This window comes from Polyangium jinanense (assembly GCF_028435365.1).
In genome coordinates, this window is the sequence record NZ_JAGTJJ010000007.1 from 346,030 (window position 1) to 403,700 (window position 57,671).

At 69.2% G+C, this 57,671-nt stretch carries 48 protein-coding genes and 2 pseudogenes (2 of these 50 only partly in view); 18 read left to right on the top strand and 32 right to left on the bottom strand.

The window, feature by feature from the left end; genetic code table 11:
* The 4 genes in view from KEG57_RS17790 to KEG57_RS17805 are tightly spaced (at most 1 nt apart) and all read right to left on the bottom strand, a layout consistent with a single transcriptional unit that may run on beyond the window.
* Positions 1-687, bottom strand: the 5' portion of a protein-coding gene (locus tag KEG57_RS17790; RefSeq protein ID WP_272420891.1) for an SDR family oxidoreductase. It extends 30 nt beyond the left edge of the window; 687 of the gene's 717 nt are visible here — the first part of the coding sequence; its start codon is at positions 685-687; its stop codon lies off the left edge, out of view.
* Entirely contained in the window at positions 684-1,991 is a 1,308-nt protein-coding gene (locus tag KEG57_RS17795) for an aspartate aminotransferase family protein (protein ID WP_272420893.1), read from the bottom strand. Before KEG57_RS17795 ends, KEG57_RS17790 begins: the two co-directional genes overlap by 4 nt.
* Positions 1,991-2,734: an SDR family NAD(P)-dependent oxidoreductase gene (locus tag KEG57_RS17800; RefSeq protein WP_272420895.1), complete on the bottom strand. Its 744-nt coding sequence runs from the start codon at positions 2,732-2,734 to the stop codon at positions 1,991-1,993. The genes KEG57_RS17795 and KEG57_RS17800 overlap by 1 nt, the downstream gene beginning before the upstream one ends.
* A gap of 1 nt (position 2,735) precedes the next feature.
* Complete coding sequence (locus KEG57_RS17805) at positions 2,736-4,217, bottom strand: radical SAM protein (RefSeq protein WP_272420896.1); 1,482 nt, start codon at positions 4,215-4,217, stop codon at positions 2,736-2,738.
* 54 nt (positions 4,218-4,271) lie between these two features.
* On the opposite strand from KEG57_RS17805, the gene KEG57_RS17810 reads away from it, so the two are divergent.
* From KEG57_RS17810 to KEG57_RS17830, 5 genes are all read left to right on the top strand, one after another.
* Entirely contained in the window at positions 4,272-5,042 is a 771-nt protein-coding gene (locus KEG57_RS17810) for an ABC transporter ATP-binding protein (protein ID WP_272420898.1), read from the top strand.
* Positions 5,039-6,067, top strand: coding sequence for an ABC transporter permease (locus KEG57_RS17815; protein WP_272420899.1), 1,029 nt, complete (start codon positions 5,039-5,041; stop codon positions 6,065-6,067). Before KEG57_RS17810 ends, KEG57_RS17815 begins: the two co-directional genes overlap by 4 nt.
* Before the next feature lie 244 nt (positions 6,068-6,311).
* Complete coding sequence (locus KEG57_RS17820) at positions 6,312-7,535, top strand: hypothetical protein (protein ID WP_272420900.1); 1,224 nt, start codon at positions 6,312-6,314, stop codon at positions 7,533-7,535.
* Positions 7,532-8,806: a hypothetical protein gene (locus KEG57_RS17825; protein ID WP_272420901.1), complete on the top strand. Its 1,275-nt coding sequence runs from the start codon at positions 7,532-7,534 to the stop codon at positions 8,804-8,806. Before KEG57_RS17820 ends, KEG57_RS17825 begins: the two co-directional genes overlap by 4 nt.
* Positions 8,807-9,210: 404 nt before the next feature.
* Entirely contained in the window at positions 9,211-10,182 is a 972-nt protein-coding gene (locus tag KEG57_RS17830; RefSeq protein ID WP_272420902.1) for a glycoside hydrolase family protein, read from the top strand.
* 1 nt (position 10,183) lies between these two features.
* Here KEG57_RS17830 and KEG57_RS17835 read toward each other — a convergent pair whose 3' ends face one another.
* From KEG57_RS17835 to KEG57_RS17845, 3 genes are read right to left on the bottom strand one after another with little or no spacing between them, the layout of a single operon-like run.
* Positions 10,184-12,703: a Kelch repeat-containing protein gene (locus KEG57_RS17835; protein WP_272420903.1), complete on the bottom strand. Its 2,520-nt coding sequence runs from the start codon at positions 12,701-12,703 to the stop codon at positions 10,184-10,186.
* A 27-nt stretch (positions 12,704-12,730) separates the two neighbouring features.
* Entirely contained in the window at positions 12,731-14,617 is a 1,887-nt protein-coding gene (locus KEG57_RS17840) for a PEGA domain-containing protein (protein ID WP_272420904.1), read from the bottom strand.
* A complete protein-coding gene (locus KEG57_RS17845; RefSeq protein WP_272420905.1) occupies positions 14,614-16,245 on the bottom strand; it encodes a serine/threonine-protein kinase in 1,632 nt (543 codons plus the stop codon). Before KEG57_RS17845 ends, KEG57_RS17840 begins: the two co-directional genes overlap by 4 nt.
* Positions 16,246-16,537: 292 nt before the next feature.
* Between KEG57_RS17845 and KEG57_RS17850 the strand changes: the two genes are divergently transcribed.
* Positions 16,538-17,056 (top strand): hypothetical protein, encoded by a 519-nt coding sequence (locus tag KEG57_RS17850; RefSeq protein ID WP_272420906.1) that lies wholly within the window; start codon positions 16,538-16,540, stop codon positions 17,054-17,056.
* 7 nt (positions 17,057-17,063) lie between these two features.
* Here the strand turns inward: KEG57_RS17850 and KEG57_RS17855 are convergent, their stop codons facing one another.
* From KEG57_RS17855 to KEG57_RS17890, 8 genes are all read right to left on the bottom strand, one after another.
* Complete coding sequence (locus KEG57_RS17855) at positions 17,064-18,197, bottom strand: alpha-hydroxy acid oxidase (protein ID WP_272420907.1); 1,134 nt, start codon at positions 18,195-18,197, stop codon at positions 17,064-17,066.
* A gap of 347 nt (positions 18,198-18,544) precedes the next feature.
* Positions 18,545-20,227: a hypothetical protein gene (locus tag KEG57_RS17860; RefSeq protein ID WP_272427974.1), complete on the bottom strand. Its 1,683-nt coding sequence runs from the start codon at positions 20,225-20,227 to the stop codon at positions 18,545-18,547.
* A gap of 1,285 nt (positions 20,228-21,512) precedes the next feature.
* The gene (gene cysC / locus KEG57_RS17865; protein WP_272427975.1) at positions 21,513-23,204 is read right to left on the bottom strand and encodes an adenylyl-sulfate kinase; all 1,692 of its coding nucleotides are present in this window, start codon (positions 23,202-23,204) and stop codon (positions 21,513-21,515) included.
* Positions 23,205-23,352: 148 nt separating this feature from the next.
* Positions 23,353-23,901: a M67 family metallopeptidase gene (locus KEG57_RS17870; RefSeq protein ID WP_272427976.1), complete on the bottom strand. Its 549-nt coding sequence runs from the start codon at positions 23,899-23,901 to the stop codon at positions 23,353-23,355.
* Positions 23,895-24,845, bottom strand: coding sequence for a PLP-dependent cysteine synthase family protein (locus KEG57_RS17875; protein ID WP_272458650.1), 951 nt, complete (start codon positions 24,843-24,845; stop codon positions 23,895-23,897). Before KEG57_RS17875 ends, KEG57_RS17870 begins: the two co-directional genes overlap by 7 nt.
* A gap of 1 nt (position 24,846) precedes the next feature.
* Complete coding sequence (locus KEG57_RS17880; protein ID WP_272427978.1) at positions 24,847-25,125, bottom strand: MoaD/ThiS family protein; 279 nt, start codon at positions 25,123-25,125, stop codon at positions 24,847-24,849.
* A 22-nt stretch (positions 25,126-25,147) separates the two neighbouring features.
* Complete coding sequence (gene cysK, locus KEG57_RS17885; protein WP_272427979.1) at positions 25,148-26,113, bottom strand: cysteine synthase A; 966 nt, start codon at positions 26,111-26,113, stop codon at positions 25,148-25,150.
* Positions 26,114-26,120: 7 nt separating this feature from the next.
* Positions 26,121-26,579, bottom strand: a complete 459-nt coding sequence (locus tag KEG57_RS17890) for an RrF2 family transcriptional regulator (protein ID WP_272427980.1) — start codon at positions 26,577-26,579, stop codon at positions 26,121-26,123.
* Positions 26,580-27,069: 490 nt separating this feature from the next.
* Here KEG57_RS17890 and KEG57_RS17895 point away from each other — a divergent pair, with 490 nt between their 5' ends.
* Both KEG57_RS17895 and KEG57_RS17900 read left to right on the top strand, forming a co-directional pair.
* Positions 27,070-27,579, top strand: a complete 510-nt coding sequence (locus KEG57_RS17895; RefSeq protein WP_272427981.1) for a hypothetical protein — start codon at positions 27,070-27,072, stop codon at positions 27,577-27,579.
* 109 nt (positions 27,580-27,688) lie between these two features.
* Positions 27,689-28,162 carry an NUDIX hydrolase gene (locus KEG57_RS17900; RefSeq protein WP_272427982.1) on the top strand — a complete coding sequence of 158 codons (474 nt, stop codon included), beginning with the start codon at positions 27,689-27,691 and terminating at the stop codon, positions 28,160-28,162.
* A gap of 2 nt (positions 28,163-28,164) precedes the next feature.
* Here KEG57_RS17900 and KEG57_RS17905 read toward each other — a convergent pair whose 3' ends face one another.
* Complete coding sequence (locus tag KEG57_RS17905) at positions 28,165-29,304, bottom strand: hypothetical protein (RefSeq protein ID WP_272427983.1); 1,140 nt, start codon at positions 29,302-29,304, stop codon at positions 28,165-28,167.
* A 63-nt stretch (positions 29,305-29,367) separates the two neighbouring features.
* On the opposite strand from KEG57_RS17905, the gene KEG57_RS17910 reads away from it, so the two are divergent.
* The 3 genes from KEG57_RS17910 (at position 29,368) to KEG57_RS17920 (ending at position 33,330) form a co-directional block, all read left to right on the top strand.
* Positions 29,368-31,062, top strand: coding sequence for an acyl-CoA dehydrogenase family protein (locus KEG57_RS17910; protein WP_272427984.1), 1,695 nt, complete (start codon positions 29,368-29,370; stop codon positions 31,060-31,062).
* Between the two features lie 11 nt (positions 31,063-31,073).
* Positions 31,074-32,900 (top strand): feruloyl-CoA synthase, encoded by a 1,827-nt coding sequence (locus KEG57_RS17915; protein ID WP_272427985.1) that lies wholly within the window; start codon positions 31,074-31,076, stop codon positions 32,898-32,900.
* A gap of 103 nt (positions 32,901-33,003) precedes the next feature.
* Positions 33,004-33,330, top strand: a complete 327-nt coding sequence (locus KEG57_RS17920) for a hypothetical protein (protein ID WP_272427986.1) — start codon at positions 33,004-33,006, stop codon at positions 33,328-33,330.
* A 6-nt stretch (positions 33,331-33,336) separates the two neighbouring features.
* Here the strand turns inward: KEG57_RS17920 and KEG57_RS17925 are convergent, their stop codons facing one another.
* From KEG57_RS17925 to KEG57_RS17945, 5 genes are all read right to left on the bottom strand, one after another.
* Positions 33,337-33,615, bottom strand: coding sequence for an RpnC/YadD family protein (locus KEG57_RS17925; RefSeq protein WP_272427987.1), 279 nt, complete (start codon positions 33,613-33,615; stop codon positions 33,337-33,339).
* A 133-nt stretch (positions 33,616-33,748) separates the two neighbouring features.
* Complete coding sequence (locus KEG57_RS17930; RefSeq protein ID WP_272427988.1) at positions 33,749-35,305, bottom strand: ATP-binding protein; 1,557 nt, start codon at positions 35,303-35,305, stop codon at positions 33,749-33,751.
* Positions 35,306-35,368: 63 nt separating this feature from the next.
* Positions 35,369-36,781 carry an inorganic phosphate transporter gene (locus KEG57_RS17935; RefSeq protein WP_272427989.1) on the bottom strand — a complete coding sequence of 471 codons (1,413 nt, stop codon included), beginning with the start codon at positions 36,779-36,781 and terminating at the stop codon, positions 35,369-35,371.
* A 202-nt stretch (positions 36,782-36,983) separates the two neighbouring features.
* Entirely contained in the window at positions 36,984-37,967 is a 984-nt protein-coding gene (locus tag KEG57_RS17940) for a tetratricopeptide repeat protein (protein ID WP_272427990.1), read from the bottom strand.
* Between the two features lie 14 nt (positions 37,968-37,981).
* Positions 37,982-39,784, bottom strand: a complete 1,803-nt coding sequence (locus tag KEG57_RS17945; protein ID WP_272427991.1) for a DUF885 domain-containing protein — start codon at positions 39,782-39,784, stop codon at positions 37,982-37,984.
* Positions 39,785-40,237: 453 nt separating this feature from the next.
* Between KEG57_RS17945 and KEG57_RS17950 the strand changes: the two genes are divergently transcribed.
* A complete protein-coding gene (locus KEG57_RS17950) occupies positions 40,238-40,561 on the top strand; it encodes a four helix bundle protein (protein ID WP_272427992.1) in 324 nt (107 codons plus the stop codon).
* A 370-nt stretch (positions 40,562-40,931) separates the two neighbouring features.
* Positions 40,932-41,357, top strand: a pseudogene (locus tag KEG57_RS17955) (transposase); the annotation flags it as partial.
* A gap of 28 nt (positions 41,358-41,385) precedes the next feature.
* Here the strand turns inward: KEG57_RS17955 and KEG57_RS17960 are convergent.
* The 4 genes from KEG57_RS17960 to KEG57_RS17975 all read right to left on the bottom strand — a co-directional run bounded on the left by KEG57_RS17960 (position 41,386) and on the right by KEG57_RS17975 (position 43,636).
* A complete protein-coding gene (locus KEG57_RS17960; RefSeq protein WP_272427993.1) occupies positions 41,386-41,514 on the bottom strand; it encodes a hypothetical protein in 129 nt (42 codons plus the stop codon).
* Between the two features lie 20 nt (positions 41,515-41,534).
* Positions 41,535-41,867, bottom strand: coding sequence for a hypothetical protein (locus tag KEG57_RS17965; RefSeq protein ID WP_272427994.1), 333 nt, complete (start codon positions 41,865-41,867; stop codon positions 41,535-41,537).
* Between the two features lie 312 nt (positions 41,868-42,179).
* Positions 42,180-42,659, bottom strand: coding sequence for a hypothetical protein (locus tag KEG57_RS17970; protein ID WP_272427995.1), 480 nt, complete (start codon positions 42,657-42,659; stop codon positions 42,180-42,182).
* A 149-nt stretch (positions 42,660-42,808) separates the two neighbouring features.
* Positions 42,809-43,636 (bottom strand): immunity 49 family protein, encoded by an 828-nt coding sequence (locus KEG57_RS17975; RefSeq protein ID WP_272427996.1) that lies wholly within the window; start codon positions 43,634-43,636, stop codon positions 42,809-42,811.
* A 697-nt stretch (positions 43,637-44,333) separates the two neighbouring features.
* Here KEG57_RS17975 and KEG57_RS17980 point away from each other — a divergent pair.
* The 3 genes and pseudogenes from KEG57_RS17980 (at position 44,334) to KEG57_RS55615 (ending at position 46,487) form a co-directional block, all read left to right on the top strand.
* Positions 44,334-45,005 carry a tetratricopeptide repeat protein gene (locus KEG57_RS17980; RefSeq protein ID WP_272458651.1) on the top strand — a complete coding sequence of 224 codons (672 nt, stop codon included), beginning with the start codon at positions 44,334-44,336 and terminating at the stop codon, positions 45,003-45,005.
* A gap of 943 nt (positions 45,006-45,948) precedes the next feature.
* Positions 45,949-46,164 (top strand): annotated as a pseudogene (locus KEG57_RS56075) (RNA polymerase sigma factor); the annotation flags it as partial.
* Positions 46,165-46,208: 44 nt separating this feature from the next.
* Positions 46,209-46,487 (top strand): sigma factor-like helix-turn-helix DNA-binding protein, encoded by a 279-nt coding sequence (locus KEG57_RS55615; protein ID WP_272427998.1) that lies wholly within the window; start codon positions 46,209-46,211, stop codon positions 46,485-46,487.
* Positions 46,488-47,286: 799 nt separating this feature from the next.
* On the opposite strand, the gene KEG57_RS17990 is transcribed toward KEG57_RS55615, so the two are convergent.
* The gene (locus KEG57_RS17990; protein ID WP_272427999.1) at positions 47,287-48,498 is read right to left on the bottom strand and encodes a hypothetical protein; all 1,212 of its coding nucleotides are present in this window, start codon (positions 48,496-48,498) and stop codon (positions 47,287-47,289) included.
* Positions 48,499-48,664: 166 nt separating this feature from the next.
* Positions 48,665-50,116 carry a sigma-54-dependent transcriptional regulator gene (locus KEG57_RS17995; RefSeq protein WP_272428000.1) on the bottom strand — a complete coding sequence of 484 codons (1,452 nt, stop codon included), beginning with the start codon at positions 50,114-50,116 and terminating at the stop codon, positions 48,665-48,667.
* 222 nt (positions 50,117-50,338) lie between these two features.
* Between KEG57_RS17995 and frr the strand changes: the two genes are divergently transcribed.
* Positions 50,339-50,896: a ribosome recycling factor gene (frr, locus tag KEG57_RS18000; RefSeq protein ID WP_272428001.1), complete on the top strand. Its 558-nt coding sequence runs from the start codon at positions 50,339-50,341 to the stop codon at positions 50,894-50,896.
* A gap of 225 nt (positions 50,897-51,121) precedes the next feature.
* The gene (locus KEG57_RS18005) at positions 51,122-51,949 is read left to right on the top strand and encodes a Stp1/IreP family PP2C-type Ser/Thr phosphatase (protein WP_276074878.1); all 828 of its coding nucleotides are present in this window, start codon (positions 51,122-51,124) and stop codon (positions 51,947-51,949) included.
* 62 nt (positions 51,950-52,011) lie between these two features.
* Here KEG57_RS18005 and KEG57_RS18010 read toward each other — a convergent pair whose 3' ends face one another.
* The 5 genes from KEG57_RS18010 to KEG57_RS18030 form a co-directional block, all read right to left on the bottom strand.
* Positions 52,012-52,557 (bottom strand): hypothetical protein, encoded by a 546-nt coding sequence (locus tag KEG57_RS18010; RefSeq protein ID WP_272428003.1) that lies wholly within the window; start codon positions 52,555-52,557, stop codon positions 52,012-52,014.
* Positions 52,558-52,663: 106 nt separating this feature from the next.
* Entirely contained in the window at positions 52,664-53,830 is a 1,167-nt protein-coding gene (locus KEG57_RS18015) for a cystathionine gamma-synthase (protein ID WP_272428004.1), read from the bottom strand.
* 14 nt (positions 53,831-53,844) lie between these two features.
* Positions 53,845-54,702 (bottom strand): protein kinase domain-containing protein, encoded by an 858-nt coding sequence (locus tag KEG57_RS18020; RefSeq protein WP_272428005.1) that lies wholly within the window; start codon positions 54,700-54,702, stop codon positions 53,845-53,847.
* 11 nt (positions 54,703-54,713) lie between these two features.
* Entirely contained in the window at positions 54,714-55,895 is a 1,182-nt protein-coding gene (locus tag KEG57_RS18025) for a hypothetical protein (RefSeq protein WP_272428006.1), read from the bottom strand.
* 10 nt (positions 55,896-55,905) lie between these two features.
* Positions 55,906-57,671, bottom strand: the 3' portion of a protein-coding gene (locus KEG57_RS18030) for a DVUA0089 family protein (RefSeq protein ID WP_272428007.1). 478 nt of this gene lie beyond the right edge of the window; only the last 1,766 of its 2,244 coding nucleotides appear in the window; its start codon lies off the right edge, out of view; its stop codon occupies positions 55,906-55,908.

Sequence of the window (57,671 nt, forward strand, 5' to 3'; positions counted from 1 at the left end):
TCCGTTCGCATACGTGTTGTGGAGCGCGAACCACGTGATCGTTTTCGCCGCCTCCTCGGGCGTCCCGAGGCGCCGGAGCGCGCTGAAGGTCCGGTATTCGTCCGCGAGCTTCGGATCGAGCTGTTTTCCGATACCGGCGCCGAGCAGGCCCAGGGCCACGACGTTCGCGCGCACGCCGCGCGGGCCGAGATCCTTCGCGGCCGACATCACGAGCGCGGACGTCGTGCCTTGGGACGCGGCGAAGATCGCGGGCACGGGCAAGGATTGCGTGCGGTCGAGCGCGGAGAGGAAGACGAGGTCGCCGCCGCGGCCTTCGAGCCGCCGGCCGAATTCGCGACAAACCTGGAAGACCGAGCGGGCATTGATGGCGATCGTCGCCTCCCAGTCGTCGTCCGTCGCCTCGAAGACGCGCGCGGGGCGGACGACGGCGGCGCAATGAATGACGACGTCGGGCAGCGCGCCCTCCGCTTCGAGAGAAGCCGCGAGGCGGCCGAGCGCCGCGGGATCGGCGAGGTCGAGCCGAAGGGGGCGCGCGGAAAGCTCATTTTCGAGCGCGCGGGCGCGGGCCTCGGCGCGATGGTACGTGAAGGTCGACGGGACTCCGGCGCGCGTGAGCTCCGCGAGCACGGCGCTTCCGACCGCGCCCGTGCCGCCGAGCACGAGCGCTCTGCGTTTCGATTCGTTCATCCGAGCCCCTCGATGTAGTCGAGCTCCTCGGCCACGGCCACGACGAACGCGTCGAGTTTTTCCTCGGGGATGTCGAAGCGCGGTTGGAGCCGGAAGAGGCTCCAGTCGTGGCCGCAGGTGAAGCAGAAAAAGCCGCGGCGGTAGAGCCTGTGGCAGACGAGCGGGGAGATGATCGATTTCTGGCCGAGATCCTCGAAGCCGAAATGCTCGAACGAGAGCCAGGGGTGATCGGGGCTGTTCAAGGCGACGCCCTGCATGAAGCCCGCGCCCCGCGCCTCGCGAAAGAGCGGCGAACGCGCGAGCGTACCTTCCAAACCTTTCTTGAGCTTCGCGCCGAGCCGCCCGACACGCTCGATGCGCTCGTCGGTGAGCAGGTCGAGCGCGGCGAGGGCGGCGACGCAGGAGAGCGCATTGAAGCCCATCGTCGTGTTGTGGCTCTCGCCCGAGGCGAAATGGTCGCCGTAAGCGCGGAGGAAGGTTTCCCGTCTCGTGAGCATCGCCGAGATCGGCGTGATGCCGCCGCCGAGGTGTTTGGCGAGGAGAACCACGTCGGGGCGGCGCGGCCAGCTCGCGGTGGCGAGAAAGCCCCGGCCCGTGCGGCCGAGCGCGGTCTGGACCTCGTCGGCGACGAGCAGGGTGCCGTGTTTTTCCGTGAGCTCGCAGAGCGCCTCGACGAACGGGGCCGGTAATTCGCGCACGCCGCCTTCGCCCTGGATGGGCTCGACGACGATGGCTGCGACGTCGCCGGGCGAAAGGGCCTTGGCGAGCGCATCGACGTCGCCGAACGGCACGTGCTCGGCGCCCTCGACGAACGGGGCGAACGGGTCGCGGAGGTAGCCCTTCGTCATGAGCGAGACGCTGCCGAAGGTGCAGCCGTGATAAGCGCCTTCGAGGCCGAGGAGGCGCGGGCGCTTCGTGAGCGCGCGGGCGAGCTTCAGGGCGGCCTCGACGGCGTCGCTGCCGGTGCAGGCGAAGAAGGCGTTGTCGTAATGGCCGGCGCGCTCGCAGAGCCGTTTCGCGAGGCGGCCGGCGAAGGGATTGACGCGGGCCGGGTACCAGGAGGGCGCGTCGGAGTCGAGGTACCTTCGGATCGCGTCTGCGATATAGGGATTGCGATGGCCGAAGGCCTGCGTGCCGTGGAAATCCTCGACGGCGTGGCCCTCGTCGTCGTACAGGATGCCGCCCTCGGCGCGGACGAGCTTGATGGGCTCGCCGGCGAGCGCGGCGCGCTGCGCGATGAGGGGGTTCACGAATTCGCGGTACTCGTCGAACCCGCGCCGCAGGATGTCGTCGTACGAATCCACTAGAGCCCTCCGTCGAGCACCACCTTGGCGCCCGTCATGAAGGTGTTCGAATCGGAGACGAGGAACGCGGCCATCTCGGCGATCTCGCCCGGCCGCGCGAGGCGGCCGAGGGGGCATTTGTCGAGGTACTCCTTTTGCCGGTGCTGCGGCAATCCCTGCGCCATGCCTACCTCGGCGAGCCCCGGCGCGAGCAAGTTCACCCGGATCGCATACCGGCCGACCTCGCGCGCGAGCGCCTCCGTGAGGCCGCGGAGCGCCGATTTCGAGGCGGCGTAATGGATCGGCGACTCGATGATGCGCTCGGAGGCGAAATTGCCGATGTTGAGAATGCTGCCCTGTTTCGCCCGGATCATGTGGCGCAGGACCGCGCGGCTGTAGAGGTAGACGCCCTTCACGTTGACGTCCATCAGTTCGTCCCAGTCCGACTCTTCGAGGAGCGAAATGGGCAGGACCTGTGTGATTGCCGCGTTGTTGACGAGCACGTCGATGCCGCCGAACGCCGAGACGACGGCCGCGACCGTGGATTTTACGTGCGCGCTGTCCGCGACCGATCCCTTGAAAACGAGCGGCTCGTTTCCAGCGGCGGTGATGGCGCGTTTCGCGTCCTCCGCGCTCGCGTCGTCCTTGTGGTACGTGAGCGCCACGCGGGCCCCGTGGCGCGCGAACGCGACGCACATCGCGAGGCCGAGGCCACGCGTGCCGCCCGTGACGATGCAACGTTTTCCTTCGAGGAGGCGTGTCACGTCACGTTCCCCCTTGCACGAGCGGGAGCGAGCGCCTCCCCGCGCGCTCTCCCCATACGCGCGGCTTCTCCATGAAGCGCGCCTCCTTCTCCCGGTAGAGGATGTTGTAATTGCAGACGGGGATCGTCGAGCCGTCCGCATAACAGTTCGAATCGCAGCATTGATACGTGCGCTCCACGTCGAACGTCTCCTCGTCCATGTGCGAGTGCACGTAAACGGCCTTCGCGGCGCGCTCCGAGACGCGCAGCGCCTCGGCCGGCGAGAGGCGTTTGTCCTTCGGGAAGAGCTTGCGGACGAGTTTGTCGAGGAGATGGAGGCCCCGCTCGTCGCCCTCGTCCCCGCGCGCCCAGAGCATGTCGATCGCGTCCTGCAGCGCGCGTTCGAGGCGCGTGCCCGGCTCCAGGTAGAGGTGGTCGGCGAGGCAATCGTACATCGTGTCGGGATCGAGGAAACGCAGGAAGGGGAGCGCGGGGCCGCCCTCGTCGTCGAGCAGGAGATAGGCGATCTGGTAGCAGAGCGGGTGCGCGCTCGGCGAGGGCACGAAATCGGAGACGCGGAGCAAGCCGTCCGTCGTCTCTTCGATGGATTCGAGCACCTCCAGCATGGACATGCGGCCCGAGCGGTCGAAGGAGACGCCGCCTTGACCGGTGTACGTGATCGTGTGGATTTCGAGGTGGCGCACGCACGAGAGCTCGAGGCCCATGCGGATGATCCGGCCGACCTCCTTGTCGTTGTAGCCACGCGTCATCACGGGGATGAGCGTCGTGTCGACCTGGTGTTTGTCGAGGAGCGAAAGAACGCGGGTTTTGAGATCGACGAGCGTGGCGCCTTGCAGGGCGCGATCGACGTGTTTGTCGAAGGTGTCGAAGGAGAGCGCAATCCGCGCGCCGTGATCGGCGAGGCGCTTGACGAAATCCTCGTCGCGCGCGAGGCGCACGCCGTTCGAGCACACGCTGACGCGGTGGATGCCGCGCGCGCGGGCCATCGAGACGAATTCGAGCAGGTGCGGGTGCAGGAGCGGCTCGCCGCCGGTGAGGTTGACGATGTCGAGATCGCCGCCGTGATCCTCGACGAGGTGATCGAGGACCCGGGCGAACTCCTCCCGGCTCATGTGGAATGCGTCGTCGTTCTTGTTGTGGACGTAGCAGATCGGGCAATCGAGGTCGCACGCGCTCGTGATCGTGACGACGGGCAAGCGGACCTTCTGCGTGTGGCTCTCGCACGGGCCACAGTCGAAGGGACAACCATGCTCGATCGGGCGCCGGATCTTCGCGGGGCGCGCCTCCTTCGGCACGATGGCGCGCGTGCGCTCGTACCAGGCCGCGCTCGTCGAGAGGCGCACCTCCTGCTCGCCGTGCGTCGGGCAGCGCTTCTGCATCCACGCTTCGCCGTTTGGCGTCGCCACGACGCGGGCCGGCAGGGCGTCCTTGCACACCTTGCAGAGGCTCGTGGTTTTGTGGAGAAGTCGCTCTGCGGTCTGCATGATGGTTCGAGGATACTCGAAGAGCTGGGCGAATCGGATAGGCTTCGGGGCGCCATGAACGAGGCGCAGGCCCAGGAGATCGTCCGAGCCGTGGGGCTCACGAAGCGCTTCGGCGAGACCGTGGCGCTCGACGACGTGAGCTTCGTGGTGGAAGGGCCCGGGCTCTGCGCCGTGCTCGGGCCGAACGGCGCGGGCAAGACGACGCTGCTCGACATCCTGGAGGGGCTCGCGGAGCCGACGCGTGGCGCGTATCGGCTCTTCGGCAAGGAGCCGCGGCCGTATCCGCGGAAGCGTGTGGGCGTGGTGATGCAGAAGGAGGCGCAGATCGAGCGGGTGACGGCGCGCGAGTACGCGGAGCTGTTCTCGTCGATCTACGGCGTGCGTGGCGGTCCAGAGCGGATCCTCTCGCGCGCGCGGCTCGAACATCGCGCGGCGACGGCCGTGACGCGGCTCTCGGGCGGCGAGGCGGCGCGGCTCTTCATCGCGACGGCCGTGGTGCATGATCCGACGCTCGTGTTCCTGGACGAACCCACGGCGCACCTCGATCCGGAGAACAAACGGATCGTGGGGGAGATGTTGCGCGAGCTCGCCGAGGAGCGGACGCTCTTGATGACGACGCACGATCTGCGCGAGGCGGACGCGCTTGCGGATCGGCTCTTGTTCCTCGTGGGCGGGCGCGTGCGCGCGAGCGGGACGAAGGACGAGCTCGTGCGGGCGGTGCCCGAGGCCGAGCGGCGTGGGCTCGGAGTCGAGGACGCGTTCTTCCATTTCTGCGCGATCGAGATCCGCGAGGGCCAGGCGATCGGGCGCGAGGAGGCGACGTGAGCGCATTCTTGGTGCTCGTACGAATGCGGCTCCTCGACACGCTCCGGAACCGGAGCTCGGTCGGGTTCACGTTGGTCTTTCCGGTCGTGCTTCTTGCCGTGCTCGGGCTCGTGTTCATGAACGGGCACCCGTTCGAGCGGCGCTACGTGGCCGTGGTGTCGACGGGGACCGAGAGCGCGGCGATCGAGCGCTGCGTGGCCGAGCTCGGTGCGTTCGAGGAGGTGCGCGTGGGGCGCGAGCGGACCGAGGCCGAGGCGCTCGGCAAGCTTCGCGCGCGCATGGCGAGCGCCGTGCTCTCGGCCGCGCCGGACGGGGAGGGCGTGATCCTGCGCGTGGGGACGCGGGATCGGATCTTCGGCGGCGGGCTCGCGACGGCGCTCCCGGCGCCGGCGCGTCTCGACGTCGTGCAGGGGCCCGCGTGGGGGTACGTGCATTACCTCTTCCCGGGCATCCTCGCGTTTTCGGTGCTCGCGTCGGGCCTGTTCGGGATGGGGTATCCGATGGCCCTGTTCCGGCAGAATCTGTTCCTGAAGAAACTCGCGACGACGCCTTTGCCGAAGGGCACGTTCATCGCGGCGAACGTGGCGGCGCGGTCGTCGATCGTGCTCGTGCAGGTCGTGTTGCTGGTCGGGGCGGCGCGGCTCTTCTTCGATTTGCCGCTGACCCTCGTTTCGTTCGGCTGGCTCCTCGTGATCTCGATGCTTGGCGTGATCACGTTCCTCGGCGCGGGTTTCGCGCTCGCGACGGCGATCGACAACGCGGAGCTGCTCGTCGACGTGATCAGCGCGATCAACATGCCGATCGTCTTCCTGTCGGAGATGTTTTTCCCGCTGGAATCGCTGCCGCGGTTCCTGTCGACGGTGGGCGCGCTCCTGCCGTCGACGGAGATGGTGCGGCTTTCGCGCGCGGTGTTGCTCTACGGGGTGACGGACGTTTCGAGCCTCGCGGGAGGGCTCGGGATGATGGCGCTATGGGCGGCGGCGACGTTCGGGATCAGCCTCGCGTCGTTCAAGTGGCACGCGTGACGGACGCGGATCTCGCGTTTCGCGGCGCCCTCGTCGTCGAGCGCCGCGCCGCGCCCGCGACGTGTGGAGGGGACACGCTGCGGGCGCGGCGACAGGCGCGAGGGAGAGCATGGCAGACGGAAAGGATCCGGAAAAGGGGGCGATCGGACGGAGTACGTCCTAGGGACAGGATATGTCCTATTGTGGAACGCTGCGGCGGGAAAGTTCCTTCACGGGGGTTTTCTCGGTAAGGTGCGGCTCCTCGATGGCCGACGTTCCGCTGCGTTTCGTGCTCTCGATCGGCGTCGCGCTCGCGTGCGTGGGGGCGCCTTCGCGCGTGCAGGCAGGCGCGTTCGAGGTGCAGGGGCTCGGGCCGGAGGGCGTCGCGGAGGCGTCGGCGCGGAGCGCGCGCGCGGAGGACGGGACGGCCGCGTATTTCAATCCCGGCGGGCTCGCGCTCGGGCAGGGGACGTCGATCGGCGTCGCGCCGATCCTCTCGGTGTCGACGCTCGAAGCGCAGGGAGAACGGTTGCCCTTCGAGGAGCCGCTCGGGATCGCGGTGTCGGCGAGCGGGACGGTACCTCTGGAAGGCCCTCTCGCGGGGCGTTTTCGTCTGGGCTTCGCGGGGCATTTTTTACCGACGCGGGCGCTCCGGCTGCTCGCGCGGGAGGGTGATCGGGCTTTTCAACCGTATTACGACAATCGCACGCAGCGGCTCGTCGTGCTCCCGTCGCTCGGCGTGCGGATCACGCGGAATCTCGGGATCGGCGCGGCGGTCAATGTGCTCGCCGGGGTGCGTGGGCCGGCGCGGCTCGAAGCGGGCGCGACGGGGGCGCCGGAGCCGCGAATCGATATCGATGCGAATACAATCATGGCCGGGGTGTTCGGCGTTCGTTTCGATCCGGTCGAGGGCGCGCGGCTCGCGCTCGTCCTGCGGCAGGCGTTTGGCATTCCGCTGCGCATCGAGACGACGGCGGACGTGGGCGGCGTGCCGCTCGTGACGAACATCGAGACGAAACGCGCGATGTTCGATCCGCTGACGGTGGTGCTCGCGTCGAGCTTCGACGTGGGGCGCGCGAGCTTCGAGATCGACGCGGCGTGGCATCAATGGTCGGCGTGGGAAGGGCCGTTTCTGTCGGTGCGCTCGACGCTGCCGGGGGTGAATCTCGGGTCACGTCCGATCGGACGGCTGTTTCGGGACGTGGTTTCGCTGCGGATTGCGTCGAATGTGCGGTTCGACCTCGGGAAACAGAGGACGCTCGTGCTCCGCGCTGGTGCAGGCGGAGAGCCGACGATGATGACGAGCGCGCCTCAGGGGAGGACGAACCTGGTCGACGGGGACAAACTCACGGTCGGGCTGGGGGCGACGCTCGTGCTCGAGGACGTGCTCGCGAAGGCGCTCCGGATCGGTCTTGGCGGCAATGGGCAGTTCGTGTCGGCGTCGGGGTGCTTGTTTTCGACGTCGCTTGGCGTGGGGGTGGATCTATGAGCGCGGGGCGGCTTTGGGGCGGGCTCGTCCTCGCGATTCTGCTCGCGAGCGGGCGCGCGGAGGCGACGGCGCCTTCGACGTTCGGGCACGGGGCGCGGAGCGCGGCGCTCGTGCGGGCGGACGTGGCGGACGCGGATCCGGCGGGCGCGCCCGTGCAAAATGCGGCGCTCGCGGCGGCGCCCGGAGCGCGGGTTCGGCTCGGGTATGGGTATGGGCTGCTGGATCTGCGGATCGATGATCGACGGGCCGACGTGGCCGACGTGTCGGGGCTGGACCTCGGCGTACAAGTGGGATTTCGGCTGCCCGCGTCGTTTTTTCTGGGATTCGCGCTCGCGGCGCACGTGCCGGACGCGCAGATTGCGAAGATAGGATTTCGGCCCGGGACCGAGCCACAGTTCGTCCGGTACGAGGCGGCCTTGCAGCGGGCGACGTTCGATCTTGCGCTCGCCCTGCGGCGCGGGCCGTTTGCCCTCGGAATAGGCGCGGCGCTTGCGCTCGACATGGGCGGCGAGGGGACACGTTTCGAGCTCGGGCAGGACGCGGAGGGGACGTATGCGGACGCGGCTTCGGATATCTCGCTCGCGTATCGAGCGGCGCCGATCGTGGGGCTCGCGGTGGATCTCGGTCGCGTCGCGTTCGGGGCCTCGCTGCGCGGGGGGCTCGGGGTCTCCGTGGCGGTCGACAGCGACGTACGGATCGCGCTGGCGGAGAATCCGCTCAATGGGACGACGCAGGTGCGCGTGCGTGGGGTGAGCGGGTACGATCCGGCGCGGTTCGTGTTCGGGGCGCGGGCCAAGGTGGGCTCGGGTTTTTCGGTGCTGGGCTCGATCGAATGGCAGGGGTATTCGGACGCGCCACCGCCGGTCGCGGACGTGTCGCTCGACGTGGCGCTCGGGACGTCGCCCGGGCGGACGGAGGTGCGGTTCGTCGCGCCGAACTTCCGGGATGTGCTGGTGCCGCGGCTTGGGGTGGAATGGACGACCGGCCGGTGGGCGGTGCGCGCGGGGTATGCGCTGTCGCCGTCGCCGGTGCCGCCGCAACGTGGATTCACGAGTTATGCGGATGCGACGCGGCACGCGGTGGGCCTCGGCGGCGGCGTGGGGCTCGGGCGGGTCTGGGGCGTGGATTTGCGGGCGGATCTGGCGGCGCAGGTATCGTTTCTGGCGGAGCGGGCGGAGGAGAAGGCGAGCCCGGCCCTGCCAAACGCGCGGTACGTGGTCTCGGGTCGCGTGGTGCACGGGGCGCTCTCCGTGGAGGCGGCCTTTCGATGAAGAGAGGGGCTGCGTGGGTGTTGCTCCTCGCCTCGTGTGGGCTCGCGTCGGGGGAGGGGGAACGGGCGCCTTTTCCGGCGGATGGCGTGGGCGCGTTCGGGGAGGCGTCGCCGGTGGAGGTTTGTCGGGGGACGGCGCGGATCGTGGCACCCGCGCTGGCGACGGGGGCGACGGCGTTATGTGTGCCGGAAGGACAAACGGAGCGCGCTTGCGGGGCGGATGGGGAGTGCGAGGGGATCGAGCGGTGTATTTGCGGCCGCTGCATCGTCGCGCCTTGCCAGGGGGCGGGATCGTGCGAGGGGCAAGCGGTTTGTCGGGGGAGGCGGTGCACGCGGGCCTGCGGGGCAGACGGCGACTGCGCGTCGGGGGAGCGTTGCGTTTCGGGGGGATGCGCGAGGTCGTGCGTGTCGGACGGCGATTGCCACCACGGGGAGGCCTGCGACGCGCTCGACGATGTCTGCACGGCGTCGCTTTGCGGCGGCGGCGCCTCGTGCGGGAGCGGGAGCACGTGCGTCGCGGTGGCCGAGGTGGCCGCGCTCGGCGAGCCCGTGCTGCTCGGGGACGAGCCGATCGCATTCGTGGAGCTCACGCGCGGGGCCGAGACGGTTTTGCTGCGGGCGCGTATCGAGGAGCTCTCGCGGTGGCGCGTGGATCCGGAGGCGCCGGTGTTCGTCGTGCCCGGGGAGGCGCGGGTGGGGGCGCCGAGCGTGCTCCGGCGCGGGGCGCGCATGGAGCTTTATGCGGAGGTGGGAGATCCGGCGAGGATCGTGCGGGCCATTTCGATGGATGAAGGGCAGAGCTTCCTCGTGGACCAGGATCCCGCGCTTCTTGCAGCCGAGCCGTGGGAGGAGGGCGCCGTGGGATCCCCATCGGTGTTCGATTTCGACGGCGCGACATATTTGCTTTACGAAGGCGGAAGAGGCCGAGGGATCGGGCTTTGCCAGGTGACCGAGCAAGGCTGCACGCGTACCTCGCCAAACCCGGTCCTCGCGCCCGCGGACGTGGAGGATCCGGTCTTCTGGCGAGGTGTGACCGCGGTGGGGGCGCCGCACGTGTTCGTCAGGGGAGGAATCGTGCGGATCGTATTCACGGCGCGCGGGACGGAGGGGCGCGCGGCGGTGGGGCCGGAGGGCGCGCTGCCGCCGGATCCGAATGATTCGATCGGGCTCGCGGCGACGACCGATCTGAAGACGTTTTCCCTGTACCCGGTGGGGCCGATGTACGCGCGGCTCGTGAACCTGCGCGCGTACCTGGGCGAGCGGGAGGCCGCTGTGCGTGTATTGCCGGCGGGGGCCGAAATGGTGTTCGTCTCGGCGGATGCGTCCGGGGAAGGCGTGACGGGGATCTATCGGGCGGCGGGGCGCGGCGCGCCCTGAATCACGGCCGCGGGCGATGGCGGCGCGCAGCGAACAGGGAGGCGGCGGCGAGGGCGAAGAGCCAGGCCGCCGCGCGGGAAGGCGCGGGCGCGCCGGGGGCCGCCGTGGTGCAGCTCGCGGACGCCGCGCCGGATTGCGCGTCCTCGAATGCCTTCCAGTCCATGCAGTTCGAGGTCTTCTCGTCGCAGATGACCTCGGCGCCGGAGCAATCGTCCACGGACGCGCACGTCGCGAGGCAAGCGCCGTTGCGGCAAGCGTACGGGGCGCAGCTCTGCGGGGTGCCGTCCGGGAGCTCGAGCATCTCGTTGTCGAGGCACTTCGTCGGCAACGTGATGCAGATGTTCGTCTCGGTGTTGCAGGTCGAGCCGAGGGCACACGCGGTGTTGCTCGTGCACTTCGTCTCGCAGGAGAGCTCGACGGCATTGCAGGTGTAAGGCGCGCAGTTGTTGCTCGTCGACTCCGCGCAATTGCCGCTCCCGTCGCAGGCGAACAGCGTGAGCGTGGACTCGTTGCATTTCTTGTCGCAATTGTTGCCCGTAGGATAGGAGCATTCGAACGGGTTCACGCCGTCACACGTGGCGCAGGCCTCGCTCGTGCCGTCGCACACCGGGCGCGCTCCGTGGGGTTTGCCCGCGACAGGCTCGCAGATGCCGATGCGCGCGCCGTCGCAGGCCTCGCACTGGCCATCACAGGGCGCATTGCAGCAGACGCCGTCGACGCAGAAGGAGTCGTCACAAGGGGACTTGATGTCGCACGGCGCGCCGAGCGGCGTGTAGATCTCCGTGTCGGCGAGGACCCCCGCCGGTCCCGTCCCGCCCGCGACGAGGATGCGGCCATTGAGCAGCGTCGTGGAGGTGTGGAGCGTGCGGGGCTTTTCCATGGACGCGGCCGCGGTCCAGCTCTGCGTGGCCGGGTCGAAGATCTCCGTGGTGAACGGGGTTTCCTCGAATCCGCCGCCGGTGACGATGATCCGATGGCCGGCCATCACGCTCGCCGCGTGGTCCTTGCGCGGGCGTGTCATGTTGAGCCCCGGATGCCATTCCTCCGACGCGGGATCGAAGATCTCGATGGTCTGCGCCAGGATCGGGCTGCCGCCGGCGATGAGCACGCGCCCCGAGGGGAGCCGCGTGGCCGTATGACCGGAGTGCACGCGGCTCATGGGGGTCGTCTGCGCCCAGGTCTTGGTCGCCGGATCCCAGAGCTCCGCGGTCTGCGAGGGGCTGGCGCTCTCGCCGCCCGCGACGAGAATGCGATTCTCGTCGAGCAACGTCGCCGTGTGGTTGTAACGCGCTTGGTGCAGCTCCCCGACGGTTTCCCACGTATCGGTCTCGGGGTCGTAAATCTCGGTCGTGCCGACCAGCGCGGAGGTTTTTCCGCCGGTCACGAGGACACGCCCATCACTCAAGAGCGTCGCGGTATGCAGGGCGCGCGCGAAGTTCATGGGTTTCACGAGCGTCCACGACCCCGGCACGTTGGGCTGATCATTTGCGGGCGTGAAGATCTCGGCAGCGTTCGTCACGTTGAGGACCTGCTGCACGAGTGCTTTGCCGCCGAGGACGAGCACGCGGCCATCCTTCAGCGTCGTGGCCGTGTGCCCGAACCGGTTCTGTTTCAGGGGTTCCGTCTGGACCCACATCTTGAGGGCCGGGTCGTACACCTCGGCAAATTCCAGCGGGATTTCCCCGCCCTTGTCGCCGCCCGCGACGAGGACACGGCCATCGGGCAAGAGATTCGCCGTGTGGCGGAGGCGCTTGATGGACATGCCGTCCGTCAGGGTCCACGCCGGATCGACGAGCAGCGGCGCGCGTACGGTCGTACCCTCCCAGGAGAGTTTTACCTCGCATTGACGCGCGCCTGGATCGACGACCGGGCGTCCCATCGGCAATCGTGAATCCGTGCTGATCTTGCAACCCTCGACGAAGACGTTCATCCAGACGGTGTTGCCGTCTCCGTCCACGGCCCAGGGCGGCGCCATGCGCAGGCGCGGCGCGCCGTCCGCGTCGAGGAGCTCCAGCGTTTTGCCCACGAGGCGGAGCCCCGCGACGTTTTCGCCGAGCGTGATCGTGTACCGGAGCTCCGGGACATCCGGGAGGGCGTTCCGGAAAAACACGTAGTCCTCGGTGCCATTTTCGGTCGGACGATGCACGATATCGGCGACGCCGCGATATCCCGACGGATACGCGACGATCCCCGCCCCCGCCTCGCCCGCGACCTCACGCGCGCCCGCGAGCGCGACCTCGACCGAGAGACCACTTCCCGGGTCCGCGACACGAAATGCGTCGCTCGCGCGCGAGGGCAAACGCACCTCGGCGCGAGGCCCGGGCGAGGCCATTTCATCGAGCGTACGCTGGCCGCGGGCGAGGTGGAGGCGGATCGCCTCCGCGGTCTCCACCGCGACGCGCGCATCCGAGGGCGCGGCGAGTGATTCTCCCGCGCCCGGGGCATCACCACCCGCCGAGCAGCCTCCATACAAACCCGCTGCGAGACCGAATGTCCACGCCGTGCGCCATCTCGTCCCCATGGTGGCCTCCCTCGTAAGGTATGAAAGTCAGAATCGGTACTTCGCCACGAGACCGGGAGAGACCGCGAAAATCGAGGTGCCGGTCAGCGTGTCGGAATCATATTTGCCCTGACCGTCCGTGCTCGCCTGGACATACCCTTGCTCGGGCACCCAGGCAGGAGGCTCGGGGATGAAAAGCACGAGGGCCGAGACCGAGAGGGCGACGTCGAGCTTCTCCGAGATTCGCATTCCAGCGCGTACCTCGGGCGCGAGGTAGACCCCGAGCGCTGCCTGGGTCTCGGTGACCCGATCGACCGTATAGGAGACGCTCTCTTTGCGCCGCATGCCGGTGGTGCTGGTCGGGTCGGGGACGTCACGCGCGGTCGTCTTGTAATCGCCGGAGCGGTCGTCCTCAGCCGAGCCAAAGAAGCCGCCCACGCCGAGGCGGAAGGTGACCGGGAATCGTTCGCCCACGGTGCGCGCGACGGAGGCGCCGACGTGCGCGCCGCCGAGGGTGATGACGTCGTCGGTGAGGCCCTTGTTGGGCGCGATGTTGCCGAAGACGTGCACGTCTTCGTCGGGGCGATCCGTGAACGTGCGGCGCGCGAAGAGGCCGCCGAGCTCGACGCCGAGAGCCCATTTGCGCCGGATTTCAAGGCCGAAGCGGAGCGTGCCGCCGCCCCCGAGCCCGAGCGAGGCCACGCACGAGCCCGTGCAGCTCGCGTCGAGGCTGCCGCCGAACGTGGGCGCAATCGCGAACGTGGCACCGATCTCGCCAAAGAGGCGTTTGTCCGCCCAGAACCCCGACGGCGGAGGGACGGGCTCGAGGGCAACCGCGACGGCCTCGCGTTTGCCGGCTTCGAGCTCGACACGTCGCTCCTCCCGGACAAACCCATTCGCGGTGACCTCGATGCGGTGGGAGCCGGTCCGGACGGGGCCTTCCCACGCGCCGCGGCCGACGCGGACGCCGTCGACGGAGATGTCGGCGTCCTTCGTTTTGGCCTCGACGCGCAGGACCGAAGGCAGTTCCTCGGCGATGAGCAGGATCGGGGTGATGAGGCTCGGGCGGACCTCGACGCGCGCCGGCTGGGTGCCGAGGCGTTTTTCGCCGCGCAGGCTGACGAGGTGGTCACCGGACGCGACGAGCCCGCGCCAGGGCGTCTTGCCCACGGCCGCGCCGTCGATGAGGACGTCCATCGAATAACCGGAGGCCTCGTCGACCTGGAGCCAGCCGGCGAGCTCCAATCGCGAGAGGAGGGCCGGGAGCTTGGCCGTTTTGCCGCCGACGACCTGCAATCGCGCTTCGAGCGTCTCGTAGCCGGCCTTGAAGATGCGGACGGTGCGCTCGCCGACGGGGACGTGAATGGCGCCTTTGAGAGGCGTCGTTCCGCGGGGTTTTCCGTCGATCGAAATGGTGGCGCCGTCGGGGACGCCTTCGATGACGAGGTCGCCGACGACGGGCCTTAGCTCGGCGATCTCGCGGAGCGCGACCTGCTTCTCCTCCTCGGTGATGCCCGGGAACGCGAGGAGCTCTTCGTTCATGTCGAACGCTTCGTCGAAGCGGTTCAAGCGGCGAAGGCAAAGCGCGGCGTTTTTCTTGGCGGCGCGGGTCGGGTAAATGGAGAGCGAGGTGAGGAACTCGGGCAGCGCCGCTTCCATGGAGCCGGCGTCGAAGAGCGCGAGGCCCTGCTCGAAATGCTTGCGCGCGTCGTCCTTGGCCTTGGCCTCGGCCTCGGCCGCGGGATCGGGCGGCGGGGGCGGCGGCGGAGGCGGCGGCGGGAGCGGGCCGCCTTTTTTCATCCACGAGGGCTGCGGCTTGGAAGTGGTTGGGAAAACCGGCGCATTCTGCGCGATCGCGGTCGTGACGAGCGTCGAGGCGAGGAGGGCGGCGAGGGCCTTGCAGATCGGGGAGGGGAGGGCCGCAGAGCGTTTCATTCGAAGGTTCGCACGGGCTGGGGATCCTTGGAGGGCGTCGTGACCGTCGGCTTCGGGACCGGGTGGGCCACCGTCGTGACCGGCGCCGTCGTGGTCGCGGGGCCCGCTGCGGGTGCGGCAGACGCAGGCGGAGCCCCGGCCTTGGGTTTGGCGCTCGTCTGCGCGAGCTTTGTTTCGTCTTCTTCGAGCTTGAGTTTGTCGGGTAAAGCGCCGTTCGCGGTGATGGCGACCTCGACGCGGGTCTCGCGGCCGTCCTTGTGGATACGCAAGGCGTGGGTGCTGCCGAGCGCGCCATGAATGGTGACGTATCCGTCGTGATCCACGGGGGCGCTGCGGCCATTGACCTCGACCTGGGCATCGGGCGGAGTCACGAGGAGGCGCGCCGAGCGGAGCGCCTCGACCGGAGCGACGGCGGGGCCCCCTTGCGAGGAGATCCCCGCGGGAGGCGCAGAGGCGCCGCGCGCCTCGGGAGAAGCGTCGGCGCCGGTCTTCGAGGCCTGCGTGAGGATGAGGCCGGCGCCGATGGCGAGCGCGACGGCCGCGCCGAGCACGACGGGGACGAACCTGCGCGACGAGGACGCGCGTGCGCCGCTTTCGGCAGGCGAGAGCGTGCTCCGCGGGTCGGGCGCGGAGGCGCGAGGCGACGAGGCGCGATCGCCGTCGAGGGTCATCGGGGCGGCGACGGTGACGTCGGTGCCGAGCTTGTTCGTGCGCGCATCGACGGCCCTGCCGCTCGACGGAACGATCTCGATGCTCGGCCGCGATCGCAGGTTCGCGCGGATGCCGACGAGGAGGCCAAAGGCCTCGACGAGCTCGGCCATGCTCTGGAAACGGGCGGCCTTGTCGCGTGCGAGCGCCCGCTCGAAGAATCGATCGACGGCGGGGTCGAGCGAAGGGACGAGCGACGAGGGCGGCGGGGCATGGTCGGTGCAGATCGTGACGAGGAGCTTGCCGATGTTCTCGGCCTCGTCGAAGGGGAGGCGGCCCGTGATCGCCTCGTAGAGGATGACGCCGATCGACCAGAGATCGCTGCGATGATCGACCTGCTTGGTTTCGCGGATCTGCTCGGGGCTCATGTACGAGGGGGAGCCGAGCATCATGCCGGAGCTCGTGGAAGTCGCGGGTCCGGTGATCGTGACGTCCTTGGCGATGCCGAAATCGAGGACCTTGACGATCTCGTCGTCGCCGCTCCGCGCGAGGAAGACGTTGCCGGGTTTGAGGTCGCGGTGGACGATGCCGAGGTCGTGCGCGCGGCGGAGCGCTTTGCCGAGAGGTTCGAGGATGCGGTAAGCCTCGGTGAGATCGAGGCGGCCGCCGCGTTCGAGGCGCGTGCCGAGGTCCTCGCCTTCGAGCAGCTCCATCACGATGTACGGGGTGCCGTCTTCGACGCCGTAGTCGAGGACCTGCACGACGTGCGGGCTCTTGATGAGGGCCGCGGCCTTGGCCTCGCGCTCGAATCGCTGCCGGAGCGATTCGTTTGCCGCGATGCTGCCCTCCATGAACTTCACGGCGACGTTGGTGTCGAGAAGCTGATGGCGAGCGACCCACACCGCGCCCATGCCGCCCTTGGCGAGAGGTCGTTCGAGCCGAAGCTTGCCGCCGATGATGGCGCCTTCTGCGATGGACACGCCCCGACACTCCTCCCGCGAGCCCGCCCGTGAGCAGGCAAAATGAAGCCAGCTGCGAGCATACCATGATCCGAAGGCAGGGCTCCATGGCGAGCTTTCGCCCGCACACGCGCAAACCTCATCGACGTGGAGGGTCGATCGGCCGTAGGCTCGGCATCTCTTCGTCCTCGTGATGGCCGTTCTCCAGCCTCGCTCCGCCCGAACTTTCCGTCGCCTCCTCGCGCTCGGGGCGTGTCTCGTCGTGTCGGTCGTTTTGGCCGCAGCGTCAGGCGGTTGTCGGTCGAAGGAGTGCGTGCCGGGTCAGCAGGTCGCGTGCGCATGCCCGGCGGGCGCGCAGGGGACGCAGGTCTGCGACGACGAAGGGGCGCGGTATTTGCCGTGCGTCTGTGATGCGCCGGCCGAGCCGACGGCCGCGCGGGGCGTGGAGCCGCCGCGGCCGCGACCGGTGCTCGCGAAGAAACAGATTCGTTGCGGGACAAATCTTTGTGATACGGCGTGCTGCGCGACATTCGAGCCGCCGTCGTGCACGCAGGATGGGAGGTCGTGCCCGCGGACGGCGAACGGGGAGGGCGTGATCTTCGAGTGCGACGGGCCCGAGGACTGCGGCGCCGAGGCGTGTTGCCTGATCCCGGGCGACCGGACGATCGCGGCGGTATGCGTGCCCAAAGGCGAGTGCGCGGGGACGTTTACGCACCCGCGGCTCGGGACGACGGTGTCGCCGCGGGTGGTTTGTCACGTGAATCAGGATTGCGCGTTGTCTGCAATCTGCTCGCCGGCCGGCGCCGTGGCGGGCATTTCGGTGTGCAAGTAAAAGCGCGTCAGCGCGGGCGTGGTTCGAGGAGAGAGCGATCGATCGCCGCGAGCGAGGGGCAGCCGGAGAGCGCCATGGCCGTCGCGAGCTCGTCGCGCAGGATGTCGAGGACCCCGAGGACGCCCGCCTCGCCCGCCGTCGCGAGGCCCCAGAGGACAGGCCGGCCGAGCATGACCGCGTTCGCCCCGAGCGCGAGGGCCTTGAGCACATCCGTCCCCCAGCGCACGCCGCCGTCGACGAGCACGGGGACACGGCCAGAAGCCGCCTCGACGACGCGCGGCAGGACGTCGAGCGTGGCCGGCGCGCCGTCGAGCTGACGCGCGCCGTGGTTCGAAACGATGATGCCAGCAGCGCCGGCGTCGATCGCGAGCAATGTATCGTCCGGACGAACGATTCCTTTGAGGATCAACGGCAAGCGGGTGATGCCGCGCAGCCAGTCGAGGTCGCGCCAGGAGAGCGAGGCGTCGTGCCGCGACGCGATGTAGCGGTGGAGGGCCGATCCCGAGGCGCCAGCAGCGACGTTCGTGTCCACGAGGTTCGCCATGACGAGGCCGTCCGGCAGGCCGAACCCGTTGCGCACGTCGCGGAGGCGGCGGCCGAGGACGGGGGTGTCGACGGTGAGGACGATGGCGCGATACCCAGCGGCCTCGGCGCGCTCGACGAGCGAGCGGGTGAGCTCGCGGTCCTTGTGGACGTAAAGCTGGAACCAGAGCGGGCCCTCCGAGGCGCGCGCGATGTCTTCGAGGGAGGTCGTGGCGAGGGTGGAGACGGTATAAATGGTGCCAGCCCGCGCAGCGGCGCGGGCAGTCGCGAGCTCGCCGTCGGGGTGCGCGAGCTTGTGATAGGCCGTCGGCGCGATGAGGATCGGCATGGAGACGGGCGCGCCGAGGATCTCGGTTTCGAGGGTGAGGCGCGAGACGTCGACGAGGACGCGCGCATGAATCTGCCAGCGGCGATAAGCGCGCAGGTTCTCCCGGAGCGTGCGCTCGGCGTCAGCGCCAGAGCGATAATAATCGTACGCCATGGCCGAGAGCGCAGCGCGCGCGGCCTTCTCGAAATCACGGACAGTGAGGAGGCCGGACGAGGCGTCCCGCGGCGGTGCGTGTAACCGGGTTTTTCCGGAGTCGTCGCTCGAATGCATGCCACGCGATCTTTACCACTGATCTGGGAGGCGTTTCGCTGGGGCGTTGCCCCAGGCCCCACCAGGGGCTGTCCGCCCCTGGACCCGGACCAGCGCAAGCGCTGGACCCGGGGTCGATGAACTGCGCGATGCGCAGCTCATCGAACAGGTCGAGGCAAGACCAGGTACGACCCTGCCAATCAAGACCGCCGTGACTGGCAACGCCGTCCGTGGTCTTGCCACCGGCCTGTGGGAAGAACTGCGCATCGCGCAGTTCTTCCCCAAATGGTCCAGCGCTTGCGCTGGTTCGGGTCGAGGGGCGAACAGCCCCCGCGGGGCCCGGGGCAGCGCCCCGGCGCGGCGCCGCCCTACGGGGAAAGTGGGCGCACGAGCACGAGGGCCTCGGCCTTGCCCGCGAGGAGGCGGAGCTCGGCGTTGCCCTTGGCGCCTGCGGCGCCTGCGCAGAGACGGTCGGTCAGAACGAACCGGCCGCGGGTGACGGTGTTCTCGCCGGTGGAGGCGTCGGCGAGACGGAGATCGAGACCCGTGCCGCCGCGATCGAGTGCGGCTACGACCTCGACGCAGCCGCGTGCAGGGATGTCGAAGGGCAAGGCTGTGCGCGCGCTGGCGTCGAGGGAGACGACTTGGGCCCCGGAGGCGGATGCGGCCGAGATGCGCGCTCCGCCGGCGTCGAGCACGGCGAGTAGACGCGCGGCTGCGAGGGGATGCGCGACGAGTGCGGCGGGCGCGGCTTCGTCCTTGCGGAGCTCCACGGCGAAGGGGCCGGGGCGCGCGAGGGCCTCCACGTCGAGCCGCGCCGGACCGCTCGGGCCACAAGCGAAGAGCGTCACGCCTGCGCCGCCGCGGCCCTCGGCGAGGAGGGCGCCTCGATCGTTCCAGAGCGAGGCTGCGGCGTCGGCGAGGGGCTTGCCTGCGACGACGTCGATCCGCGCGCAGCCGGCGGGCAAATCGAGCGCGGCGGCGGCGCGGCTGCCGAGCTTGGCCGAGCTGACGAGCACGGTCTTTGGGGCGCCGAGGCCCTTGCCGGCGAGGTCCTTCGCGAGGGCCGCGCGGGCCGCGTCGAGCTCGCGGGTCTCGGTCACGTGCTCGGCGCGCGCGGAAGGGTCGAGGGCCGCGCCCGCGCCTGGCGCGGAGCGGCTCGCCACGACGGCCACGAGGCCGGTGGAGGCGCGCGGGCGGATCGCGACCGTGACCTCGTTCGTCGTGGCGGAGCAGAGCACGATCGAGCGGTCGCGGCCGCGATCCTTGCCGCGCGCGAGGATGCGGCCCGCGGGGTCCTCCGCGACCACTTCGAGCGAGCCGATCTCGTCGCTCGGGGAGACGAACACGTCGAGACAACGGCCTGCCTCGACGGCGACTGTGAGGCGTGTGGCGGCGCGGGGCGCGACGGGCACGGCTGCGCGGCGCACGTCCTCCCAGCGGCCGCCGAGCCAGGCGCGATGCGCGATGAGCTTTGCTTCGAGCCCGGGCCACGCTTCCAGCCGACCCGTCTCGCCGCCGGATCGACCGCGCGCGCCGGCGGCTTGCTCCACCGCGGCCACGGCGGACGTTGGCACGCTCTGCACGCCGAGGCCGACGAGGCCCGAGCCCGACACGACACGCGCTGCGAGCCAGAGCCGCTTTGGGTGCGGCGGGCAGACGAGGACCGCCGGGCGTGCGTCCGTCGACTCGTCGACGGCGAAGCTCGCGCCGTCGTCCTCGTACGTGAAGAGATCCACGTCGACGACCGAGGGCGATCCGCGCGCCATGACGAGCGCGCACGCGTCGAGCGGGATCTCGACGAAGGCGCCGACCTTGTCGCCCTCGGAGAGGTATTCCGAGGCGACGACCTCGAGCGTGCCCGCGCCCGCGGCCTGCACACGCGCGGCGTCCCCGGCGAGGAGCGCGTGTCCATCGGCCTTCCCCGGGAGCACGCGTGGAGGCGCAGGCCGCGCCGCCGCGGGCTTTTCCGGTTTCACGGGCGCGCCGCCACATCCTGCGACGAACGCGGCGAGCGCGAGCGAGGCGATCCCAACGGGCAGGCGCGTCAAGGTTCGCCCCCTCCGAGCGCGAAGAGCGCGAATGTCCACCAGACACCCGAGCCGCGCGCCTCGATGTCGATCCGGGCTGACTCCTCGCTCTCGGCGCAGAATGCGAGCACGGCGCCCTCGGGACGATCGACCACCTCGTCGCGCATGTACCTGTCGCCGACGGTCGCCGCGAGCCTTAGGCCCCGCGACTCGCCCCGCGCGACCGCGAGGGCTGCGAGGTAACAGCGCCCCGGCTCCAGCGTGATCGGCACCATCGTCGGGCCCGCCACGCCGAGCGATTCGAAGACGGGTGCCGCCGTGGGCTCGGGCGCGTTTCGCCTGCGGAGCGCGTACGCGAAGCCGGCGCGCGTGCGCGCGCCCCAGTGGTTCGGGATCACGCGCGGGATGGCCCAGACCGCGTCCGTCGCCATCATCGGCACCACGCCCGCCGCGCCCGCGAACGGCACGGTGACGCGTGTCGCTTCGCCGAGGCAGAAGTCGAGCCGGGCGTCCGCGGTCTCGCTGCGATCACGCGCAAGCACGCGGCCCGCGTCGTCACGTGCTTCCGCGTCGACGTCGGTCGCGCGGTGCGGGAAGGTCGGGGGCACGGCGGCCATGATCTGGACGCGGTGGCAGCCTTCGCCGAGGCGGAGCTGGTATTCGCCCGCGCCCTCGGACGAGGCGACCAGGGGCACGCGCGTGAACCGCTCCGCGCCCTCGGCGTGCGCCCGCTGCTCGGCGCGGAGCGTGCGCTCGGCGAGTGGCCCCGGCTCGATGGGCCTTCCCGGATTGCCGCGCGGCGCGACCAGGCCGAAGGCGCGCTCGGGCAGCGCCTCGCGGTGATCGCCGAGCGGCGCGGGCGAGCGCGCCACGAGCACCTCGATCGCGCCGCGGGGCGAGCGCATCGAGATGACGAGCCCATCGAGATCGGCGCGGCGCGGGCCACATCGAACGAGCGAGACGGCGCCGAGCGAGCTCTTCGTGCCGCGATCCTCGGCGTCGATCGTGGGATGGCCGTGCGGCAAGAGGCCCGGCGGGAACGTGGGGCCGTCGGCCTCGGAGGCCGTGAGCACGGCGAAGTCGGCGCTCGGCGCGCCGAGGAACACGACCGTCGTGCAGCCGGGGACCTCGTCCTCGGGGCGCTCTTGCGAGACCTCGACGCGCTTGTTCCGGCCGTGTTCGAGGAAGATCGTCGGCAGGCGCGAGGTCTCGGCGCCGCGGGCTTTCCAGGTGCTCGTGAGGCGCTCGGCGTCCTCGGCGAGCTCGGCCTTCGCGCCGGGCGCGGCGAAGAAGAGGACGCCCGTGATCAGGGCTGCGAGCGAGGCCCCGCGGCGAGCACCTCGAACACCTCGGGCCGCAGGACCTCGGGCGGCGGCGCTTCGCCGCGCGCGATCATCGCGAGGATCTCCGCTTCGGTGAGCGTGATCCACGTGGACGCGTCCCCCGGGGCGCTCCGCGAGGTCGCCATCGAGTTCGTCCGGGTGGAGTGAAACGCGTCCTCGAAGCAAAGTGGCACGACCCCGAGCTCTCCGGGAGCATAGACGCGGAACGCCCGCTCTGCACCGCTCACGCCGCCTGCGTACGTCGATCCGACCAGGATGGCGTGGGAACAGCCGTGGTTCTGGCACACGATCGCGTCGAGCACTGCCTGCCGCCCCCCGCCGCGCCGCGCTGGCAGGCCCGCCGACAGGACCACCCGCTCCGCCGGGAAATACCGCTCGACGAGGACCTCGTGCGAGCGCAGGCGCATGGAAAGGCTCGCCGCCTCCGGCTCGCCGTCGCCTTCGAGCGCCTCGATCGCCTGGACCCACAGCCCTCCCGTGATCTCCAGCGCGACTTTGGCGAGGTGCTCCTCGGCCCGACGCGGTAGCGATCGCGCGCGTATGCCTGCGACGGTCGTGAGGCCTCGTGCCATGAACATCCTCCGCGTCGTGCCCACACCGTGGACCGAGGGCCCTGTGTTCGGCTCGAACACGGACACCTCGCCGCCCACGAGCACGGGTCCGCGCGTAAGGGCCCGCGCGAGATCCGGATCCTCCTCGCCGAGCGGCGAGGCGAGCGACGTCGGCGGGCGGTACACGTCGTTCACCTCGATCATCGCCACGGTTCGACCGTCCCGCGCTCGCAGCGTGGCGATCGCGCCGATGCGCAGCCCCCCGGCCACCTCCTCGCTCACGGGCAGCGTGATCGGCATGGGCCAGGCCAGGCCGTTTTCGAGCCGCATCTCCCTCGCGACACGAAGGAAATCCTTCTCGCCGAAAAACCCCCTGAGTGGCGAGAGCGCGCCCGTCGCGAAGAGCGCGACGTCGATCTCGGCCTCCGCGTCGAGGTCGATCACCGGCTTCGATCGCAGGTATTCGGCGAGCTGCCCCCGCGGGGCCGAGGGCGTGGCGCGGATCCTGAGCTCTCCGCCATGCGGCCGCCCGAGCGGCGGGCGGAGATGCGCGCGCACGCGACCCACGCTCCGCTTCAGCGCAGGGACGTACCCGAGCTCCTCCAGCCGCGCGACGATCCGCGCGAGGCTCTCTTCCTTGCTCTCGCGGTCCGTATAGACGGTGACCTCGGGCGACGCGGGCGGCTCGTACGGGTCGTCGATCCCCGTAAACCCCTTGATCTCGCCCGCCAGCGCCTTGCGGTAGAGGCCCTTCGGATCCCGGTCGGCGAGCGCGTCGATCGACGCCGAGCAGTACACCTCGACGAACCTCTCGATCTGCGCACGTTGCTCGTCGCGGATCGCTCGGAACGGGCTGATCGCGCCGGTGATCGCGCACGCGCCGCTCCGTGCGACGAGCTTCGCCACGAAGCCGATGCGGCGCACGTTGGTGTCGCGATCCTCCCGGGAAAACCCGAGACCCTTCGAGAGGTGCGTGCGCACCTCGTCGCCGTCGAGCACCTCGACGTGCACGCCACGCGTGCGGAGCTCCGCCGCGAGCAGCGCGCCGAGCGTGCTCTTGCCTGCGCCGGACAGGCCCGTGAACCAGACGACGAAGCCGCTCATAGGGTGTTCCATAGGCATCCCTTCCGGACCTCACCCTCCCCAACCCTCCCTCTCCACACCGTGGAGAGGGAGGGAGTTTCCGGCTCGATCCAGCGCCGTTCACCCCCTCTCCGCCGCGCGGAGAGGGGGTTGGGGGGTGAGGTTCTGGTTACTCCTCGACGACCGTGATCGCTTGGGCCACGAAGACCCGCGCCTCCGCGTCCCACACGAAGAGCCGGTGCTCGTCGATCTTGCCGTCGCGCACGCTCGTCACGAGGAACGCGAGGGGCCAGGCCGGGCCCGGGCCCATCGTGATCTCGCCGCCCTCGTGCGCGGGCGGCTCGCCCATGCTCATCACGGCCGCGTCCGTGGGGCTGAAGTACGCGCCCGCGTCGAGGTGCGAGTGGTAGAGGATCTTCACGGGGCGACCTTCACGCGCCGCGGTGCGGACCGCGTCGTCGAACTTCTTCTCGTTGAACGAGAAGTACGTGCGCGCCGTGCGGAAGTACCGCTCCGGATCGATTGCATGCAGCTTGTTCGCGACGTTCTGCATGACCACGGCCTCGTCGCAGACGAGCGGGATCGAAGCGGGGCCACGCAGGTATCCGCACGCCTCCTCGTCCGCCGCGTACCCCCGGAGCGCGTCCTTCTCCACGATGGCGAGCGCGGCGCGCGTGATTTTGAGGTTGCCGCGCGTCCACGGATGATCCGTCACCATAGATAACGCTTCTCCCATTTCATCGGCGCGAAGTACCGATCGCCGCGATCACACACGATCGCGACCACGCACCCGCCGCCTACCGTCTGGTGCAGCTCCTTGGCGATCTCCACGGCCGCGAACACGTTCGCCCCGCTCGAATGCCCGACGAGCAGCGACTCCTCGCGCGCGAGCCTGTCGGCCATGTCCCAGCCGTCTTCCGTGGTGACCCTCCGCGTCTCGTCGTAGGCGCTCCCGTCGTGGATCGCCGGCACGAGCGAGCTCGGCAGGTGCTTCAGCCCTTCGAGCCCGTGCATGGCCTCCGTGGGCTCGACCGCGACGCAGCGGATCGGGCGCGTGTGCTCCTTCAACCGACGCGACGTGCCCACGATCGTCCCGCTCGTGCCGATCCCCGCGACGAAGTGCGTGATGCGATCGCCGAGGGCGTCGAGGATCTCCACGCCCGTGCCGTGGTAATGCGCGAGCGGGTTGTTCGGGTTCGAGTACTGGTCCGGGTAGAAGTAGACGTCCGGATCCTTCGCCACGATCTCGCGCACGTACCGGATCGCTCCGTCGGAGCCCTCCATCGGATCGCTGAAGATGATCTCCGTGCCGAAGGCGCGCGCGATGTCCTTGCGCGCCTTGGTCACGTTCGAGGGCATCACGAGGCGTACGGGCACGCCGAGCGCGGCGCCGAAGATCGAATACGCGACGCCCGTGTTGCCGCTCGTCGAGTCGATGAGGATCTTGCCCGTGCCGAGCTTCCCCTCCTCGATCGCCTTCGTCATCATCCGCAGCGCGGCCCGGTCTTTCACCGAGCCGCCGGGGTTACAGAACTCGAGCTTCGCGTACACCTCGACGCTCGGCGCCTCCCGGGCCACGCGATCGAGGCGGACGAGCGGCGTGTTCCCGACGGCCTCGATCACCGAGCCGAAGCGGCGCGACCGCACGAGCGACGAGCGCATCCTAGGCGTCGCTGCCGCCCGCGATCGCGGGCACGATCGAGACCTGATCCGTCGCCTTCACCTCGGACTTCAGGCCGTCGAGGAAGCGGATGTCCTCGTCGCCGACGAAGATGTTCACGTGGCGGCGGACGCCCTTCGCGTCGAGCAGCCGATCGCGGATGCCCGGGTGGCGTTTTTCGAGATCCTCGATGATCTCGCCGACGGTCGCGCCCGTCGCTTCGACCTCGTCTTTGTTGGCGGTCAGCGTGCGCATGGGGGTGGGGATACGAACGACAGGCATGTGGGTCTCTCCGTGGTGGCTGCTACTTGAAGTACTCGTCGAGGCTGAAATACCGCTCCCCCGTGTCACAGAGCACCGTGACCACGTTGGCGCCGGGGCCGAGCTCGCGCGCGACGTCGAGCGCGACCTTCACGGCCGCGCCCGCGCTGATCCCCACGAGCAGCCCCTCCTTGCGGGCGAGCGCGACCTTCGTCTCGTACGCCGCTCGCTCACCCACCGTGCGCACCTCGTCGACGTGCTCGGGGTGATAGTTCTTCGGGACGAATCCCGGGGCGAGGCCCTGGATCTTCGTCGGGCCGCGCTCGCCGCGCGAGATCGTGGCGCAAGCTTCGGGCTCGACGGCGATGATCCGCGGACGTGGGCTCCTCCGGCGGAGCAGCTCGCCGACGCCGCTCACGGTGCCGCCGGTGCCGACGCCGGCGACGAACGCGTGGATCGGCTCGTTCGCCATCGCCTGCAAGATCTCGCGGGCCGTCGTCTCGCCGTGGACACGCGGGTTCTCGGGGTTGTCGAATTGCGCCGGCATGAACGCGCCTTTCGTCGTCTCGACGATCTCGCGCGCCTTCGTGATGGCGCCTTCCATCTGCTCTTCGGCGTCGGTCAGGATCACCTCGGCGCCGTACGCTTCGAGGAGCTGCCGGCGTTCGAGGCTCATGCTCGCGGGCATCGTGAGCACGCAGCGATAGCCCTTCGCCGCGCAGACGAGCGCGAGCCCGATCCCCGTGTTTCCGCTCGTCGGCTCCACGACGACGCCACCCGGACCGAGCGCGCCGCTCGCCTCGGCGGCCTCGATCATCGCGAGACAGATGCGGTCCTTCACGGAGCCGCCCGGGTTCTGCTGCTCGGCTTTCGCGAAGACGCGGCCGCGCGGCGCATCCACGTCGAGCCGCTGGATCTCGAAAAGCGGCGTGTCGCCGACGAGGTCGAGCACCGAGCCGACCACGCGCGGATGCGAGGGCAATGCAGGCTTTTTCCCGGGCTCGTGCATCACGCTCCTAGATGACGTAGTCGGTCCGCTCGACCTCGCCGCGGCGCAGTCCGAGGGCCTCGCCGCGCTGCACGACGTCGGCGATGGAGATGTCGTCGAAGGCCTTTTCGATGGCGACCGCGAGGTCCTTGAAGGCGGCCGCGGTCGCGTCCGGGCCGCAAGGTTCAGCGCCGCGCGGGCCTTCGTCCTCGGTGGGGCAGACGACGATCGGGCCTTCGAGGGCGCGGAAAACGTCGCCGATCGTGATCTCGGAGGCGGGCCTCGCGAGGTGGTAGCCGCCGCGCGGTCCACGCTTCGCGCCGAGGAGGCCGGCCTTCTTCAGGTCCTGGAAGATCTGCTCCAGAAAGCGCGCGGGGATCATCTCGCGCTCGGCGATCTCACGGATCTGCGTGGGGCGGCCGTCGTTGTGGAAGGCGATGTCGAACAACGCCCGCACCCCGTAGCGGCCCTTGTTGGACAGCTTCACGAGGCACGGATGTAGGTTGTTGCATCGGAAAAGTCAAGAATACGAGCGATCGACCCGCTCTGATGTGCTCTCCAGTACAAGGTAGCACCGCCTCGACCCGGTCGCCGACCGCCTCGACCCGGTCGCCGACCTCCTCGACCCGGTCGCTCGACCTCCTCGACCCGGTCGCCGACCGCCTCGACCCGATCGCTCGACCTCCTCGACCCGGTCGCCGACCGCCTCGACCCGGTCGCCGACCTCCTCGACCCGGTCGCTCGACCTCCTCGGCCCGATCGCCGACCTCCTCGACCCGGTCGCTCGACCTCCTCGACCCGATCGATGAGACAGCAAGTTTCCGTCTGCATCGACCCTCGTTCGCGGGCGTTCAACATGCGCGCATCGATTGCAGTGCTCGATGAACCCAAGCGCCCCTTCGAGGATCGCAATGACCCCGCGTCGCGATGCGTTTTCCCGGGTGTCATGGTCCAGGAGAGGGATCACGGAGAATGCCATGCCCATCCCGCCCGTCCCTGTCGGCTCGCTCGTGCTCGATTGTTCGATGCACGGAACGTTTCTCGTCGATCTCCCGCATCGCGCCCTGCGCGGCCTGCTCGTCGAGCGCCCCGGATTCTCCGAGGCGGTCTCGGAGGTCGTCGCCAATCAGGCCAGCGTGGGGCCCAAGGCCGGCGTCACGCAGGACGAGATCGACGCGATCCTGCTCGACAATGACCACATCGCCGATATCGACGCGGTCCTGCCCGCCGCCCGGAAGCTCGTCGAGCTGCTCGAAGAGAGCCGCGCGCATTACGACGACGACAGACAACGCAGGGTCCACGCCATCGCGAACTCCATCGAAGGTCGCGCGCGCACCACGGGGATCGCCGAGCTGCTCGCCAAATACGACAAGACCCGCGCCTACCGCTCGGCGACCGGCGTGAAGGGCGCCAAGACGCGCAGGGCCAAGAAGAAGAAGGCCGAGAGCACCAACCCCACGCCCTCGAGCCCGGCCGATTCCCGATAAACGTTGGCTGCCCCGCCTCCCTCCCGCCTCACCCGGCCCTCGGGGCCGGGTGTTTGGCCTTCCAAATCGAAGCCTTCCCCTCCCGGCGACCGCCGAGTATCCTGCACGGGTGTCCCGCAGGCCCATCCCTACCTGGTTCTTCGCGATGGTCGTCGTGCGGCGTGGTGACGAGTACCTGCTCGTGCACGAGCGCGGGCACGGGCAAACGTGGTACCTGCCCGGCGGGCGCGTGGAGCCGGGCGAGCGGATCGTCGACGCCGCGGTGCGCGAGACGCTCGAAGAGGCCGGCGTGCGCGCGGCGATCCAGGGCGTCCTGCGCGTCGAACACTCGCCGCACCCGAGCGGGACGGCGCGCTGCCGTGTGTTTTTCCTGGCGAAGCCCGACGGCGACCCGACCCCGAAGAGCGAGGCCGACGAGCACTCCCTCGGCGCCCGGTGGGTGAAGCTCGACGAGCTCGCGGGGTTGCCCCTGCGTGGCGAGGAGGCGCGCGAGATCCTGAATGCGGTCGCCGCGGGCGCCCCCTCCTACCCGCTCTCGGTGCTCACGTACGAGGGCGCCTCGTGGGCGCCCCGACGTCCGTAGCCTTATTTCGTGAGCTCGGCCGCGCGGGCGGCGATGGTCTTGTCCTTGTCGTTCTTGTACTTGGCGACGTAGGCGGGGCCGTCCTTGGGGTCGCAGCCGATGATGGCCGCCATCGTGTAAGACCGCGTGTTCGTGTGCACGGTGGGGGCGTCCGTGATGCGACGGGCGGCCTTGCTCCCCTTGCTGCGCTGGGCGGGCGTGAGGTCGCTCCGCTTGCAGATCTTTTCCAGCGCCATTCCCGTCTCGAAGCCGATGTTTTTCTTCACGTCGATGGTGGAGAGGTCGTCGAGCAGCTTGTCCGTGAAGGACGCGCACTTGGCGATCGAGGCGATCCTCTCCGCCGCGCGGTTCTTGACGAAATCGTCCTTGTCGGCGCGAAGGGCGTTGATGACCTTGCAGGTTTCGTCGGGAAAGTACGGGGCGAGGTCGCCGAGGAGATTCAGCGCGAGGCTGCGCCGCGAGGCGGACGCGTCTTTGCTGACCTCGATCCCGTAGGCTACGACCTTGGGGTCACGATTCGTGGAGCCAAAGCCCACCACGCGCACGAACGCGTCCGTGTAATCCGATACTGGGTGCGCCTTGGCGATCGTGATCGCCCGATCGATTTTGCCCACCTTGACGAGGGGGAGGCCGGCGACGAACCTCCCGAACAGGTCGCCGAGGGTCTCGTCGCGCTCCTTCTCGGCCAAGCCGAGGACGGCGTCCACCTTCGCGGCGTCGGCGGTCTCTTCGTTCAGCGTCTGCATGAGCTTCTCGGCCGCGACGCGTCGCTCCTTGGGATCCTGGCTCCCGAGCATCTTCAGGAGCTCCGGGTTCGCCTTGCCATTCTCGAACGCTTGCTCCGCCTCGAGCCATTTCCGGAACGCTTCGCAGTCGTCGAGCGAGCCGTTCTCGTCGGGGGTGCAGGCCATCGCGGCCTTGCGCAGCTCCGCGAAGCTCGGCTCCGGGGGCTCGGCGTCGCCTTCGCCCTCCTCGGAGGGAGGCGCTTCGGCCGCGGCTTCGCCCCCGGGCGCGGGCGTTTCGGATTTCGGAGCCTCCTTCGTGGCGTCGGCCGAGGCGGGCGGCGGCGTGGAAGCGCCGCAACCCGCGGCGAGCGCGGCGATCGAGAGAACGAGTGCGGGGGAGAACCGGCCTTTGAGCATGGCGGCGTCCCGTAGTCGATTCTGCGTCACGCGGGAAGCCGATTTTGCGTATACTCCCGCGCGATGGCCTTCTACCAAGCTCCCCCCGAGATCGGCAACCAGTACGACGACGACCGTGTTCTCCGCTCGTACTTGAAGCGTGTGTTCCCGTCCGACGTCCTCCGCGAAGCCGAGCCGAGCCTCCGCGAGATGGGCGAGCTCGCCGGCGGCGAGCTCTACCGGCTGCAGCTCGAAGACCGCCTGAACGAGCCCAAGCTGACGCAGTGGGACGCGTGGGGGCATCGCGTCGATCAGATCGAGGTGACGCAGGTCTGGAAACGTGCCGCGCGGATCGCCGCCGAAAAAGGCGTGGTCGCGACGGGCTACGAAAAGCGGAGCGGCGACGTGTCCCGCGTGCACCAGTTTGCCCTGGTGTACCTCTTCGATTCCTCGACCGACGTGTACACCTGTCCGCTCGCGATGACGGACGGCGCGGCCAAGACGCTGCTCACGCACCGCGACGTGCGCGACGAGAACGATTTCGCGGCGAGGGCATTCGCGCGCCTGACGAGCCGTGATCCGGCAAAGGCCTGGACGAGCGGGCAATGGATGACGGAGCGGACCGGCGGGAGCGACGTGGGGCTCTCCGAGACGGAGGCGCGGAAGGACGCGGACGGGAATTTTCGGCTGTATGGGACGAAATGGTTCACCTCGGCGACGACGTCGCAGATGGCGCTGACGCTGGGCCGCCCGGAGGGCAATCCGCCCGGCGGCCGCGGGCTCGCGCTGTTTTACGTGGACGTCTTCGGGCCGGACGGGCGGATGAATGGGATCCAGGTCAATCGGCTGAAGGACAAACTCGGGACCCGGAAGGTGCCGACGGCGGAGCTGACGCTGGCCGGGGCCTTGGCCATGCCGGTGAAGGGGCTCGCGGACGGGATCCGGAACATCTCGCCGATGCTGAACGTGACGCGCACGTGGAATGCGGTCTGCGCGGCGGCGGGGATGCGGCGCGGCATTGCGCTCGCCCGTGATTATGCGCGTCGCCGCGTGCAGTTCGGCGCGCCGCTTTCGGACAAGCCTTTGCACATCGACACGCTCGCCGATCTCTCGGCCGAGGCTGAGGGCGCTTTCCACCTCGCGTTCCGCGCCGTCGAGCTGCTCGGGCGCGAGGAGGCGGGTACGATCACGGAGTCGGAGGCGCGCCTTTTGCGCCTCGTGACGCCACTCGCGAAGCTCACGACGGGCAAGCAGGCGGTCACGGTGCTGAGCGAGGTGCTCGAATGCTTCGGCGGCGCCGGGTACGTGGAGGACACGGGGATCCCGCGCATCTATCGTGATGCGCAGGTGTTGCCGATCTGGGAAGGCACGACGAACGTGCTCTCGCTCGATACGCTGCGCGCCCTGCAAAAAGAGGGGCCGCTCGAGGATCTGCTCGCCGACATTCGAGCGCTCGTGTCGACGGCGCCGGACGACGCGCTCCGGCGGGCGGGCGAGGGGGCGCTTTCGGCGGCGACGCACGCGGCGCGGTGGCTCGCCGAGACGTTCCAGAAGGATCCGCTCGGGGTCGAGGCGGGCGCGCGGCGCTTCGCGCTGACGCTCGGCCGCGCCTACGAGCTCGCGCTGCTCGTGCGGCACGCGTCGCACGCGCTCGCGCACGAGAACGACGGCCGCCCGAGGGCGGCGGCGCTGCGGTTTTATACGCGCGGGGTGGATCTCGTGCGGGACGAGGAGGATCGCGCGCTCGCCGCCGCGCTCGCCAACGACGTCGCGTTCTGACGAGGATGTTCATGGAGAAGGCCGCCCGCCTCGAATTCGCGCCGCCGGAGGTCGTCGTGACGAACCTGCCGGGCGGAGGCATGATCCTGCGCTCGCCGAGGCCGCTCCCGGCTTATCCGCGGCACCTCGGCGAGCTGCTTTACGCCTGGGCGGATCTGGCGCCGGATCGGGTGTTTCTTGCCGAACGGGAAGCGTCCGGGGGCGTGCGTCAGGTGACGTATGGCGAGGCGGCTGCGGTCGCGGCATCGATCGGCGAGGCGCTCGCGCGGCGGGATCTCTCCGCCGCGCGGCCGATCGTGATCCTGAGCGAGAATGGCATCGATCACGCGCTGCTCGCGCTCGGGGCGATGCTCGTGGGCGTGCCCGTGTGTCCGGTGTCGCCGGCGTATGCGTTGCTCTCGCGTGATTACGAAAAGCTGCGGTACATCCTCGGCCTCGTGAAGCCGGGCCTCGTGTATGCGCGGGACGAGGGACGGTTTGGCCGGGCGCTCGGGGCGCTCGACCTCGGGGGCGCGGAGGTCGTGGTGTCCGAGGGCGGCTCGTCGGCGACGCAATTCGACGAGCTTTGCCGCGAGCTCGCGGGCGAGCGCGCGGGCCGCGCGATGGAGACGGTCGAGCCCGACACGGTCGCGAAGATCCTGTTCACCTCGGGATCGACGGGCGAGCCGAAGGGCGTGCTCAACACGCACCGTATGCTCTGCTCGAATCAGCAGGCGATCGTGGATGTCTGGCCATTTTTGCGGAAGAGGCCGCCGGTCGTCGTGGATTGGCTGCCCTGGAGCCATACGTTCGGGGGCAATCACAACTTCAACATGGTGCTGTTCCACGGCGGCACGCTCTTCATCGACGAGGGCCGCCCGATGCCCGAGCTCGTCGAGAAGACGGTACACAACCTGCGCGAGGTCGCGCCGACGCTGTATTTCAACGTGCCGCGCGGGTTCGACGCGATTCTCCCGTACCTCGAAAACGACGCTGACCTGCGGGACCATTTCTTCCGGGAGCTCGACCTGCTCTTTTATGCGGCCGCCGCGCTGCCGCAGAGCACGTGGAAGCGGCTCGAAGAGGTGAGCCAAAAGGCGCGGGGCGAGCGCGTCACGATGGTCTCGGCCTGGGGCTCGACGGAGACCTCGCCGATGGTGACGACGGTGCATTTTCCGATCGATCGCGCGGGCGTGATCGGCCTTCCCGCGCCCGGCTGCGAGCTCAAGATGGTGCCGAACGGCAGCAAGCTGGAGATGCGCGTGCGCGGGCCGAACGTGACGCCCGGCTATTTCGGCCGCGAGGACCTCACGCGCGCGGCCTTCGACGAGGAAGGATTTTACAAGATCGGCGATGCCGGCAGGCTCGCGGATCCGGGGGATCCGTCGAAAGGCATCGTCTTCGATGGCCGCGTGGCGGAAGATTTCAAGCTGACGAGCGCGACGTGGGTGCACGTGGGTCAGGTGCGGATCACGGCGATCGCCGCGGCGGCGCCCGTGATTCAGGACGCGGTGGTGGCGGGGCACGACCGGGACGAAATCGGCTTGCTCGTCTTTCCGAGCCTCGTCGGGTGTCGTTCGCTTTGCCCGGATGCAAAGGAAGAGCCGCTCGCATCCCTCGTCGAGCGGCCGGAGGTCCTTTCGCACCTCACGGCGGGCCTCCGCGTGTACAACGAGGCGCACCCCGGGAGCAGCACGCGAATCGCGCGGGTGATGTTCCTGGTCGAGCCGCCGAGCATCGACGCCGGCGAGATCACCGACAAGGGGTACATCAACCAGCGCGCGGTCCTCACGCGCCGCGCAGGCCTGGTCGAGGCGCTCTACCGCGACGGCGAGCCGGGCGTGATCGTGATTCGGTGACGATTCGTGACGCAAGGTGTCACGTTTCGCGCGCACGTTTTTGGATCCCGTCGTTCGCGGTGGGGATTATGATGTCGGGCTCACGAAGAAGGGAGCCCGGATCATGTACGTTGCGCGTTGGCAGTTCACGACCCGGTTCGGTCGCAGGGACGAGTGTCTCAGGGTGCTGCGGAAATGGTACATCGACGTGGCACAACGCATCGGTTGGCGGTCGCTGCGCGTCCTCTCCGGCAGCATCGGCGGGCCCGAATCGCAGGTCGAGCTCGAAGTGCAGATCGATAACGTGGACGATCTCGAAGCCGCATGGCGCGATATGGCCGCCGTGCCGTACCACGCGGAGTACCAGAAGCAGCTCGCCGAGGTGATCGTGGACGGCACCGAGCGCTGGACGATCCACCGCGTGGCAGACCTGACGCCAGCGGAGAGCTGAGCGGCGTTACGCGACGACTTCCTCCGGCGTCTTCGCCGCGAGGACCCGCGCCGTCCACTGATCGAGGGCGGCGGAGTCCGCAGCCTCGATACGAGCAACGACCGCCTGAGGCAACTCGCCGAAGCGAAGGCGCAGGAGCTGGAGCATCGTGCGACGTTGCCCGCGGAGGAGCCCCTCCTGGGCGCCTACTTGGAGCCCTTCCTGGCGTCCTTCCAGGCGTCCTTCCTGGCGCCCTTGCTCCTTGGCCTGGCGCTCCCACATGTCCATGATTTCCTGCGTGTTCATGAGCAACTCCTCGTCCGTGGGGGTGACAGGGGCCGTCGCGGCGAACGTTCCACGCGAGGGGGATTTCGTCAAATGGGGTGTGTCGAGGCCAGGGTTCGTCTCGGAAAATTTGTGTTTGGCCTGGCGAAAATTTCTACGCCCGCAGCACCCACGCCGCCCGTCCCTTCGCCGTCGACGTCAGCTTGAGCTTCACGCGTTCCCCCGCGGCCCGTTTGTTACGGCGATCGAACAGCACCACCGTGCCGCCCGCGAGCTCCTCCGCGTCGAGCACCTCCTCCAAAAACCCCACCGCGCGTGCCTTGGCACCCGATTCTCCTTTTCGCCGCGAGACCAGGACGAACGCCTCGTGTTGCTCGTCCCCGCCCGCGAGCGGGACGCGCAGCACGACGTCGATCCGGCCGCGCGAGCCGCCCCAGCGGACGTCGACCCAGCCGCGGGGCTCGACCATTCGATACAGATAACCCAGGAAGACGAGCTCGGGCGCGACCGCCTCGTAGGCCACGTCCGTGACGAGGTGGCGAGCGTGTGTCTTGTAAAACAACGCGAATGCGTGGAGGAGCGTCTCGACGTCGAGGGCGCCATCTGTCTTGTAAAACCGCGCCGGCTCGTCCGTGATGGCGCGCCCGACGCCCGAGGCGAGCAGGCGCGGGACGAGCGCGCGGTGGATGCCGCTTTCGATACGCGCAGGGTCGTCCTCGGCGAGCAGGCCGAGGCTGCGCGCATAACGGATGTCGCCGCCCTGGGCCCGCGCCACGAGCGCCGTGCCCGCGAGGAGGGGCTCGACGACGCGGCGGACGCGTGGCTCGGCAAGGCGCGCGGCGAGGGCGTCGATCGGGGTCGTGCGGTGATCGACGAGGTGATGGATGGCCGCGCGGACGTGCGCTTCGCAAACGGTTTCAGCACGCGGGACGATCGTCACGAGCTCGCGGCCGAGCGCCTGCACGAGGAAGGGATGGCCCGCGGTCGCCTCCCGCGTGGCCCGGATCGCGGCCTCCTCGAAGGTTTGCCCCGTTTCGTGGGTGTGCTGCGCATACAGCGCGCGAATCTCGTCCTCGGTGAAGCTTCGAAGCGATTCGGGCGATAAGGCGGTCTCGAAGGGGCCCGTGAGGCCCGGACGAACGGGCGCGTCGCTTGCCGCCACGAAAGGTTCGAGGCGCAGGTCGCGCGTTCCGGAGAGAACCACGGACCACGGAAAGGCCGCGGGGCGACGCGGAAAGCCGATCTCGAGCTGGCGCAGGACCGTCCGGAGCGCGGCGCCGTGCAGCGTGTCCGCGCCGTCGAAAAAAAGGACGAGCGGGCGAGGACAAACCTGCGCCCAGGCCGAGAGCGCCGCCCAGAGCCGCGTGCCGTCCGCCGAGGCGGGGAAGGGCGGCGGGCGCAGCTCGGGCGGCAAATCGTGCTCCGCGGAGAGGCGGATCGAGGCGAGCAATGCCTCCTCCGCGCGCGCGACGTCGTCCCCGAGGGGCTCGCCGACCTCGGCGGAGACCACGAGCGCGGCATACCGATCCGACGCCAAGAGCTCGGCGGCGAGGGCGCGCAAGCTCGTGGTCTTGCCCGTGCGCCGCGGCGCGCGCACCAGGAAATACGCGCCTTCGTCGACGAGGCCGAGGCCCTCCGCGAGCCGCGGCGCCGCGGGCAGGTGATGGTGGCGCGCAGGATCACAAGGACCCTCGGTGCTGAAGGTGCGCATGGGCGAGGCGCAGGATATCGAAGGCGGCCCGGGCCGAGAAGCCTCGGGGCCCGGCGCGGATCGTCAGCTGAAGATCGCGCGGAAGAGCAGGAAAAACAGCGCGGAGAGCGTCATCGAGGCGGGCAGCGTGAGCACCCAGGCGAGGCCGATGTTCCGCACCGTCGAGCCCTGCAGGCCCGAGCGCTGCGCCACCATCGTGCCGGCGATGCCCGAGGAGAGGACGTGCGTCGTGCTCACCGGGAGCCCGAGCCACGCCGAGACGCCGATCGTGCTCGCCGCGACGATCTCCGCCGACGCGCCCTGCGCGTACGTGAGGTGGCTCTTGCCGATCTTCTCGCCGACCGTCACGACGATGCGCTTCCAGCCGAACATCGTGCCGATGCCGAGCGAGAGCGCGATCGCCACGAGGACCCAGTTCGGCGCGTACTCCGTGAGCGCACGCAGGGCCTTGCGCTCCTCCGCGAGCTTCTTCGTCTCCGCGGGCGTGAGGCCGAGGTGGCCGCCCTTCTGCATGTTGTCGATGGACTTGTCCGCGAGCAGGAGATCCTGCCGGAACTTGAAGCGATCCATCGGCGCGATTTCCTTCGCCGATTTGCGGCCGTCGAGGAACTGGTGGAGCTCGCCGAGGCGCACGAGCGTCTTCTCGGCCTCCACCTTGGAGTGCTGATCGTAGTGGTCGCGGACGAGCGCCGCGACGTTGTCCGTGGCGCGCAGCGTGCGCTCGAGCTCCGCGGGGCTCGCATCCATGTTGATCGCGAAGCCGGCCGGGACCAGGCCGATCAGGATGAGCATCACGAGGCCCACGCCCTTCTGGCCGTCGTTCGAGCCGTGGGCGAAGCTCACGGCCGCGCAGGTCGAGACGAGCAGGGCGCGGGTGCCGCGCGGCGGCGGCGCGTCCTTCGGCGGCGGCTCGAGCAGCGCCTTGTTCGTCGTGTAGCGCTTGATCAGGACGACGAGCAGCGCCGCGAGGCTGAAGCCGAAGAGCGGCGAGACGAGCAGCGCGATGCCGATGTCCGCGGCCTTGCTCCAGCTCACGCCGTCGCCGAACTTGTGGCCGGGCAGGAGCGAGTTGGCGATGCCGACACCCAGAATCGCGCCGATGAGGGTGTGGGAGCTCGACGCGGGCAGGCCGAGGTACCAGGTGCCTAAGTTCCAGGAGATCGCCGCGAGCAGGAGGGCGAGCACCATCGCGAGCCCCGCGCCCACGCCGCTCGAGACGAGCAGCTCCACGGGCAAGAGCTTCATGATGCCCATGGCGACCGCGATGCCACCCGCGAAGACGCCGACGAAGTTGCAGAGGCCAGAGAGGACGACCGCGACGTGGGGCTTCAGGGAGTTCGTGTAGATGACCGTCGCGACCGCGTTGGCGGTGTCGTGAAAGCCGTTCACGAACTCGAAGCCGAGGGCGATCAAGAGGCAGAGGACGAGGAGCGCGCGCACCCCGTTGCCGAGCGACGGATCGAGAAGAGCCTCCATGAACACGAGAGCCTTTCGGCGCCCCGGGGGCTGCTCATCCGCGCCATGACCCGAGGGGTCTCGCGCGTCGGAGACGCGGGGCGCCGTCTCCTTACAGGACCAAGCACCCGCACGCTAGGTGCAGGTCCGTCACAGCACCGTGACAGAGGGGTGTCTGAAGAGTGGCTTTTCAGGTGAACGGACGTGTGTCGTGTCCTGGATCTCAACGCGCCGGCGGGCGTTTGTGCTGGGCGGCCTCCCGGAAGGCGCGAATCCCGAGCGTCACGGCGTGATCTGGGCCGAGCTCGGCCTCCGCGAGGGGGAGCGCGCGGTCGTAAAGGGAGAGCGCTTCGTCCACCCGGCCCTTGGCTTCGAGGAGGTTTCCGAGGCGGACCAGGGTGGGACGGATCTCGGGCGGATCGGCGCCCGTCGCTCCAGCGTGGGCGGCGAGCGCGCGTCGGTAGAGGTCCTCGGCCTCGTCGGCGCGGCCCTCGGCCTCGACGAGGGTCGCGAGGTTGTGCTGCGCGAGCGCGAGGAGACTATCGACAGTCCGCGCGTCGGTTTCCGTGAGGATGCCGATCGCGCGCCGCAGGGAGCGCGCCGCGTCATCGCGACGGCCCGCCGCCGCGAGCACCGTGCCGAGGTTGTAGAGGGCCTCGGCCGCAGGGCGCGAGCGCGCGCCGAAGACACGTTCGGTGGTCGTGAGCGCGCGGGCGAGGAGGAGCTCGGCCTCCGCGGTTTGTTTTTGCTTGCCGAGGAGCAGGCCGAGCCGGCCGGCGACGTCGGCGATCGCGGCCTCGTCGGGGCTGCGCATGCGCTCGTACCCCGCGAGGAGCCGGCGGTAGAGGCGGATCGTCGCGTCGAGGCGGCCGGCGCGCTCGTGGATCGCGGCCGCGAGCTCGTAGAGCTTCGGCAAGCGGGGCTCGGTGGGCGCGCCGGCGAGCGCCTCGGCGATTCGAATGGCCCGCGTGCAGGCGGCGAGCGCGTCCTCCGTGTGGCCCGCCGAGAGCCGCGCCGCAGCGATCACATAGAGCGGCGTCGTGAGCTCGGCTGCCTCCTCGCCGAAGACCTCCTCCCCGATCAGGAGCGCTTCCGACGCCGCGGCCTCGGCCTCGGCGTTCTGCTTGCGTTCGAGCAGCGCGGGCAAGGCCGCGAGCTTGCGCTCGAACGCTCGTTTTCGCAGGGCCCGGCGGAGGCGACGCAGCATGCGCTCGCTCCTTTCTACGGCCGGACGAGGTCGCGCAGGTGGCGCATCGACGGCGAGCCGAAGCTCAGCACCTTGTCGTGAAAGGTTCGCTCCGTGAAACCCGGAGCGCCTTCGTTCGCCGCGCGGAGCTTCATCATCTCGGTGAAGCCGTAATAGTAGGTCGTGAGCTGCGCGCTCGTGAGCAGCGCGCGCTTCCACTTGCCCACGGCCTCGCCCTCCTCCTGGAACGCCTCGTTCGTCATGAGCGCGAGCCCTTCGGCCTCGGTCATCGAGCCGGCGTGCACGCCGTGATCGAGCAGCGCGTTCACCGCGAGCCTTAGCACCATCTTCTCGCGCTGGATGCGCACCTTCGGGCCGCCGAAGCCGTGCTTGGCCATGACCCACTCGCTGTAGACAGCCCAGCCCTCGACGAACGGGCCGCTCGAAAACACGGCGCGGAGCTTCGAGGGGAAGCGGTTGTTGTGCATGAGCTGCAGGAAATGCCCGGGCATCGCCTCGTGCACGGTGAGGTCGGCGAGCATGCTGCGGTTGTACTCGCGGTAAAACGAGAGACGGCGCTTGTCGTCCCAGTCGTTCGGCGTGGGCGCGATCGCGTAGAAGGTCTCGGCGCGCTCCTCGAGCGGGCCCGAGGCGTCGCAATACGCGATGGACACGCCGCGCCGGTACTCGGGCATCTCGATGACCTGACAGACCTCGTCGGGCACCCGCACGATGTCGCGCTCGCGGACGAACGCCGTCGCCTTCTGCACGAGATCACGCGCCTCCGAGACGATCGTCTCGTTCGTCGGGTGATCGTCGCCGAGCGCGTTGAGGACCTCGCGCACGAGCTGCTTGCGATCGACGAGCGTCGTCGTCGTGGGGAGCTTGCGCTTCGGGAAGAGCGTCGGCCAGAGCTCCTTGGAGGTCTCGACCATCTCGGCCTGCGTGCGTTCGAGCAGCGCGCGGGCGCCCTTTGCGATCGCGTCGATGTCGACGTCGTCGTCGAGGTAGTAACGGAGCTTCTTCTCGAAGCGCGCGCGGCCGAGGCGGATCTCGCCGTCGCTGCGGGGGAGGAGGTCCTTTTCGAGGAAGCCCTGGAAGTCCTCGAGCGCCTTGGCCGCCCGCTCGCTCGCGGCCGCGAGCTCGGAGACGAGCGCGGCGTCGGGGAGTTTCGCGTAAGGGGCGAGGACGTCACCGCGGCAGAGAGAGACGAGGCCGCGGTTCTGCACGATGGCCGTCTCGGTGTGCAGGCGCGGCGGACGGCCGAGCCGCTTCTTCGCGGCCTCGACGATCGCAGGGATGCCTTCGAGCCGGCCCACGAGGCTCCGTGCGCGGGACGCCGGCGTGCCGAAGCTCCGCGTGACGAGCGGATCGAGTCCGTCGCCGACGAGGCGCGTGTAGTAGAGCGGGCTCGCGGAGGCCTCGCGCAGCTCGTCGATCGCGAAGATCGCGTACCGGAGCTGGTTTCCGAGCATCGCATGATCGACGCGGCCCTGCGCGTCGAGGGCCGCGACGGAGATCCGGCCGAGCTCGTCGAGAAGGCCGACGTAGAAGCGGCGGGCCTCGGCCTCGCCTTCCTCGCTGCGATCGGGCCAGCGCGCGTCGTGCGCATGCTCGCCCGCCTCGGTGGCCGCGACGGGCTCGCGCGCGAGGTAGCCCTTCAAAAAGCGCTCGGAGAGCGCGGCGAAGGTGCGATCGGGCGCGTCGGGCGGAGCCGGAGGATCGACAGGGCCCGGCGCGGACGCGCTGCTCGCCGAGGCGGTTCCTTCAGGCTGGATGGGCGGCGCTCCCCCGGCAGGAGAGCACGACAGCGAGGAAACGGTGGAGGTGGTGGACATGACGGCGATCGCAACGAGACGTCGGGCGGACGCGGGGAGCACGATCGACGCTCTAGCCTTTTGCGAGCGCGGAGGGAACGGAAACGGCCCGGAGCCGCTGCCGCTGCCGCTTCCGCTTCCGCTTCCGCTTCCGCTTCCGCTTCCGCTTCCGCTTCCGCTTCCGCCTCCGCTTCCGCTTCCGCTTCCGCTTCCGCTTCCGCTTCCGCTTCCGCTTCCGCTTCCGCTTCCGGTGGTTTGGACGGTTGTTCTTTGTTTTCGTCCGGGGAGGTCGATTGTGCCCGCGTGCTCGGAAGGCGAAAGGCCAAGCCGTGCTCGCCGTGCTCGCCGTGCTCGCTTCGCTGCGCGCGGCTCCGCGCGGCTCCGCGCGGTGCGAGGCAAAGCCTCGCAGCCTTTCGCCTTCCTCCGCGCGCGGGCCGGGGTCAGGGGTCCCCGGTCGGGGATACGGAGGAAACAATGGCACTCAGGGTTTATGGCGTGGCGATCGAGATGCTCAAGATGTTGCGGCCGGTGATGGAGCGGATCGGGACCAAGGATCCGAATCTCGGGTATCAGATTCGGCGGGCAGCGACGAGCGTCGCATTGAATCTGAGCGAGGGCGCGTATTCGCAGGGAAGGAACGAACGCGCGCGTTGGCACACGGCCATGGGTTCGGCGGCGGAGGTGCGCGCGTGCCTGGAAGTAGCCGATGCACTCGGGTACATTGAAAACGTGGACGAGGCCCTGCTCGACACACTGGACCGTATCGTAGCTACCCTGCACCGCCTCACACGCCGGTAATGACCGAGGCGTGCCGTCCCCCATGGCGGCACGCCTTCCCCCAGCAACGGAAGCGGCAGCGGACGCGGAAGCGGAAGCGGCAAGCGAAATCTGATCGTGTACCGCTGCCGCGGCTCCGGCCGGCACCCGCCGACCCAGTGACCATCATGGGACGCTCGGCTCACGGGCGTATCGCGAGCCCCCTGGCTGGTTTTCCGTTTCCGCCCAGCCGATGAACGTGCGACTCAGTACACCATGCAAGCCATGACGAGGAGCCGCGCGGTCATGCTGGGCGTGCTGGTGTGGGGCTTCGGTGGGGCAGGATTGACGGGCGCGTGCGGCTCGAAAGAGCCGGGGACGCGTCGAACGTCCGCACCAGGTACACCTCGTCAACTCGCTCCCCCGGCGCGTGGTGGGTTTTGCGATGAGCGAGCAGAACGATCGCGCGCTCGCTCTCGCGGCTCTTCGGCGGGCGCTACACGCTCGCAAACCCGCGCCAGGGCTCGTGCACCATTCAGACCGCGGTAGTCCCTACGCCAGCGAGGATTACTGCAACGAACTGCGCCAGAAGGGCATCATTGCGAGCATGCGCCGCGTCGGCGATTGCTGGGATAATGCCGTCGCCGAGAGCTTCTTCGCCACCCTCAAGGCCGAGCTGGTCGATGCTACCCGCTACCCCTCGCGGGATGCGGCGACAACTGCGATCGGTGACTACCTCGAGAGCTTTTACAACCACGCTAGGCGGCACTCGTACCTCGGGTACCTGAGTCCCGTCGAGTTCGAATTACGTGCACAAGTTGCCGCTCTTGCGGCATAGTGGGTTTGTCCACGGAAGCGGGGGAAGATCACCCGCCGAAGGCGTTCTCGCTGTTGCTGATCCAGCCGTCGACGCGCACGCCGCCGACGATGAAACGCAACCGGGTGTGAGCGCCTTTCGTGCCCATGACCGTAGCCAGCGTCGGCAAGAGCGGCATCACCCGAACACGTCGCGATCTCAACGCCTCGATAGGCGTTCGCGGAGAGCGCGCACGCCGGCTAATCCGAAGACGAAGAGGAGCAGCGCACTGCCGCCCACCGCAAAGATGTAAAGCCCGTACTCCATCAACCGCTCGAGATTCCATCCGAAGACCTTGTACCCGGCGCCCAACGCGACGAGGCCGAGCATCGTCGCAATGAATCGCTGCGCACGCCACGACTTGAAGTACGAGAGCGGACTGCGTCGAGGCGTCCGGAGAGCCTCGGCGAAGCGCTTTGTCTCCTCTGCGGCCCTTGCGGCCGCCTGCGCTTCCTCCTCCGCCCGGCCCGCATCCTGCTCTCGGTACGTCATGGTGGCGAAGCGTCTAGCACCGAACGTCTTCCATGACGAGGGGGCTTCGCGTTCATGGTGCTGAGCCACCCTGGTAGCGTCTTCCCAGCACCGGCTCAGAGGATCGAGGCATATCGCCTCGACATGCTGTTATCTGATCGAAATAACGTAGTATTTCGCGGAGGAGAGCGGATCTTGGATCGGGTGTTACGTCCACTTTTTGCGACGTGGCGATTGTGCCTGTCTTCGAGAACCCGTTTGGAACCACTATCCGCTCCCGTGGAGACGCCGTTCGGCTATCACGTGATCAAGCGAAACCAGTGACTGGCTTCGCTACGAGCACATGGCGAGCTTCGCCTCGACGGCGAGCACGTCCGGGTGGCGCTCGCCCTTCCCCTTCGCGCGCAGCTCGGCCTGCTCGGCACGCCATCGCGCGCAGTCTCGACTCGTCGGTCGCGGAGGAGGGGGCGCGTCCGGGCCAGCGGCGCTTTCCCACGCCGCGCAGAGAGACAGCTGCGCGTTCGCGGCGACGGCCCTCGGATGCCGGGGCCCGTAGCCGGCGGCCTCGTCCACCAGGACTCTCCGGCGCACGGCCGCGCAGGCCCGCCGGTCCGCGTCGGCGTCGTGCCCGCACGCGCGGTGCGCGCCGTCGACGCGCACCATCGCCGGGTGTCGCTCGCCTTTCCCCGAGGCGACGAGCGCGACGCGCTCGAGCTCGAGCTCACCGCAAGAGGGCGGGAGCTCCGTGCTCTCGAGGTCGCTCGGGCGCGGCGCGACGCCGGAGACAGCCGGCCGTTCGACGCGAACCTTCACCGGATCGCGCGGGGGCTCCGCAGACGTGGAGCTACACGCGAGCCACCACGGAGCGGCAGCGAGAGCGAGCGTGCGACGCACACGACCCCGCGTGCCTGGCGAGCGGTTCATCGCAGGAGACCATTTCCGCATCGCGAGGGCAGACCGATTCACGCGGTGAAGACGAGCTCCGGCGCATACGCCGAAACGACGCCGGACACGATGCCGCGGGAACGGGCAAGACGCTCGAGAGCGCATGCCGGTAGGGAGAGCAAGGTGCGAGGTCCAGCGCTCGCCAGGGCCTCCGCGTACGCGCGGTGCGACTCGAGCAAGGCCACGAGCGACTCCGTGTAGCCCGGCTGGTCTCCTTCCAGGAGCGCGAAGAGCGTCCGGACAGCCGGCTCGTCGATCCGCTCCAGCCGCGACGAGGCGCGCGCGGCATTCGGCATGGCCTCGAGCGTGCGAATGAGCTCCTTCCCGTGATGGCCGCTGCGCGTCGCGACCGCGCGAAGGGTCTCGGCGAGCGGAAAGAAGTATTCATCGAGCTTCGCCGTCTGCACGCCGATCTGGAGAAGCGCGCTCTCCGGGATGTTCGTGAGCCACGCGTGCGCGGTGCCGTCCGCGATCGCCAGCGTGCACCACATGGCGTCGACCCACGCGCGCGCGGTGGCCTCCTGCCATGGAGGCGGCGGGTTGACCGCGCCCACCATGACGTCGACCGTGATCTCCATCGGAACGACGCGGTCGGGAAAGACCACGCGACCGAAGAAGAGCGCGCTCGCGCGGGCGGAACGCCGGAGCCACTCGACCCCTTCGGTCGGCTCGGCGTCGACGGTGAGGAGCGTACCGGCGACGTCCGTGGCGAACGCCGCGAGCGTCGGCAAGAACGGCCCGCGACTGGCGGACGCCCCGAGGTTCGCCCCGATCCGCCGGCGAAATCCTCTCGCCTCTTCCAGGCGGTCGTTCGCGATCGTGTGAGGCAGGATGATGTGTGCCATTCGTCTCTGATCCCGTGCTCGAGGGGCGACCCAGGGTAGGGACGCGTCCGAGCGGAGTGATGCGTGTCGGATAGCCGTTTCTTCCCTCGGAGGCCACCGATCTCTCGCGCGATCACACCGTCGCCGGCGAGGAGCGTCACCCGTCGTCAGGGCGCTCGAGGCTGATCCGCCCCAGGGCCCCGGCGCGAAACGCGTGAATGAGGACGTCCCCCGCCTTGTGACGGTCGAGTGGGGGCGGGGTGGTCCGGTGTCGTTCATGTTTGAGCGCTCGAGGCGGCCGCCTGGGTTGACAGGTGGCCGGTGGAGCGTGTTGGCTGGGACCGTAGAGGTGGTCGGATCTGGAAGTATGGAGGAGGAGAGGAGACCGCAGGGATGCGGCGATGCGCAGGGGTAGATGCGAGTGCCTTTGCGACGCGGTGGAGAGGGCCCAGGAGGTCGGTGCGCTCGATGTCGGTGGGGCGGCGTCGCGCTTGGCGCCGTGCTCGGGAGGGCGGTGCGGCGTGGAGGTTGTCCGCCGTGCTGCTGTGGGGTGATGCCGGATATGAGGAAGTTTCTTGTTGTGCGCCGCTATAAGAAGTGCAGCAGTCCCGCGGAGCGCGAGGGCAATCGATACCTGTTTGCAGTGTCCTGGTCGTGCTTCGTGGCGCTCGCGGCCTGGTGCAACGCCTGCGCCCCAGCATCTCCGCCCGTGACCGCCATGGAAGCCGATTCGGGTGCCATCTGGCTGAGTAAAAGCTGCGAGGCGGGCTCCGCTGCCGACTGCCATGCGCTGGGCGTGATGTACACGTCTGGAGGAGATCTCCCCGGGGACGATGCGCGCGCCGCGGAACTCTTTGGTAAGGCCTGCGACCGCGGAAATGCGGACGGCTGCGTGAGCCTCGGACACCTGCTCGACAGAGGCTGGGGCTCCGACGGCCGGGGCCTAGCCACGGATAAGGCGCGCGCCGCGGAACTCTTTGGCAATGCCTGCAACCGCGGGAACGCAGCCGGCTGCGTGAGCCTCAGCTTCCTGCTCGAGGAAGGCTGGGGCTCGGCCAAGGACGCGGCGCGCGCCGTGGAACTCTTTGGCAATGCCTGCAACCGTGGGAACGCGGCCGGCTGCGTGAACCTCGGACGCCTGTACCAGAAAGGCCGGGGTGTGACCAAGGACGAGACGCGCGCCGCGGGACTCTACCGCAAAGGCTGCGACGGTGGGGAGGCAGCGGGCTGCTTCAATCTCGGGGTCGCGTATGCCGAGGGTCGGGGTGTGCCCAGAGACGATACACGCGCTAAGGAACTCTTCCGGAATCTCTGTGACAAAGGGGATGAGGCGGCTTGCCTCACGCTGCTGCACTCATACTCTGAGTGGCCGGGGGCTTTGCCACGGTAAGCGTGGCTCGCTCTCGGCAACTGCGGGCGCCCAGACAAGACCCTGCGGCACAACAAGCGGGTGGTGCATGACGGTGCGCCATGCCTCGCTCCGCTCAGCACGGCGCCCGGCAGCACACCTGCAAGGCGTTGGGCGGGCACGAGACCGCAAGGGAAACGTCGTATGAAACTCTTTCAGGCCGACCCGCCAGTTCGCCCTTTTGGAGGACCCCCCACGTGTCAGTGCTTCAACCTAAGGGGGCCAAAGCATGGGAGACGATTGCCCGTCCTTTACGATGAAGTGCAAGACACCCAGTGCGACGCGTGGCGTCGCGTTGTCGATGGCGTCGAGTCCGCGATCGCGACGGGCGCAGAGACACTGGAGCCGCTTGCAGGGCTGACGGGGCCAGAGCGAGAACAGATCGTTACTCTTCCCCCAACTATCGGCCGCCTGACAAGAGTACGTGAGCTCCGACTCTACGGGTGATCTTCCCCAGCCGCAGCGGCCGTGATCTCGCTCTGGATGAGCCGCGAGCAGCGCCGTACGCGGATCGGCTCCGGGAACGCCCCAAAGGGCGGCCACGGGGCGGGAAGTGGCACGAACGTGCGCCAACGGGGTCGATCCGCCGTCAGCAGGACGCAGAACCATCGGGTTACGACGGGTGAGGGCCTCCGGAAGCGGAAGCGGAGGCGGGAGCGGCAGCGGCAGCGGAAGCGGCAGCGGCAGCGGAAGCGGCAGCGGCAGCGGCAGCGGCAGCGGCAGCGATCCCACGATCACCTTCTCATTCCCGCGGCCCTGTCACGCAATCCCAGCGGATCCCGGTTCTTCCAAGACGAACCAATCTCCGCATTTATGGATTTCCTTCTCCCCCAACCTGTGAGACAAAACAAGCGACGCCAGCCGGCGCTCTCAACACCGACCGGCGTCTCACCTGCAAACCCCAACGGACTGGAGTTCACAAGCTGTGAGCACGATACTCGTCCATCCTCCGCCGGCAAACTTTACGGCGGCGCACGCCCTCCTCGGGCGCCTTTACCTCGAACACCGCGACTTCCTTCGCCGTCTCCTTCTCGGACAGTTCATTCCTTCCCGGGACGTGGAGGACGTCTTGCAGGAGGTCTTCATCACGGCGTGGCGGAACCTCTCGCGCCTTGTGACGCCGGAGCAGGCGCGTCCGTGGCTCCTGGTGATCGGCTCAACCACGCACGCAATCACCGAGCCCTGGTGCGTCACGAGCGAGAGGTCTTCGCGGGGCTCGCGGATGACTTCGCCGAGCAGGAAGGAGCGGATTCGACCGGGCTGCTCGTGCAGGCGACATACGGAATGTTTCGGCTCAAGCGATTTCTCGGCAAGCTCCGACCCCGCATCCGCGCCGTGGTGCTGCCGTACCTGGAGGGCCGCTCGATCCAGGAGATTGCCGGATCGCTCGGGCTCAAGACGAAGACCGTCCACGGCCGCCTGCATCTCGCCCGGGAGCACCTGAAGACGCTCGCGCTCGCTTGACGCGCTGGCGCTCCTGTTTTCACGCTGCAAAATCGATAGCCCGTCCAGCCGTTGCTATGGCACTGCGAGCGCAATGAGCTCAGCCCGCGAGAGCCGTTCGCGCGGTTCCTTGGGAATCAGGGCGGCAAGCGCTGAAGGGTCTCCCTTCACATACTGCCGTATGTTGTACACGGCGAGCATGTCGACAAAGACCCCAGCCGTTGCCGACAAGCACGGCGAGCATGTCGACAAGGACCCCAGCCGTTGCCTGCAACCACGGCGAGCATGTCGACAAGGACCCCAGGTGTTGCCGACAAGCACGGCGAGCATGTCGACAAGGACCCCAGGTGTTGCCCGCAACCACGGCGAGCATGTCGACAAGGACTCCAGCCATTGCCGACAAGCGCGGCGAGCATGTCGACAAGGACCCCAGGCGTTGCCCGCAACCACGGCGAGCATGTCGACAAGGACCCGAGCCGTTGCCGGCAACCACGGCGAGCATGTCGACAAGGACCCCAGGCGTTGCCGGCAAAGCGCGGCGAGCACGTCGACAAGGAGCCCAGCCGTTGCCGGCAACCACGGCGAGCATGTCGACAAGGACCCCAGGCGTTGCCCGCAACCGCGGCGAGCATGTCGACAAGGACCCCAGCCGTTGCCGACAAGCGCGGCGAGCATGTCGACCAAGCCCCCAGCCGTTGCCGGCAACCACGGCGAGCACGTCGACGTCGAACGCGAGTCCGCGGCTGCCGAGGACGCTGCACGAACGGCAGGGCAGGAAGAAGGCGGACGAGCCGAACGCTAGCGGCGAACCGCAGGGCCGCTACACGCCCGACGCGTCCCTGGCGAACGTCGCGGCGATGGCCATGTCCTCCTCGACCGACGTGACGAGCGGGGCGAGCGCGGCCGCGAGTTGCATCGCGTCACCGTGGCCGACGATTTCGACGAGGTGCTGGCAGAGCGCGGGCACGAAGCTCTCCGCAGGGACCGAGACGTAGCGCGACATCTCGAGGACCGTGCCGCGCTCGCCGCCGAACGCCGAAGGCGCGGCTTCCTGCAGGATGGGCAAGTCGATGCTGGGCGGTACGCCGAGCCGGCCGAGCGCCATGTGCGCGAGGTAGATGGCCGCGACCTGGCTCTCGCGGCGCACGCGCTGAAAGACGCCCTCGCCGAAGGCAGCTTGCCAGCGCGCAAGCTCGGCCGTGCGGCTCGCTTCGTACCCGCCGAGGGGCGCATCCGAGACCGGAACGAGCGCGGCCAGCATCTCGGCCGAGCCTTCTTCGAGCGCGAGTCCACGCATCGCGACGAGGTCGTAGCCGCGGAGGAAGCCGACGAGGATGCGGCCGGCGCAGTCCCGCACGAAGGGCGCGAGCGCCTGGCCGATGGCCTCGGGCGGCGCCCCGGGCGCGAGCATCATGCCCGGCATGATCGCGCGCATCCGGCCGAGCGTGCCCCGCCGCGTCGGCGGCGACGACGAGCGAGGTCCCGACGTCGAAACGGGCCCGCTCGCCGGCCCGGAGCTCGAGACCGGCCCGCGGAAGGTGCTCGAAGGCGAGCCCCCGAGCTGCGCGACGCGGAAGCTTCCCAAGGAAGAATCGCCGCCGCTCGGGGGCGTGGACGAGGGCGAGGCGTGGCCACGCGTCGTGTTCGGCGCGGGCGTGGAGACGGGCCCGGTCACGGAACGCATGGTGGTGGTCGACGCGCGCCGGAGCGCCGCCGACGTGCCCGGATCGCCAACGACGTGCAGCGCCGCGAGATCGAGCGAGCGGATCGCGGGGAACCGCGGCGGCAGGCGCAGACGTAGCGCGGCGACGAGCTCGGCCTCGGCGCCGATGAGCTGCTCGTGATCGTCGGCCTCGCCGAAGAGCTCCTCGGCGAGCGTCGCGCATCGATCGGCGGCGTCGTCGGCGTTGCCCTGGGTCTGCGCCTCCGCGAAGTGCAAGGTCAGCTTGCCCCGCACGCGACGATCGTTCTTCGTCATCGCCGTGACGACGCGCGAAACGAGCTCCACATCGGCCGTGCTCCAGAAAGCCATCGCCTCTCGTCGTCCTCTTCGCGCGCCCAGGCGGCGCTCCGGAAAAACCGGGAAACCACGCGATCATCGCGCAGGCGCGGAGGATCCGTCAACTCTTCGGAGGCGGTTCAGCCGAGGCGTCTCCCCGCGTTCGCCCGCGACGCGGGGGGCTTCCGTTCTCCACGCACTACACGTCGATGCCGAGCCGCTTCAGCCGGTAGTAGAGCGTCGTCCGCTGCACGCCGAGCAAGCGAGCCATCTCGGCCTTGTTGCCGCCGCATCGCTCGAGCGCCGCCAGCATCTCGCGCCGCTCGATCTCTTCGAGCTGCGAGTCGAGGTTCTGTCGTCGCGAGCCCGTCTCGGACTCGACGGGCGCCGTGGGCTGCGACGGAGGTGACGTCGACGTCTTCTCCCACGCGGGCACGGGCGGGACGAACGCGAGGTGTTCCGGCTGGATCACGTCGCCCCGCGCGAGGATGGCCGCGCGCTCGACGACGTTCTCGAGCTCGCGCACGTTGCCCGGGAAGGCGTAGGCCTCGAGCTTCACGAACGCCCCGTGCGAGAGGGCGCGCGCGGCGCGCGTGTTGCGGCGCGTGTACTTGCGGAGGAAGTGCTCGGCGAGCGGGCGGATGTCCTCGCGGCGCTCGCTGAGCGGCGGCAGGCGGATCGGGAAGACGGAGAGGCGCGAGGCGAGCTCGGGCAAGACGTCGCGGCCCCACGCTTCGTCGAGGTCGGGCGTGACGGAGACGACGAGGCGCACGTCGAGCCTGCGCGACTCGGCGTCGCCCACGCGCTCGGCCTCTCCTGTCGCGAGCAAGCGAGCGAGCCGCGCCTGCAAGGCGGCGGTCGGCGGACCGGGATCTTCGAGGTAGAGCGTGCCGCCGTGCGCGAGCTCGACGCGGCCGACGCGATCGGCGGTCGCGCCCTCGAACGCGCCGCGCCGGTAGCCGAAGATCTCCCGTTCGAGCGCCTCGCCGCGGAACGCCGCGCACGTGACCTTGACGAAGGGCCGTTCCTCGCGCGGCGATCCGATGTGGATCGCGCGCGCCACGATCTCCTTCTCGGCGCCGACCCGACCTTCGACGAGCACGTGTGTCGAGGTCGGAGCGACCTCGCCGATGCGCGTCGAGACCTCCTTCATGGCGGCGGAGTTGCAGATGAGCTCGCCGAAGTCGATCGGGTCGCGCTGCTCGCGCTCGAGGTAGCCCGCGTAGTGCGCGAGCTGATCTCGCAGCCGCTTGTTCTCGCGCATCGTGGCGAACACGCTGATCCCCTGGCGCAGGATGGCGGCGAGCTCGCTGCCGTCCCAGGGCTTCTGCACGTAGCGGTAGACCGTGCCCGAGTTCAGCGCGTCGACGAGCACGGGCAGATCCGCATACGCTGTCAGAAGGATCCCGAGCGCGTCGGGCCGCATCTGCTTGGCGCGGCGCAGAAGCTCGAGCCCGCTCATGCCCGGCATGCGCTGGTCGGTCACGATGAGCGCCGCGTCGAGCCGCGCGAGCTCCGAGAGCGCCTGCGTCCCGCCGAGCGCGTAGTGGAGCGAGAACGTCTTGCGGAAGGCGAAGCGGAAGGCGTCGAGGTTGTCCTGCTCGTCGTCCACGACCAGGACGTCGAAGCTCTTCCAGTCGAGGTCACGCATGGCGCCTCCCCTACACCTACTACGGAGGGCCGCCCCGGGGCAGCGGGCAGGGGCGCCCCTCCGGCGGAACTCTGGGAGCCGGCTGCCTGGCCTCGGCCGTCGGGGTCCGTCGGGGCCGCCCTGTTTCCGCGGTTCCGTGTGCAAAGCCCCTCCGCAACTGCCCCCTCCTGCACAAAAGAGAGCTAAGCTCGCCCCCGCCGCACGAGACCGAGGAGAGACGGCATGCTGGAAGACGTGTTCAAGGACTTGCAGGATGGCATCGAGAAATCCATCGAGGCGCTCCGCCGAGATCTCGCGCGCGTGCGCACCGGCCGCGCCCACGCGGGGATGCTCGACGGCGTGCGCGTCGACTACTACGGCGTCCCGACGCCCATCCAACAGATGGCCACGGTGAGCGTGCCCGAGCCTCGCCTCATCACGATCAAGCCCTGGGAGAAGAACCAGGTGAAGGCCGTGGACAAGGCGATCCGCGAGAGCGACCTGAACCTGAACCCGCAGGTCGACGGCGATCTCATCCGCATCCCGATCCCGGCGCTCACCGAGGACCGGCGCAAGGAGATGGTCAAGCTGACCAAGAAGAACGGCGAGGAGGCGAAAGTCGCGATCCGCAAGCACCGCAGGGACGCGAACGAGCTCGTCGACTCGCTCGACAAGGACGGCGAGGTCAGCGGCGACGACGCCGATCGGGCGAAGAAGAAGATCGAGGACGTGGTCGCCGAGGGCATCAAGCAGGTCGACGCCGTCATCGCTCACAAGGAAAAGGACATCCTGGAGGTGTAGGCGTCTCCGGACGCAACGAGAGGAGGGGGAACGCATGGCCCAAGGCAGCCGAGATAAAGGGCGCTCCACGCGCTTGCCGCTCCGCGGCGGACCCGCGACGCGCGCCTTCCTTGCCCCGAGCGAGGAAGACGGCTTGACAGCGGAAACGCTGCGTGAAACCGTGAAAATCGTCGGTTTTGACCCGGTCCCAGGTTGCCGAGGTTTATGCGCGCATTTGCTTCCGGGATGACCGATGTCGGTCTCCAGCGCGATCACAACGAGGACAGCTACGCTGTCCTCCTGGAGTACGATCTGTTCATCGTCGCCGATGGCATGGGGGGCCATCGCGCCGGCGATGTGGCGAGCCGACTCGCGACCGACTCCATCACCGAGTTCTTCCGCTCGACGGCGAACGACGACGCGACCTGGCCGATCCACTTCGACGCGAACCTGACCGAGGATGAAAACCGCCTGCTCAGCGGCATCATGGTCGCGAACCGGCGGATCTTCGAGCGCAGCATTCGCTCGCGCGAGTGCGCCGGCATGGGCACGACCGTGGTCAGCGCCGTCTTCTCGCGCAGGCGCAACCGCCTCTACGTGGGCCACGTCGGCGACAGCCGCGCCTACCGCGTCCGTGGCGGTACGATCCAGCAGCTCACGCGGGATCACTCGCTGATCAACGACTACCTCATGGCGATGCCCGAGCTCACCGAGGAGCAACGGGCGGAGCTGCCGCGCAACGTGATCACGCGCGCGCTCGGCATGCAGGACAGCGTCGCCGTCGACCTGATGAGCGACGAGCCGCACCTCGGCGACGTCTACATCCTCTGCTCCGACGGCCTTTCGGGCATGCTCACCGACGAGCAGATCCGCGACATCGTCGCGACCTCGCAGGACACGTCCGAGATGTGCAGGCGCCTCATCGCCAAGGCGAACGAGCTCGGCGGCGAGGACAACATCACCGTGCTGGCGATCCGCTTCCTCCAGGACGACGTGGAGTACGGCGACGAGCCCACGCTCCAGGTCCCCGCGCATCGCATCGCGGTCACGGTCGGCGACGACAACGAGCGCTGAGCGTCGGCATCACGCCCCCTCTCGACCCCTCTCCCCGCGGGGAGAGGGGCTCGGGGTGAGCGTCACGTATCGCAGTTCTCGAGGATCAGGTGGCTCTCGGAGATGCCGCACGTGTTCGTCGACTCGATGATCTCGGGGCACTCGAACGAGACCCAGAGCTTGCCCGACGCGACGCCCTCGCCCGTGCCTTCCTTGAAGTAGAAGTTGCACTTCGACGAGCTGAACGCGTCGCCGGCCGTCCGGTCCGAGAAGAACGCGAGAGAACCCGCGGCCGGGCTCATCTCCGTCGCGCCCACGTTGATCGCGGGGATCGACAGGTTGATCCCGTCGCTGCCGAGCACGAGCTGCGCGCTCACGTTGAACGGCCCCGTGCCCGAAACCGAGCAGGTCACCTTCGCGCCTTCCACGCCGTCAATCACGACGGCCGTCTTCGTCGAGGCGCTGATCGTGCCGACCTCCGACCTGTGCGAGGCGATCGGGCAGCTCGCGCCCGTCTTCGTGAACTGGACGTTGAACGCGCCTTGCGGCGTGGGGGGCACGGGGTCGCTGCAACCGCCGAGCAAAGCGAACGCGACGAGCGGGAAAGCAAGACAGGCAACGCGCAGCATGGAAGTTCTCCCTGGGTTTCCGCGGCGCGCCGATGCGCCGTCGCCCCAGGTTCTACCGCATTTGCCTTGCGGGGCGTAGCATCGGTTACGCCCCGCGTTCTCGTCCTCAGCCGAGCGCGTGTTCGAGATCCTTCCAGAGATCGTCGACCGCTTCGAGCCCCACGGAGAGCCGCACGAGGCCGTCGGAGATGCCGAGCACCTTGCGCGTCTCCTCGGGGACCGACGCGTGCGTCATGATCGCCGGGTGCTCGGCGAGTGACTCCACGCCGCCGAGGCTCTCCGCGCACGAGAACACGTGCAGTCGCTCCAGCATCGTCCGCGCCGCCGAGAGACCCCCCGCGACCTCGATCGAGATCATGCCGCCGAAGCCGCCGCGCATCTGCCGCGCCGCCACGGCGTGATCCGGGTGCGACGCGAGCCCGGGGTAGTGGACACGTTCGACGCGCGGATGACGCGTGAGCCGCTCCGCGAGCGCGAGCGCCGCCATGCTCTGGTGACGCACGCGCACGGGCAGCGTCTTCAAGCCGCGCAGCACGAGGTAGCAGTCGAACGGGCTCGGCACGCCGCCCATCGCGTTCTGCAGGAAGCCGATGCGCTCCGCGAGCTTCGGGTTCGACGTCACGATGGCTCCGCCGACGACGTCCGAGTGCCCGTTCAGGTACTTCGTCACCGAGTGCACGACCACGTCCGCGCCGAGATCGAGCGGACGCTGGAGCATGGGCGTGGCGAACGTGTTGTCGACGACGAAGGTGATGTTCGCCTCGCGCGCCACCTTCGCGAGCGCCGCGATGTCGAAGACCTTGAGCATCGGGTTCGTCGGCGTCTCGATCCAGAGCAGGCGCGTCGAGGGCCGGATCGCCGCGCGTACGGCCGCGGGATCGCGCATGTCGACGAAGCTCGACGAGAGGCCCATCGGGCCCATGACCTTGTCCATCAGGCGGAACGTGCCGCCGTAGACGTCGTCGCCGCAGAGGATGTGCGCGCCGGGCGAAAGCGTGTGCAGCAGCGTCGTCGTCGCCGCGAGCCCGCTCCCGAAGCTGTAGCCGTGCGTGCCGCCTTCGAGGGCCGCGAGGCACGCTTCGAGCGCGCGGCGCGTGGGGTTGCCGCTGCGCGAGTATTCGTAGCCCTTGTGCACCCCCGGGCTCTCCTGCGCGAACGTGCTGGCGAGCACGATCGGCATCATCACCGCTCCGCTGACCGGATCGGGCTCCTGACCGGCGTGAATGGCGAGGGTGTCGAGGGAAACCGGAAAAGGCGCGTCCTTGTTCTTCATGTGGCTGCGCGACTCTAGCGCAGGTCCCGCGCACGTGGCACCGGCGCGAGCACGTCGCACAGTTCTCGCGCCGACGCGCGCCGCCGCGACGCATCCGGATCGAGCGCCTCGTAAAGCGCCTCGCGTTCCGTCGCCTCGAACGCCTCCGCGGAGAGGACGAGCTCGCGCCGGATCCCACGCGTCGCGACCTCGGCCAGCATCGCGGCCTCCGTGTCGGCCTCGCAGAGCCGCTCGCCCGTCGCAAGGAAGAGCAGCGTCGCGGCCATCGCGTACACGTCGGTCGCTTGGGATGGCTTCGCCGCGCCCGACGCGAGCTCCGGCGCGGCGTACGGCAACGTGCCGCGATCGTTCGTCTCGAGCTCGGCTTCGAGCCCACGAAACCGCGCGGCCCCGAGGTCCACGATCCGCGCTTCGCCGAGCGGACCGAGCAGCACGTGCGCGGGGCCGATGTCTCCGTGCACCACGTCGAGCGACCCTGCCTCGTCCGCGAGCGCGTGGATCTGGGCGAGCGCTCCGAGCGCCTCGATCGCCACGTGCCGCACGAGCGTCCGCGGCACCCGCGCGCCTCGCTCTTGCCACCCGCGCACGAGCGCTTCGACCGACGTCCCGGCCGCGAACGTCTCCAGGAAGAACGGCCCGCGCGCGTCGTTCCCCACGCGCACGAGCGATGGCAGCGCGGGGTGCTCGATCATCGACAGGAGCCGCGCCTCGCGCACCATCGCCACGCGACCTTCCCGCGCGGCGAGCGCGCGTGGCACGAGCCGCTTGCACACGAGCTCGCGCTCCCCCTCGCGCACGAGGGCCACTTCGAACACGCTCCCGCCGCCCAGCAGGCGAACGAACTCCGTCCCTTTTGGCGCGAGGAACGACACGTCGGTGATCCTTAGCGTGGCACGTCGAGCCGGACTCGATAGATGAGCGTCGGCCCGCCTTGCCCGTCGATCCACCGCGGCTCGTCGTCGCCGTCGAGCGGACTCGTGTAGTTGTAGACGTCGTACGCGCCTTCGCCCGCGGGCACGATCGACGCGAAGCAGGTGTCCCCGCGCGACGGCAGATCGAGCTCGAACGCGACCGTCAACGTCTCGGGATCGACGCGAAAGAGCGAGCAGCGCTTCGGCTGGAACGAGTACTCGACCGCGTAGACGCCCGCCTGATCCGCGAGCGAGAGATCGTCCCGATCGAGATCGAAGTTCCCCGTCTCCGTCAGGTTCCGCCGGCCGATGAGCCAGACGTCGTCGCCGCTCCGGAAGAGCAGCGGCGAGTCGTACTTCTTCTTGTCGGGCTTGCAGTCCCAGGCGCCGAGATCGGCGGCCTTCGCGCGGCAGATCTTCGAGCCGAAGCCGAGCGCGTCGCCGGCCTCGTTGCGCTCGACGGCGACGAGATCGCCATTGGCGAGGAGGACGAAGTCCGTCTCGGATCCGCCGCCCTCTTGCACCACCGGGCGTCCGGGCACGAGCGGCTCGAACGTGAGCCCGTCCTCGGTCCGGAGCAGGTGGATCCGGATCGGCTCGCCGTCGAAGTCGTAGATGTTCTCGCCGCCGACGTACCCGATGAGGTACGCGGCGCCGTCGATCCTCTTCGCTCGCCACGGGATGAAGCCCGGCTCGTAGAGCGGCGCGGGCTCGCTCCACGCGCCGCCCTCGTAGGTCATGGCCATCATGCCCTGCGGCTCGAAGTCGAGCGGGTTCGAGCCGAGCACGGCGAAGTAGAGGACGAGCTTCCCTTCGAGCGAGAGAAAGCGCATCTCGCGAAGATCCGTGCCCATCGCCACGTGCGTCTCGTAGCGCCAGGTCTCCTGGTCTTCGCTCGACACGACGTAGAGGACCGTCTCCGCGCTCGCGAAGTGGCTCGGCGCCGTGCGGAACGCGAGGTAGACGCGCCCTTCGTGCCGCACGACGTCGAGGTTGTTGTTCGCGTTTTGCGTTTCGACCCCCGCGGGCGGCGCCGCGAACGGGACCACCTCTCGGTAGCCCTCGATCCGCGCGCCCGCGGGGTTCACCATCTCCTCGGGGCTGCAGCCCGCGAGGAGCAGCGCGGTCACGACGAAGGACGACGCGCGGCGCATGACCCCCGCATCACTCGAACGTGAGGCTGAGCTCGTATCCCGCGATCGGGTCGTTGTCGCTGTAGTCGTGGACGGCCACGTAATACGTGCCGGCCGGCAGGCCGCTGACCGCCGGGTAGATGGACTTGTTGAGCAGCGAGCAGTTCCCTGGGCCGTCGTCGTCGCTCTCCTCGATCTGGTTGCCGCTCGCGTCGTAGAGCTGGATCAGCGTGTCGAAGCCGCAGGTGCTCACGTCGCCGATCACGTGCGTGGTCAGCACGGGGCTCATGCCCGCGGGCAGCTCGAAGCTGAAGTAGTCGACGTCGCCGATCGGATCGATCTTCCCGTGCCAGCTCGTCGTCATGGGCCAGGCAGGCGTCGCGGTGGCCACGTCGCCGTTCGGCTCGATCTCCCACGGCGCCTCGGCCAAGCACGTCGGGCCGCAGCCGTCGCCGGCGGTCGTGTTCCCGTCGTCGCATTGCTCGGTCGGGCTCACGAGGATGCCGTCACCGCAGCCCGGCGGCGACACCTTTACTTTGAGCACGTACGATGCCTGCGTCCCGTCGTTCAGGTACTCCTCCACCATCACCACGTACTTGCCGACGGGCAGGTTCGTCGCGGCGCTGTCGAGCAGGGGCGAGATGAGCGAGCACGAGTTCACGCCGTCCTGATCGTCGGACACGAGCAGCTGGTTCGAGGGCGAGTAGAGGTAGATCTTCGAGTCGAACGAGCCCGGGCAGCCGCCGTACCCGTCCGTCACCTCGATCCACACGCTCGAGCCCGGCACCGTGACGTCGAAGCTGAAGTAGTCCTGATCCCCGGCGGGCATGATCGACGCGACGGCGCCGTCGAAACCGACGACCGAGTTCGCCTGGTTGTTCGGCGCGTTCGGCTCCGTCTCGCTCAGGTAGTTTCCTTCGAGCTGGCACGTCTCCGAGCAGCCATCGCCCGCGGCCGTGTTCCCGTCGTCGCACTGCTCGCCGCTTTGTACGAACGTGTCGCCACAGCCGGGCGGCGTGAGTTTGTACTGGAGCACGTACCCGGGCTGCGCCTCGTCGTTGCTGTACTCCTCGACCTTCACCGTGTACTTGCCGGCGGCGAGGTTCGTGACCGCGGCGTCCAGCGTCGGATCGAGCAGCGAGCACGAGTCCAAGCCGTCGTCGTCGTCGCTCGCGATCTCCGTCCCGCTCTTGTCGTAGAGGTAGATCTTCGAGTCGAAGCCGCTCGGGCAGTTGCCTTGCCCGTCCGTGATCTCGATCCGCGCGCGGGTGCCGGGCACGGTCACCTCGAACGAGAAGAAGTCCTGATCGCCGACGGGCTGGATCGCCGCGACGATGCCGTCCGCGCCGGCGAGCGAGTTCGCCTGGGCCATCGGCTGGTTCGGCTCCACCTCGGTCGGGTAGTTGCCTTCGAGCTTGCAGTCGGGCGCGCAGCCGTCGCCCGCGGTCGTGTTCCCGTCGTCGCACTGCTCGGCGGCCTGCACGAGCCCGTCGCCGCAGCCGGGCGCGACGACCTGGATGTCGACCACGTAGAAGGGCAGCGACGAGAACGTCGCGCTCTCGACCTGCACGGAGTACGTGCCGACGGCGAGGTTGCCCATCGCGGGGTTCTGGGCAGGCAGGAGCTGCGAGCACTCGCCGACCCCGCTGTTGGTGTCCGAGCCGATGAAGCCGCTCGGCCCGAAGACACGCACGAGCGTGGCCACGCCGGCCGGGCAGCCGCCCATGCCGTCGCCCGTCGACACCTTGAGCACCGAGCCGGCCTGGGTGATCTCGACCGAGAACACGTCGATGTCGC

Coding starts and splice junctions, on each gene's coding strand:
- KEG57_RS17805 (WP_272420896.1), bottom strand. CDS start 4,217: ATGCAGACCGCAGAGCGACTTCTCCACAAAACCACGAGCCTCTGCAAG.
- KEG57_RS17810 (WP_272420898.1), top strand. CDS start 4,272: ATGAACGAGGCGCAGGCCCAGGAGATCGTCCGAGCCGTGGGGCTCACG.
- KEG57_RS17820 (WP_272420900.1), top strand. CDS start 6,312: ATGGCCGACGTTCCGCTGCGTTTCGTGCTCTCGATCGGCGTCGCGCTC.
- KEG57_RS17825 (WP_272420901.1), top strand. CDS start 7,532: ATGAGCGCGGGGCGGCTTTGGGGCGGGCTCGTCCTCGCGATTCTGCTC.
- KEG57_RS17835 (WP_272420903.1), bottom strand. CDS start 12,703: ATGGGGACGAGATGGCGCACGGCGTGGACATTCGGTCTCGCAGCGGGT.
- KEG57_RS17840 (WP_272420904.1), bottom strand. CDS start 14,617: ATGAAACGCTCTGCGGCCCTCCCCTCCCCGATCTGCAAGGCCCTCGCC.
- KEG57_RS17855 (WP_272420907.1), bottom strand. CDS start 18,197: ATGCATTCGAGCGACGACTCCGGAAAAACCCGGTTACACGCACCGCCG.
- cysC (WP_272427975.1), bottom strand. CDS start 23,204: ATGAGCGGCTTCGTCGTCTGGTTCACGGGCCTGTCCGGCGCAGGCAAG.
- KEG57_RS17870 (WP_272427976.1), bottom strand. CDS start 23,901: ATGGTGACGGATCATCCGTGGACGCGCGGCAACCTCAAAATCACGCGC.
- KEG57_RS17875 (WP_272458650.1), bottom strand. CDS start 24,845: ATGCGCTCGTCGCTCGTGCGGTCGCGCCGCTTCGGCTCGGTGATCGAG.
- KEG57_RS17880 (WP_272427978.1), bottom strand. CDS start 25,125: ATGCCTGTCGTTCGTATCCCCACCCCCATGCGCACGCTGACCGCCAAC.
- cysK (WP_272427979.1), bottom strand. CDS start 26,113: ATGCACGAGCCCGGGAAAAAGCCTGCATTGCCCTCGCATCCGCGCGTG.
- KEG57_RS17895 (WP_272427981.1), top strand. CDS start 27,070: ATGCCCATCCCGCCCGTCCCTGTCGGCTCGCTCGTGCTCGATTGTTCG.
- KEG57_RS17905 (WP_272427983.1), bottom strand. CDS start 29,304: ATGCTCAAAGGCCGGTTCTCCCCCGCACTCGTTCTCTCGATCGCCGCG.
- KEG57_RS17910 (WP_272427984.1), top strand. CDS start 29,368: ATGGCCTTCTACCAAGCTCCCCCCGAGATCGGCAACCAGTACGACGAC.
- KEG57_RS17915 (WP_272427985.1), top strand. CDS start 31,074: ATGGAGAAGGCCGCCCGCCTCGAATTCGCGCCGCCGGAGGTCGTCGTG.
- KEG57_RS17920 (WP_272427986.1), top strand. CDS start 33,004: ATGTACGTTGCGCGTTGGCAGTTCACGACCCGGTTCGGTCGCAGGGAC.
- KEG57_RS17925 (WP_272427987.1), bottom strand. CDS start 33,615: ATGAACACGCAGGAAATCATGGACATGTGGGAGCGCCAGGCCAAGGAG.
- KEG57_RS17930 (WP_272427988.1), bottom strand. CDS start 35,305: ATGCGCACCTTCAGCACCGAGGGTCCTTGTGATCCTGCGCGCCACCAT.
- KEG57_RS17935 (WP_272427989.1), bottom strand. CDS start 36,781: ATGGAGGCTCTTCTCGATCCGTCGCTCGGCAACGGGGTGCGCGCGCTC.
- KEG57_RS17940 (WP_272427990.1), bottom strand. CDS start 37,967: ATGCTGCGTCGCCTCCGCCGGGCCCTGCGAAAACGAGCGTTCGAGCGC.
- KEG57_RS17945 (WP_272427991.1), bottom strand. CDS start 39,784: ATGTCCACCACCTCCACCGTTTCCTCGCTGTCGTGCTCTCCTGCCGGG.
- KEG57_RS17950 (WP_272427992.1), top strand. CDS start 40,238: ATGGCACTCAGGGTTTATGGCGTGGCGATCGAGATGCTCAAGATGTTG.
- KEG57_RS17960 (WP_272427993.1), bottom strand. CDS start 41,514: ATGCCGCTCTTGCCGACGCTGGCTACGGTCATGGGCACGAAAGGCGCT.
- KEG57_RS17965 (WP_272427994.1), bottom strand. CDS start 41,867: ATGACGTACCGAGAGCAGGATGCGGGCCGGGCGGAGGAGGAAGCGCAG.
- KEG57_RS17975 (WP_272427996.1), bottom strand. CDS start 43,636: ATGGCACACATCATCCTGCCTCACACGATCGCGAACGACCGCCTGGAA.
- KEG57_RS17980 (WP_272458651.1), top strand. CDS start 44,334: ATGGAAGCCGATTCGGGTGCCATCTGGCTGAGTAAAAGCTGCGAGGCG.
- KEG57_RS17990 (WP_272427999.1), bottom strand. CDS start 48,498: ATGGCTTTCTGGAGCACGGCCGATGTGGAGCTCGTTTCGCGCGTCGTC.
- KEG57_RS17995 (WP_272428000.1), bottom strand. CDS start 50,116: ATGCGTGACCTCGACTGGAAGAGCTTCGACGTCCTGGTCGTGGACGAC.
- frr (WP_272428001.1), top strand. CDS start 50,339: ATGCTGGAAGACGTGTTCAAGGACTTGCAGGATGGCATCGAGAAATCC.
- KEG57_RS18005 (WP_276074878.1), top strand. CDS start 51,122: ATGACCGATGTCGGTCTCCAGCGCGATCACAACGAGGACAGCTACGCT.
- KEG57_RS18010 (WP_272428003.1), bottom strand. CDS start 52,557: ATGCTGCGCGTTGCCTGTCTTGCTTTCCCGCTCGTCGCGTTCGCTTTG.
- KEG57_RS18015 (WP_272428004.1), bottom strand. CDS start 53,830: ATGAAGAACAAGGACGCGCCTTTTCCGGTTTCCCTCGACACCCTCGCC.
- KEG57_RS18025 (WP_272428006.1), bottom strand. CDS start 55,895: ATGCGCCGCGCGTCGTCCTTCGTCGTGACCGCGCTGCTCCTCGCGGGC.